Annotated in this window: 54 protein-coding genes, 3 tRNA genes and 1 pseudogene (1 of these 58 only partly in view); 19 read left to right on the top strand and 39 right to left on the bottom strand. The window is 66.4% G+C overall.

Annotated features, from left to right (window positions below):
- Together rpoB and RIL96_RS09615 are read right to left on the bottom strand one after the other, a co-directional pair.
- Positions 1-976 carry the beginning of a DNA-directed RNA polymerase subunit beta gene (rpoB, locus tag RIL96_RS09620; protein ID WP_310548805.1) on the bottom strand. It extends 2531 nt beyond the left edge of the window, so only the first 976 of its 3507 coding nucleotides appear in the window; its start codon is at positions 974-976; its stop codon lies beyond the left edge, outside the window.
- Positions 977-1269: 293 nt separating this feature from the next.
- Positions 1270-2289, bottom strand: coding sequence for a LacI family DNA-binding transcriptional regulator (locus tag RIL96_RS09615; RefSeq protein ID WP_310548804.1), 1020 nt, complete (start codon positions 2287-2289; stop codon positions 1270-1272).
- Positions 2290-2571: 282 nt separating this feature from the next.
- On the opposite strand from RIL96_RS09615, the gene RIL96_RS09610 reads away from it, so the two are divergent.
- The gene (locus RIL96_RS09610; RefSeq protein WP_310548803.1) at positions 2572-4215 is read left to right on the top strand and encodes an HAD family hydrolase; all 1644 of its coding nucleotides are present in this window, start codon (positions 2572-2574) and stop codon (positions 4213-4215) included.
- Between the two features lie 48 nt (positions 4216-4263).
- Here RIL96_RS09610 and RIL96_RS09605 read toward each other — a convergent pair whose 3' ends face one another.
- The 6 genes from RIL96_RS09605 to RIL96_RS09580 are packed head-to-tail and all read right to left on the bottom strand — an operon-like array spanning position 4264 to position 10700.
- Complete coding sequence (locus RIL96_RS09605) at positions 4264-5370, bottom strand: ABC transporter ATP-binding protein (RefSeq protein WP_310548802.1); 1107 nt, start codon at positions 5368-5370, stop codon at positions 4264-4266.
- The gene (locus RIL96_RS09600; protein ID WP_310548801.1) at positions 5363-6487 is read right to left on the bottom strand and encodes an ABC transporter ATP-binding protein; all 1125 of its coding nucleotides are present in this window, start codon (positions 6485-6487) and stop codon (positions 5363-5365) included. The genes RIL96_RS09605 and RIL96_RS09600 overlap by 8 nt, the downstream gene beginning before the upstream one ends.
- The gene (locus RIL96_RS09595) at positions 6484-7659 is read right to left on the bottom strand and encodes an ABC transporter permease (protein ID WP_310548800.1); all 1176 of its coding nucleotides are present in this window, start codon (positions 7657-7659) and stop codon (positions 6484-6486) included. Before RIL96_RS09595 ends, RIL96_RS09600 begins: the two co-directional genes overlap by 4 nt.
- On the bottom strand, positions 7656-8096 hold the full coding sequence (locus RIL96_RS09590) for an ABC transporter permease subunit (protein ID WP_310548799.1): 441 nt from the start codon (positions 8094-8096) through the stop codon (positions 7656-7658). The genes RIL96_RS09595 and RIL96_RS09590 overlap by 4 nt, the downstream gene beginning before the upstream one ends.
- Complete coding sequence (locus RIL96_RS09585; RefSeq protein WP_310548798.1) at positions 8030-8659, bottom strand: ABC transporter permease; 630 nt, start codon at positions 8657-8659, stop codon at positions 8030-8032. The genes RIL96_RS09590 and RIL96_RS09585 overlap by 67 nt, the downstream gene beginning before the upstream one ends.
- Positions 8660-8696: 37 nt before the next feature.
- The gene (locus RIL96_RS09580) at positions 8697-10700 is read right to left on the bottom strand and encodes an ABC transporter substrate-binding protein (protein WP_310548797.1); all 2004 of its coding nucleotides are present in this window, start codon (positions 10698-10700) and stop codon (positions 8697-8699) included.
- A 327-nt stretch (positions 10701-11027) separates the two neighbouring features.
- Between RIL96_RS09580 and RIL96_RS09575 the strand changes: the two genes are divergently transcribed.
- Positions 11028-11915: an inositol monophosphatase family protein gene (locus RIL96_RS09575; RefSeq protein WP_310548796.1), complete on the top strand. Its 888-nt coding sequence runs from the start codon at positions 11028-11030 to the stop codon at positions 11913-11915.
- Between the two features lie 108 nt (positions 11916-12023).
- Here the strand turns inward: RIL96_RS09575 and RIL96_RS09570 are convergent, their stop codons facing one another.
- Both RIL96_RS09570 and RIL96_RS09565 read right to left on the bottom strand, forming a co-directional pair.
- Complete coding sequence (locus RIL96_RS09570; protein ID WP_310548795.1) at positions 12024-12710, bottom strand: response regulator; 687 nt, start codon at positions 12708-12710, stop codon at positions 12024-12026.
- The gene (locus tag RIL96_RS09565; protein WP_310548794.1) at positions 12707-14071 is read right to left on the bottom strand and encodes an ATP-binding protein; all 1365 of its coding nucleotides are present in this window, start codon (positions 14069-14071) and stop codon (positions 12707-12709) included. The genes RIL96_RS09570 and RIL96_RS09565 overlap by 4 nt, the downstream gene beginning before the upstream one ends.
- A gap of 157 nt (positions 14072-14228) precedes the next feature.
- Between RIL96_RS09565 and RIL96_RS09560 the strand changes: the two genes are divergently transcribed.
- Positions 14229-15725 (top strand): PspC domain-containing protein, encoded by a 1497-nt coding sequence (locus tag RIL96_RS09560; protein WP_310548793.1) that lies wholly within the window; start codon positions 14229-14231, stop codon positions 15723-15725.
- Complete coding sequence (locus RIL96_RS09555) at positions 15725-16120, top strand: hypothetical protein (protein ID WP_310548792.1); 396 nt, start codon at positions 15725-15727, stop codon at positions 16118-16120. Before RIL96_RS09560 ends, RIL96_RS09555 begins: the two co-directional genes overlap by 1 nt.
- A 100-nt stretch (positions 16121-16220) precedes the next feature.
- Here RIL96_RS09555 and RIL96_RS09550 read toward each other — a convergent pair whose 3' ends face one another.
- From RIL96_RS09550 to rplJ, 3 genes are all read right to left on the bottom strand, one after another.
- Positions 16221-17222 (bottom strand): universal stress protein, encoded by a 1002-nt coding sequence (locus RIL96_RS09550; RefSeq protein WP_310548791.1) that lies wholly within the window; start codon positions 17220-17222, stop codon positions 16221-16223.
- A 245-nt stretch (positions 17223-17467) separates the two neighbouring features.
- A complete protein-coding gene (gene rplL, locus RIL96_RS09545; RefSeq protein WP_310548790.1) occupies positions 17468-17857 on the bottom strand; it encodes a 50S ribosomal protein L7/L12 in 390 nt (129 codons plus the stop codon).
- Positions 17858-18018: 161 nt separating this feature from the next.
- The gene (gene rplJ, locus RIL96_RS09540; protein ID WP_310548789.1) at positions 18019-18537 is read right to left on the bottom strand and encodes a 50S ribosomal protein L10; all 519 of its coding nucleotides are present in this window, start codon (positions 18535-18537) and stop codon (positions 18019-18021) included.
- A 625-nt stretch (positions 18538-19162) separates the two neighbouring features.
- On the opposite strand from rplJ, the gene RIL96_RS09535 reads away from it, so the two are divergent.
- Complete coding sequence (locus tag RIL96_RS09535) at positions 19163-20896, top strand: alpha/beta hydrolase (protein WP_310548788.1); 1734 nt, start codon at positions 19163-19165, stop codon at positions 20894-20896.
- Between the two features lie 77 nt (positions 20897-20973).
- On the opposite strand, the gene RIL96_RS09530 is transcribed toward RIL96_RS09535, so the two are convergent.
- The 3 genes from RIL96_RS09530 to RIL96_RS09520 form a co-directional block, all read right to left on the bottom strand.
- Positions 20974-21954, bottom strand: coding sequence for a hypothetical protein (locus RIL96_RS09530; RefSeq protein ID WP_310548787.1), 981 nt, complete (start codon positions 21952-21954; stop codon positions 20974-20976).
- Between the two features lie 276 nt (positions 21955-22230).
- Positions 22231-23778, bottom strand: coding sequence for a hypothetical protein (locus RIL96_RS09525; protein WP_310548786.1), 1548 nt, complete (start codon positions 23776-23778; stop codon positions 22231-22233).
- Between the two features lie 325 nt (positions 23779-24103).
- Positions 24104-24745: a flavin reductase family protein gene (locus RIL96_RS09520; RefSeq protein ID WP_310548785.1), complete on the bottom strand. Its 642-nt coding sequence runs from the start codon at positions 24743-24745 to the stop codon at positions 24104-24106.
- A gap of 58 nt (positions 24746-24803) precedes the next feature.
- On the opposite strand from RIL96_RS09520, the gene RIL96_RS09515 reads away from it, so the two are divergent.
- Complete coding sequence (locus RIL96_RS09515) at positions 24804-25307, top strand: hotdog fold domain-containing protein (protein ID WP_310548784.1); 504 nt, start codon at positions 24804-24806, stop codon at positions 25305-25307.
- 116 nt (positions 25308-25423) lie between these two features.
- Here the strand turns inward: RIL96_RS09515 and rplA are convergent, their stop codons facing one another.
- The 5 genes from rplA to RIL96_RS09490 form a co-directional block, all read right to left on the bottom strand.
- On the bottom strand, positions 25424-26131 hold the full coding sequence (gene rplA, locus RIL96_RS09510) for a 50S ribosomal protein L1 (protein WP_310548783.1): 708 nt from the start codon (positions 26129-26131) through the stop codon (positions 25424-25426).
- A gap of 91 nt (positions 26132-26222) precedes the next feature.
- Positions 26223-26654 (bottom strand): 50S ribosomal protein L11, encoded by a 432-nt coding sequence (gene rplK, locus RIL96_RS09505; protein ID WP_310548782.1) that lies wholly within the window; start codon positions 26652-26654, stop codon positions 26223-26225.
- A 144-nt stretch (positions 26655-26798) separates the two neighbouring features.
- Positions 26799-27647: a transcription termination/antitermination protein NusG gene (gene nusG, locus RIL96_RS09500; RefSeq protein ID WP_310548781.1), complete on the bottom strand. Its 849-nt coding sequence runs from the start codon at positions 27645-27647 to the stop codon at positions 26799-26801.
- Positions 27648-27786: 139 nt separating this feature from the next.
- Positions 27787-28158, bottom strand: coding sequence for a preprotein translocase subunit SecE (gene secE / locus RIL96_RS09495; RefSeq protein ID WP_310548780.1), 372 nt, complete (start codon positions 28156-28158; stop codon positions 27787-27789).
- Positions 28159-28232: 74 nt separating this feature from the next.
- Positions 28233-28305, bottom strand: a tRNA-Trp gene (locus RIL96_RS09490).
- A 234-nt stretch (positions 28306-28539) separates the two neighbouring features.
- Between RIL96_RS09490 and RIL96_RS09485 the strand changes: the two genes are divergently transcribed.
- From RIL96_RS09485 to RIL96_RS09475, 3 genes are all read left to right on the top strand, one after another.
- Complete coding sequence (locus RIL96_RS09485) at positions 28540-29745, top strand: pyridoxal phosphate-dependent aminotransferase (RefSeq protein ID WP_310548779.1); 1206 nt, start codon at positions 28540-28542, stop codon at positions 29743-29745.
- 74 nt (positions 29746-29819) lie between these two features.
- Entirely contained in the window at positions 29820-30851 is a 1032-nt protein-coding gene (locus RIL96_RS09480; protein WP_310548778.1) for a 6-phosphofructokinase, read from the top strand.
- A gap of 179 nt (positions 30852-31030) precedes the next feature.
- Complete coding sequence (locus RIL96_RS09475; RefSeq protein ID WP_310548777.1) at positions 31031-31831, top strand: GNAT family N-acetyltransferase; 801 nt, start codon at positions 31031-31033, stop codon at positions 31829-31831.
- A 23-nt stretch (positions 31832-31854) separates the two neighbouring features.
- Here RIL96_RS09475 and ygfZ read toward each other — a convergent pair whose 3' ends face one another.
- The 4 genes from ygfZ to RIL96_RS09455 are packed head-to-tail and all read right to left on the bottom strand — an operon-like array spanning position 31855 to position 34782.
- Positions 31855-33075, bottom strand: a complete 1221-nt coding sequence (gene ygfZ, locus RIL96_RS09470) for a CAF17-like 4Fe-4S cluster assembly/insertion protein YgfZ (RefSeq protein WP_310548776.1) — start codon at positions 33073-33075, stop codon at positions 31855-31857.
- A 50-nt stretch (positions 33076-33125) separates the two neighbouring features.
- Positions 33126-33743 carry a nitrobindin family protein gene (locus tag RIL96_RS09465; protein WP_310548775.1) on the bottom strand — a complete coding sequence of 206 codons (618 nt, stop codon included), beginning with the start codon at positions 33741-33743 and terminating at the stop codon, positions 33126-33128.
- 3 nt (positions 33744-33746) lie between these two features.
- Positions 33747-33881 (bottom strand): hypothetical protein, encoded by a 135-nt coding sequence (locus tag RIL96_RS09460; RefSeq protein ID WP_310548774.1) that lies wholly within the window; start codon positions 33879-33881, stop codon positions 33747-33749.
- A 55-nt stretch (positions 33882-33936) separates the two neighbouring features.
- Positions 33937-34782, bottom strand: a complete 846-nt coding sequence (locus tag RIL96_RS09455) for a hypothetical protein (protein ID WP_310548773.1) — start codon at positions 34780-34782, stop codon at positions 33937-33939.
- Between the two features lie 136 nt (positions 34783-34918).
- Here RIL96_RS09455 and RIL96_RS09450 point away from each other — a divergent pair, with 136 nt between their 5' ends.
- The 8 genes from RIL96_RS09450 (at position 34919) to RIL96_RS09415 (ending at position 42145) form a co-directional block, all read left to right on the top strand.
- Positions 34919-35596 carry a response regulator transcription factor gene (locus RIL96_RS09450; protein ID WP_310548772.1) on the top strand — a complete coding sequence of 226 codons (678 nt, stop codon included), beginning with the start codon at positions 34919-34921 and terminating at the stop codon, positions 35594-35596.
- A 49-nt stretch (positions 35597-35645) separates the two neighbouring features.
- Positions 35646-36773 (top strand): mycothiol synthase, encoded by a 1128-nt coding sequence (gene mshD / locus RIL96_RS09445; protein ID WP_310548771.1) that lies wholly within the window; start codon positions 35646-35648, stop codon positions 36771-36773.
- 154 nt (positions 36774-36927) lie between these two features.
- Complete coding sequence (locus tag RIL96_RS09440; protein WP_310548770.1) at positions 36928-37917, top strand: NUDIX hydrolase; 990 nt, start codon at positions 36928-36930, stop codon at positions 37915-37917.
- Between the two features lie 23 nt (positions 37918-37940).
- Complete coding sequence (locus RIL96_RS09435; RefSeq protein WP_310548769.1) at positions 37941-38303, top strand: GNAT family N-acetyltransferase; 363 nt, start codon at positions 37941-37943, stop codon at positions 38301-38303.
- 41 nt (positions 38304-38344) lie between these two features.
- Positions 38345-39193: a thymidylate synthase gene (locus tag RIL96_RS09430; protein ID WP_310548768.1), complete on the top strand. Its 849-nt coding sequence runs from the start codon at positions 38345-38347 to the stop codon at positions 39191-39193.
- Positions 39190-39765 (top strand): dihydrofolate reductase, encoded by a 576-nt coding sequence (locus RIL96_RS09425; RefSeq protein ID WP_310548767.1) that lies wholly within the window; start codon positions 39190-39192, stop codon positions 39763-39765. Before RIL96_RS09430 ends, RIL96_RS09425 begins: the two co-directional genes overlap by 4 nt.
- Before the next feature lie 40 nt (positions 39766-39805).
- On the top strand, positions 39806-41011 hold the full coding sequence (gene asd, locus RIL96_RS09420; RefSeq protein WP_374761879.1) for an aspartate-semialdehyde dehydrogenase: 1206 nt from the start codon (positions 39806-39808) through the stop codon (positions 41009-41011).
- Between the two features lie 159 nt (positions 41012-41170).
- A complete protein-coding gene (locus tag RIL96_RS09415; RefSeq protein WP_310548766.1) occupies positions 41171-42145 on the top strand; it encodes a putative endonuclease domain-containing protein in 975 nt (324 codons plus the stop codon).
- 117 nt (positions 42146-42262) lie between these two features.
- Here RIL96_RS09415 and RIL96_RS09410 read toward each other — a convergent pair whose 3' ends face one another.
- The 8 genes and pseudogenes from RIL96_RS09410 to RIL96_RS09375 all read right to left on the bottom strand — a co-directional run bounded on the left by RIL96_RS09410 (position 42263) and on the right by RIL96_RS09375 (position 47847).
- On the bottom strand, positions 42263-43378 hold the full coding sequence (locus tag RIL96_RS09410; protein WP_310548765.1) for a UDP-N-acetylmuramate dehydrogenase: 1116 nt from the start codon (positions 43376-43378) through the stop codon (positions 42263-42265).
- Positions 43378-44166 carry an amino acid ABC transporter ATP-binding protein gene (locus RIL96_RS09405; RefSeq protein ID WP_310548764.1) on the bottom strand — a complete coding sequence of 263 codons (789 nt, stop codon included), beginning with the start codon at positions 44164-44166 and terminating at the stop codon, positions 43378-43380. Before RIL96_RS09405 ends, RIL96_RS09410 begins: the two co-directional genes overlap by 1 nt.
- 9 nt (positions 44167-44175) lie before the next feature.
- On the bottom strand, positions 44176-44964 hold the full coding sequence (locus RIL96_RS09400) for an amino acid ABC transporter permease (RefSeq protein ID WP_310548763.1): 789 nt from the start codon (positions 44962-44964) through the stop codon (positions 44176-44178).
- A gap of 5 nt (positions 44965-44969) precedes the next feature.
- Positions 44970-45962: an ABC transporter substrate-binding protein gene (locus RIL96_RS09395; protein WP_310548762.1), complete on the bottom strand. Its 993-nt coding sequence runs from the start codon at positions 45960-45962 to the stop codon at positions 44970-44972.
- A 236-nt stretch (positions 45963-46198) separates the two neighbouring features.
- Entirely contained in the window at positions 46199-46639 is a 441-nt protein-coding gene (locus RIL96_RS09390; protein ID WP_310548761.1) for a MaoC family dehydratase, read from the bottom strand.
- An 80-nt stretch (positions 46640-46719) separates the two neighbouring features.
- A pseudogene (locus tag RIL96_RS09385) lies at positions 46720-47166 on the bottom strand (FAS1-like dehydratase domain-containing protein); the annotation flags it as partial.
- Positions 47163-47414 carry a hypothetical protein gene (locus RIL96_RS09380; RefSeq protein WP_310548760.1) on the bottom strand — a complete coding sequence of 84 codons (252 nt, stop codon included), beginning with the start codon at positions 47412-47414 and terminating at the stop codon, positions 47163-47165. The pseudogene RIL96_RS09385 and the gene RIL96_RS09380, both read right to left, overlap by 4 nt.
- A gap of 145 nt (positions 47415-47559) precedes the next feature.
- Positions 47560-47847, bottom strand: coding sequence for a DUF805 domain-containing protein (locus RIL96_RS09375; RefSeq protein WP_310548759.1), 288 nt, complete (start codon positions 47845-47847; stop codon positions 47560-47562).
- Between the two features lie 126 nt (positions 47848-47973).
- Here RIL96_RS09375 and RIL96_RS09370 point away from each other — a divergent pair, with 126 nt between their 5' ends.
- Positions 47974-48342 carry a hypothetical protein gene (locus RIL96_RS09370; RefSeq protein ID WP_310548758.1) on the top strand — a complete coding sequence of 123 codons (369 nt, stop codon included), beginning with the start codon at positions 47974-47976 and terminating at the stop codon, positions 48340-48342.
- An 85-nt stretch (positions 48343-48427) separates the two neighbouring features.
- Here the strand turns inward: RIL96_RS09370 and RIL96_RS09365 are convergent.
- From RIL96_RS09365 to RIL96_RS09340, 6 genes are all read right to left on the bottom strand, one after another.
- Positions 48428-48501 (bottom strand) — tRNA-Met (locus RIL96_RS09365).
- A gap of 74 nt (positions 48502-48575) precedes the next feature.
- Positions 48576-48647 (bottom strand) — tRNA-Thr (locus RIL96_RS09360).
- 94 nt (positions 48648-48741) lie between these two features.
- Positions 48742-50712, bottom strand: coding sequence for a DEAD/DEAH box helicase (locus RIL96_RS09355; RefSeq protein WP_310548757.1), 1971 nt, complete (start codon positions 50710-50712; stop codon positions 48742-48744).
- A gap of 446 nt (positions 50713-51158) precedes the next feature.
- Positions 51159-51809 (bottom strand): MOSC domain-containing protein, encoded by a 651-nt coding sequence (locus tag RIL96_RS09350; RefSeq protein WP_310548756.1) that lies wholly within the window; start codon positions 51807-51809, stop codon positions 51159-51161.
- Positions 51810-51826: 17 nt separating this feature from the next.
- Positions 51827-53095 (bottom strand): cystathionine gamma-synthase, encoded by a 1269-nt coding sequence (locus RIL96_RS09345; protein WP_310548755.1) that lies wholly within the window; start codon positions 53093-53095, stop codon positions 51827-51829.
- Between the two features lie 7 nt (positions 53096-53102).
- Positions 53103-54614: a pyridoxal-phosphate dependent enzyme gene (locus RIL96_RS09340; protein ID WP_310548754.1), complete on the bottom strand. Its 1512-nt coding sequence runs from the start codon at positions 54612-54614 to the stop codon at positions 53103-53105.
- A gap of 179 nt (positions 54615-54793) precedes the next feature.
- On the opposite strand from RIL96_RS09340, the gene RIL96_RS09335 reads away from it, so the two are divergent.
- A complete protein-coding gene (locus RIL96_RS09335; RefSeq protein ID WP_310548753.1) occupies positions 54794-55891 on the top strand; it encodes a DNA-3-methyladenine glycosylase family protein in 1098 nt (365 codons plus the stop codon).
- Positions 55892-55986: the final 95 nt, after the last annotated feature.

The following is a 55986-nucleotide window of genomic DNA, read 5'->3' as shown; positions in this document are numbered from 1 at the left end:
CGGTGAGGACCGAGGCGTCAGCGTCTGAGAAGTCCTTGTCGACGCCCAGCTTGCGGTTGAGCTTGTAGCGGCCCACCTTGGCGAGGTCGTAGCGCTTCGGAGTGAAGTACAGCCCACGCAGCAGGCCCTCAGCGGCCTCCACTGTGGGCGGCTCCCCCGGACGCAGCTTGCGGTAGATGTCCAGCAGTGCGTCGTCCTGGGATTCGAAGGTGTCCTTCTCCAGGGTGGCGCGCACGGAGTCGTAGTCGCCGAACTCTTCGAGGATGCGGGACTCGGTCCAGCCCAGCGCCTTCAGCAGCACGGTGACCGGCTGCTTACGCTTGCGGTCCAGGCGCACTCCGACCTGGTCACGCTTATCGATCTCCAGCTCGAACCAAGCACCGCGGGAGGGGATGACCTTGGCGGTGAAGATGTCCTTGTCCGAGGTCTTGTCCGGGCTGCGCTCGAAGTAGGCGCCCGGGGAGCGGACCAGCTGGGAGACGACGACACGCTCGGTGCCGTTGATGATGAACGTCCCGCGATCGGTCATCAGCGGGAAGTCGCCCATGAACACCGTCTGCTGCTTGATCTCGCCGGTGTTGTTGTTCATGAACTCGGCCTTGACGTACAGCGGAGCGGCGTAGGTGGTGTCACGCTCCTTGCACTCGTCGACCGGCATCTTCGGATCGGCGAACTCCGGCTCGGAGAAGCTCAGGGACATGGTGCCCTGGAAGTCCTCGATGGGGGACATCTCCTCGAAGATGTCGGCGAGCCCAGAGGTGTCAGAGACGCCGCGGATGCCCTTCTCGCGGGCCTCCTCCACACGAGCGGCCCAGCGCTCGTTGCCGACCAGGCGGTCGAAGGACTCGATCTGCAGCGCGAGCAGCTCGGGGACGTCCAGGGGCTCAGAGATCTTTGCGAATGAGAGTCGGCCGGCGTATTCAGCAGTGCGGGCCGAGCTAGCGGTTTGAATCGATGAGGTGCTCGAGGCGACCAAGAGGAATCCTTCCACAGACCTTCGTAGCTTCCTTGGAGTCTGCGCACATCAAGGAGTGCCCACCGCTATTTGAAGGCACGATCAGAGAGGAATGGCGCAAAGGTACAGCATAGAACAGGTACACGTGGCTGCGCAACGCCGCGGGCTGATGAGCCGCCGTCGTCGCGCCCCGACTCTAGCAGAACTCGCCCCTCCACCGTCTCACCCCGGTGACTCTGTTTTTGGTGCCCTTTTGAGCGTCGATTCGGCCTCAAAAGGGCACCAAAAACAGAGTCATCCGTGGAGGGGCGAGGTCAGGACGGTGGAGCGACGGAATCTCGACGAGTCAGTGACGGACGCAACGTCATCACGCGAGAGGACCCAGAACCTTCGAAACGATCCAGGACTAGCTGCAAGGCCGTCGAGCCCAGCTCGTGCCTCGGCTGGTTGACACTGGTCAGAGCCGGACGAAGGAATCTGCTCAGCGACGACGCATCATAGCCGACGATGCTCAACCCCTCAGGCACCTCGACACCAGCCTCGAAACAACGAACCATCAGATCTCCCGCGATTTCATCGGTCTGAGCAAAGACCGCCGTCGGTGCCAGCCCACCGGCCCGCACCTCCGCCACGATGCTCCGGATCGCCGCCTCCAAATGCTGCGGGCCCTCGACTCTCGGCTCAACCTCTGGAACCACACCGCGCATAAGCTCGACGAATGCTCGCTGCCGATGCAGCGCGACTGGCCGGGACGATCCTGTGAGATGGACGATGCGTCGGTGTCCTGCCGCGAACAGATGATGGACCGCAAGCCTCACACCGTGGGCATCGTTGTTGAACACGACGTCCACACCTTCGATCCGCTCCGAGAGCCGACCCACCACTGCCGTGGGAACCCACCGTCCCACCTCCTCCAGAGTCGTGGGAGGAATGCGGGAGCTGATGATGACCAACCCATCCACACCCAGCCCCACGAGAGTACGCAGGGCCTCCTGGAGCCGACTTCGGTCTGCTCCGCCCTGGGCGATGACGAGCCGGACTCCCTCGGGCGCCGCCGACTGAACACCCTCCTCGACATCACGGTGGTAGGCGCTCTGGAGCCCGTTGACCAGCACCCCGATGAGCGGACCGTCACGATCAAGGTCAGCACCCGGCGCCCAAGGGGTCACCGGCCGCCCCAGACTGCGTGCGGCCCGCAGAATCCCATATCGGGTCGGCTCGGAAATACCTACCTCGCCGCGCAACGCCAACGACACCGCGGACTTGGAGACACCGGCTGCGCGGGCGATCTCCACCAATGTGGGACTCCGCCGCCCCGACTGGCCTGCACCCACCCGCTCACTTCCTCTGACGTCTCTGACCCACAAACCCTGCACAGCAGAGCTGACCAACCGGCCGCTCCCCTGGCAGCACCATGATGACATCACCCCCGGCAGGGACTGGCGCGTTCCAGCTCGATTCCCCCGTCCGAGACGGAGAGTTCATCGGACGGACATCCGCCGTGCACCACGGCGCCATAGCTTGCGGAAGTCCGTCCGTACTCGTCGCTCCCGCCTATCTGCACAAGCTCCAGACACCCGGTGCGACCGACCGCATCACCGTCTACAGGAGGCCTCATGACATCCCTCGCTGCACTCCCGCTCCCTCAGTCCCTACTGCTCGACTACGGCGGGGTGCTCGTCTCACCGCGTCGGCACGACAACGGCACTGAGCGGTTCACCGCAGCGCTCACCTCGCTCGCGCAGGACAGAGGGGTCGACCTCGACGTCACGCAGCTGACCCGTAACCTCCGTGCCGGCATGGCCGCGCTCTCTGCCTGGAAAGACTCCTCAAGCCGACGTCTCCGTCCCCAAGAGCTTGCGCCCGAGGAGATCGTCTCCGACTTCCTGCTCTCCGGCATGCCAAACCAAGTGAGAGCTGTTCTGACCTCGGATGCAACCGACGTCTTGGAGCATATGTCCCGCTGTCACGCTGACCATCCCCTCCGCACCGGCATTCCGGAGCTTCTCGACTTCTGCCACGACCACGACATCCGCTTAGGAATCGTCTCCAACGCCCATTCGAGCAGGCGGCATCGGCGAGAACTCGCCACCTTCGGGATCGACGAGGCCTTCGGTGTGCAGATCTATTCAGACGAAGCCGGAATCCGCAAGCCCCACCCAGAGATGATCGGCAGAGCCGCACGAGCGCTCGGCACCACCGCCGACCAGTGCTGGTTCGTCGGCGACACCTATGACAGAGATGTCGTCGCCGGCCGAAGAGCAGGGGTCGGCGCCGTGATCCTGACTCTCGATGGGGTTGCGTCAGGTGCCCCCTTTGAGACTGACGAACGGCCTGACCTCACTGTGGAGTCCCCGGCTGAGCTGTTAGAGCATCTCCGTCGAAGAACCGAAGACGACGCGGCCACCGCCTCGCCTCTCGCTCAAGTGTCAGGAGTGTCCAGCACACCGACACCAACCTCTCCGCCCACTCGAGTTCAACACAGGGGCAACCGTCCTCCGACGCTGCTGATCGACCACGGCGGGGTCATCAGCACCACGGAGAAGGCAGACCGTCCGTTGGGCGAGCTGGTCGACTCGGTCACCGATGTGCTGCAGCGGGGAGGGGCTCCTCTCACCCAGGAGGAGATCCGCACAGCACTCGTCCAGGGCCATGACCTCTATAAGTCACGGAAGACGACTGACTCGCGATCGTCATCCGACCCCTGGGCCGAGGTCACGCCGCGTCAGTACTGGGAGGAGTTCATCGCCCCACAGATGGACGAACGACGCGCAGAACTGTTGCTGGCCGAAGCCGAGACACTGCAGCCGGTGCTCTACCGTTCCAAGTCGCGCAAGACCCTTCGTGAGGGTGCGGCCACCCTGCTCAGCTACTGCTCTGCGCATGACATCCGTGCCGTGGTGGTCTCCAACACGCTCTCCGGGAAGGGCGTACGGCGGGTTCTGGCGGACCACGGCGTCGCCGAGCATATCCTCGGTTGGGTATTCTCCGATGAACTTGGACGGCGTAAGCCCTGCCCGCAGATCTTCACACGCGCCCTGCAGATCGCCGGAGACGACGGATCGGGCTGCCTGATGCTCGGTGACAAGGTCCTCAACGACGCCTGGGGAGCACAACAGGCGGGAATCGCACGGCGCGTCCTGACACACGGTGGATCAGACGACTCCTCCGCACTCGCGCAGGCGCTCCGGGACGGCGTCGCCACAGACCTTGTCGATCACCCGGGTCAGGTCATCGAGCTGCTGGAGTCGCTGAGATGAGCAGATCTCAGCGATCTGCCGCATGAGGCCCCCGCTGCCCTCCGAGCCTCAGCCGAGACGCTCAACCCCGCGGAGCGACAGCTCACCGGCGAAGTGACAGGCCACTTGCTGCCCATCCGGAAGCATACGCAGCGGCGGCCGCTGTTCGGCACACACCGTCTCGGCGTACAGGCATCGAGTACGGAACGGACAGCCGCTGGGCACCGCAGTGGGGTCGGGCAACTCACCACGGACGGTGATGCGCTCACGAAATCGCTGCACACGCGGGTCCGGTTGAGGCACCGCCGAGAGCAGAGCTTCGGTGTACGGATGACCCGGACGGGTGAACAACGTGTCCTTGTCGGCGATCTCGATCACCTGCCCCAGATACATCACCGCCACACGGTCGGAGAGATGCTCCACCACTGAGAGGTCGTGGGAGATGAACAGATAGGCCAGTCCGCGTTCGGCCTGCAGACGACCGAACAGATTGAGCACCTGGGCTCGCACGGAGACGTCCAACGCCGAGACCGCCTCATCGGCCACCACCAGCTGCGGGTCTGTCGCGATGGCGCGGGCGATCCCGATGCGCTGACGCTCACCGCCGGAGAAGGCATGCGGATAGCGGTCGAGGTGGTCGCGGCGCAGGCCGACCTGTCTCAGCAGGTCAATGGTGCGTTCGGTACGCTCCTCGGAGGGAAGACTCCGCATCGACTCACCCAGCAGCTGACGCACTGTCATCCGCGGATTCAGCGAGCCGAACGGATCCTGGAAGACCAGGCGGACATCCCTGCGGTAACCCGCCAGCTCTCGGCCTGCGGCCCGTGCGACGTCGACGTCGGCATCGAAGCCGGCATCGAAGTCGGCATCGGCATATCCGGCCCCGCGCCGACCCCGGTAGCGAATCTCACCGGCAGTAGGTTCGTCGATCCGCAGTACACAGCGGCCCAACGTCGACTTGCCGCAGCCTGATTCACCGACCAGGCCCAGCGTCTCACCCGGCCGGAGGTCGAGGTCGACACCGTCGACCGCGCGCAGGGTCGTCGTCCTCCGGCGGAACACACCGCTCCGAGTCACGAAGTGCCGGCTGAGGCCGCGCAGGCTTAGCAGCGGCTCCACGCCGCCGTCCGCGCTCTGATCCGTCCGGCCAGTCGGCCGTACCGATGTCTCATCCATCCTTGGCACCCTCCTGTCCTGAGGTCGTCCTGACCGTGATCTCACCGGCCAGGATCTCCTCGGCCCGCACACAGCGCAGACGGTGGTCGGCAGAGCCCGCCTGCACGGCCTCAGTGACCTCGGGCAGCAACCTCATCATCGGCTCGTTCACATCGCACAATCCCTCGCGGACCACCGGGCATCGCGTGTGGAACAGGCAACCAGCAGGTCTCTCCAACGGGGAGGGAACTGTCCCGCTGATCGTCGCCAGAGTGTTCTCCCGACGTCCGAGGAGCGGCATGGAGCGCATCAGCGAACGGGTATAGGGGTGCACCGGCCGTTCGAAGAGGCCAAAGACGTCAGTCGTCTCCACCGCCTGCCCCAGATACATGACCGTGGTCCGGTCCGCGATATCGGCCACAACGCCGAGGTCATGTGTGATAAACACCATGGCCATGTCACGCTCATCACGGATCTCGCGCAGCAGCTCCAAGATCTGGGCCTGAGTCGTGACGTCAAGAGCCGTCGTGGGCTCGTCCGCGATGAGCAGACGAGGCCGCCCGGCGAGCGCCACAGCGATCATCGCCCGCTGACGCATCCCCCCTGAGAGCTCGAACGGGTATGACTTCGCCCTCAGGGCAGCCTTCGGGACGTGAACCGCCTCAAGCAGCGCCACAGCCTCATTTCGCGCCGTACGCCGATCAAGCCCACGATGAAGGCGCAGGGACTCGCTGATCTGGAAACCGACCGTGTGCATCGGCGACATGCTGCGGGCCGGCTCCTGGAAGATCATCCCGATCTGACCTCCCCGGATCCGGCGCATCACTGAACCACGCGGCTTCAACGTCGTCAGATCTGTGACGCTCCCGTCCTCCTCACGCCACCGGATGCTGCCAGCGGCGATCCGTCCCGGCGGATCCAACAGGCCCAACACTGCACGGGCGGTCTGCGATTTGCCACACCCGGATTCACCCACCACACAGTGGACCTCACCTGGCGCGACGTCCAGGTCCATACTGTCCACGGCCACGACGAGTCCGTCCTCCGTCGGGTACTCCACACGGAGATCGCTGACACTCAGCAAAGGAGCCGCCGACACATCCGGTAACGGTGCCCGCACCTCATCAGCTGCGCTCACTGTCCACCTCCATAAGGGTCAGCCGCATCGCGCAGCCCATCACCGAGGAAGTTCAGCGATAACGTGGCCAGGACGACGGCGGCACTGGGAACGATCAGCAGCCACGGAGCCGTCATCACGGTACGGACGTTCTGCGCCTCCTGGAGTAACACTCCCCACGAAACCACGGGTGGCTGCAGGCCCAGACCGAGGAACGACAGACTCGTCTCAGCCAGGATCATGGCCGGCACCGCGAGGGTCACTGTGGCGATGATGTGACTGGTCAGGGCAGGCAGGATATGTCGTCGCACCACGCGCATACGCGACGCCCCATCGAGCCGAGCCGCGGCCACGTAGTCTTCGCTGCGCAGCGTGAGCACCCGGCCCCGCACCTCCCGCGAAAGCGAAGTCCACCCGATGAGCGAGAGCAGCACCGTGATCCCGAAGTACACCTGCAACGGCGTCCAACTCTGAGGGAGGGAGGCCGCCAACGCCATCCACAACGGCAGCGTGGGGATCGACATGAACACCTCGGTGATGCGCTGAATCACCGCGTCCACAGGACCCCGTAGGAAGCCTGCAGCGGCGCCCAGAACGATACCGATCACCGTGGAGAGCACCACCCCGATCAGCCCGATCGAAAGCGATACTCGGGTGCCGAAGATGACTCTCGAGAGGATGTCGCGACCGGCGCTATCGGCACCCAGCAGGAAGAAGGGGGCCTCAGGATCCTCCGGCCCGAAGAGTCGGACATCAGTCTCGAACATGCCGAGGAACCGATATTCTTCGCCTGCACTGACGAACAGGCCCAACCGATGGGGGTCCTCCCGGTCTTCGGTGTAGCTCCGTTCCCAGGTGACGTCATCGACCTCCTGATCCATTCCATAGACGTACAGCCCGAGACCGTCACCTTCACCGATGTCGGTCAGATGGATCCCCTGAGGAGGGGCGTAGGGGTAGTCGACCGCATAGTCTCCCGGCGGCCGCGGTGCCAGACTGTCAGCGAAGATTGCCACCACGTACATGAACACGATGATGATCAATGAGATCACCGCCAGCTTATGACGACGGAAACGACGCCACATCAACACCCATGAGCTGCGGCGCGCGATCTCATCGGTGGCCTGCCCCGCATCGCTCCGGGACATCGGCTGGCTCCCCTGTGACGGCTGTGCTGTGCGGTGTTCACTCATCGGGCGGCTCCTGAGGTCTGGCGTCTCACCCGGGGGTCCGCCCAGGCCAGCACGAGGTCGGAGATGACAGTGCCGATGACGGTGAGCACTCCGAGGATGAGGATGAAACTCCCCGCGAGGTACATGTCCTGGTTCCGTAGAGCAGCCAACAACACCGGTCCGGTAGTCGGAATGGAGAGGACCTGAGAGACGATGATCTCGCCTGAGAGGACTGAGGGGATCGCGTAGCCCACAGTTGAGATGAAAGGATTCATCGCCGCTCGAACCGGGTATCGCAGCAGCAGCACCCATTCGCGCTGCCCACGCGCTCTGGCAGCCACCACGTAGAGCTGGGCGAGTTCGTCCGAGAGGTTCGCTCGGGTGATCCGGATCAGAGAGGCCGTTCCGGCAGTGGCGACGATGAGTGCGGGGACGGCAAGGTTCTGCAGGAGATCCACGAACCGCCCGACAGACCACTCTGCGTCGACGTATTCCGGGGAGAACAGTCCCCCACGGTGATTCCGAAGTACCGGAATGCGATGTACATGAACACCAGCGCCAGCACGAAGTTCGGGACCGAAAGACCGATGAATCCTAAGAACGTGAACGCGTGGTCCCCGAATGAGTAGCGACGAACCGCAGAATAGATGCCGATGGCAAAGGCGATGATCCATGTGAGGATCAGTGATCCGCCGGCCAGCAGCAAGGTGTAGGGCATGTACTCCCCCAGCAGCTCGACGACTGGCACATTGTAGCGAAACGAATAGCCGAAGTCGAACTCGAAGATGATGCCCGATATCCAGACCCAGTACTGGACGTACCACGGCTGGTCCAACCCGTAGCGGTCGCGCAGAACCTCGATCTGCGCGGAGGTGAGGTTGCCGCCGTCGGCATCCCGCTCCGCCATCAGGGTGGTGACGAAGTCACCCGGCGGTGCTTGGATGATGAAGAACGAGATCAGCGAGATCAGCCAGATGGTCAGGAGAGACCATCCGAGGCGCTTGACGGTATAGAACAGCATGACTCACGTGACGGGCCGCCCAGTCAGGACGCCGGACTCAGGGCCCTTCGTCCCCGTCGGCCTCCTCCTCGGTCTCGATATCCTCCTCGTCGACCTCATCAACCTCCTCCTGGACTTCCTCCTCGTCCCGGGCCACGGCGTCGTCAGGATCCACCCACCAGAAGGACTCCGGATGCGCCGGACCCGGGTTCTCGAACGCCGATGACTCGTAGAGCTCATAGGGGGCATTGCGAAGGTCGTCGGAGATGACGCCGGCGCGGTTGGCACTGGTGGCAAGACCGATCGTCCAGAAAGCCTCAGCGGAGAGGTCCAGAAGCTCCTCCATCAGCTCCGCACGCCTCTCATCGTCAGGCTCGGCGAGGATCTGGTCGTAGATCTCCCACTGGTCCCAGGCGAGCGAGTCCTCCGGAGGTGCAAAGCCGTTGTCTTCGTCGAGGTAGTACTCACCCCACATAGGAGCGTAGTTCGAGCTGTCTCCGTGGGGCATGTACCACCGTGGGCGAAGGATCGAGTCCTGCAGACCTGCGGAACCGTCACGCGAGTTCGCATCAAAACTGTTGTTATCCCTGCGCTCGTTACGCAGGTCCCGGTCCATCGTGTTGATCTCCACCGTGACACCGACCTCAGCCCAGTGCTGCTGTGCGATCTCCAAAGCGCTGATGATCTCCACGGAACGGTCCGAGGCCACATCAACTTCGAAGGTGAACGGCTCACCATCAGAACCAAGCCGCCGTCCCTGGTCATCAGTCTCGGGAAGGACCCGGTCGAGGTATTCGTTGGCGAGGTCCACGTCATACTCGGTGTACTGGGTGGCGAGCTCCTCGTGGTAAAAGGGCGAGTCCTCACGGGGTGCGGCCTGCGCGGCTTCGCCCTGGCCGTGGTAGTTTAACTCGATGATCTCCTCACGGTTCAGGGCGTGAGAGAGTCCGATCCGGAAGTCTTTCTCGTTGAAGATCTCCCTTATGTCCTCATCCTCGTGGTGCAGATTGAGGTTCAGAACCATCACGTTCATGTCCGTGGTGGTGACATCAACCAGGGAGAAGCCGTTCTCCTCCATAGACTCGGCCAGCAGGGGCCGGAAATCATGATCGAGGTGGCGATCCTGGAAAGAGATGTCGCCCGAAGCCGCACGGAAAGCCAGCGCCTCAAGGTCCGAGTAGACGTCGAAAACCATGCGGTCGACGTACGGCAGCTGGTTGCCGTCCTCGTCGACCTTCCAGTAGTAAGGATTTCGTTCGGCCGTCACTCGGGTGCCCGTGTAGGCGGGGTTGTCGATGACCCAAGGGTTCAGTGTCGGCAGCTCGGTGTTCATCCAGCGTGAGTCGAAGCCGGTGCCGAGGGTCACTCCACCCTTCTCGTGGAACAGTTCAGTCCACTCGTCGTACCCTTCTTCCTCAAGGACTTCGTCGAGGTCTTCGGCAAAGTCTGCATGGAACTGCTCGAGGTAGTGCCGAGGGAACCGGTGGAACATGCCGTCGTCATCGGCCCGGGCCATCTGTGTCAGGAACATGCCGTGCGGATTCTGGAAGGTGATCTCGACGGTGTAGTCGTCGATCTTCTCGATCTCACCGAGCTCGCCCTGCGGATCGACGAGGTATTCGTTGGGACCGGGAGTCAGCTCTTCGTGGGAGATCACATCGCGGTATCCGAACACGAGGTCGTCTGCGGTGAACGACTCACCGTCAGACCATCGGACCCCTTCCTGGAGATGAAGGGTGTAGGTTGTCCCGTCCTCAGAAGACTCCCAGTCACGGGCCAGTCCTGGCACGAGCTCGTCGGTCCAGTCAGCGTTCCAGCGCACCAACGGCTCATAGCCGACGTAACGACGGATGGTCGAGTCGTCGTCGTTGTCGAGCATGGCCGCGACCATCTCACCCCCGTACTCTCCAGGACCATCCGGGCCCTTGATGACCGGAGGGTCCTCCGGAATCCTCTCGGCCAATGCAGGCAGGTCCCCAGAGTCCAGCAGTTCCTCCAGCTCAGGGGCCTGTCCGCTGGGTTCCACGGATTCGTCCACTTCGGCGGAAGCGCCCGTTTCCATGCCGGTGTCTGCGGTGTCGCGATCATCGGGACCTGCTGCCTCTGTCTCCCCAGATTCTCCTGAAGAGCAGCCGAGGAGGACGAGAGTCGACAGTGTCAAAGTGGTCATCAACTGAGCCGGGCGGCTGCGGTGGGGCATGGTCGTCATGGCTGAGGCCTCCGTGCGATAGTTTCGGCGCCTGCGGCGGGGCGGACATCGGCCACAGTGTCACCGGCTGGTGGACCGAAGGTGAACAGCCGACGACGACGGCCTCAAGCCGGGGCCCCGGGCACTGGACGATTCCAGAGCCTCACTTCAGCCGCCTGTGTGCCCCTTACCGTGAGACATATGTCTACTCACGTCTCACCGGTTCAACCGTGTCCGACCGATGTGCCGACTGCTCGTGACCTGCGCAGGATCGCCGTTGCGGCGAGCCATAAAGTGGGCCCTGCACTACGCGGGGCGTTCCGATCGGCGATGGAAGTGCGGTCTAAGAGCGCCCCTCATGATGTGGTCACTGAGTGGGATGCGGCCACGGAGGTCCAGCTGGCGCAGATCCTGACTGCCGCAGTGCCGAACTCCAGGATCATCGGAGAAGAGTATGGACGGCAGGGTGATGGTGACATCGAGTGGATCGTCGATCCCATCGACGGGACCGCCAACTTCGTCCACGGATTGTCGCTGTTCTCTGTCTCGATCGCCGCAGCCATCAATGATGAGGTGGTGGCTGGCGTCGTTCATGATCCGGTGAACGAACTGACCTTCTCCGCCGATGATGCTGTCGCGGTGCTGGCCGATCGGCAGGGAGAACGACGCCTGGACGCCGATATCTCAGACGTGGCTCGGGACAAGCCCGAGGAACGGCTCTGTCTGACCACGGGGTTCCCCAACCGTGAGACCCTTCGCGCTGACCGTGACTCCAGCCTCGAGGCTCTGGGAGAACTCACACAGGCCTACGGAGCCGTACGTCGACTCAGTTCATCCGCCTTGGAGCTCAGCTTCGTCGCGGCCGGATGGACCGACCTCACGATGGGTGTTCACACGAATCCCTGGGACGTCGCTGCGGGGATGCTGCTCGTCGAACGGGCGGGTGGCACCGTGATCGCGCTTGACAGCGCAGGACAACCCGTCGAGGACCGACCCCACCTGGCTCCTCACTACCTGGCGCTCGGTCGCAGTGTCGAGGCACCGACAGCGCGTCGGGTCCTTGCTCGTCTGGCACGCCCCACCCCCTAGCCCGGTGACTCTGTTTTTGGTGCCCTTTTGAGCGTCGATTCGGCCTCAAAAGGGCACCAAAAACAGAGTCAACCGTGGGGGTGAGGTCAGGACGGTGGAGGGGCGGGTTCAGATGAGGCGACGCTGCTGGGCCCAGCGGGTGAGCTCGTGGCGAGAGGACAGTTGCAGCTTCCGCAGCACTTTCGAGACATGGGTCTCCACCGTCTTCACCGATAGGTACAGCTCACCGGCGAGCTCCCGATAGGTATAGCCGCGTGCGATCAGCCGCATGACTTCGACTTCGCGGGCGGAGAGCCGGTCGAGCTCCTCATCACGCACCTCACCGGCGGCAGAGGTGCCGAAGGCGTCGAGCACGAACCCGGCAAGACGCGGGGAGAACACCGCATCACCGCTGTGAACTGCGCTCACAGCATCGATCAGCTCCTGCGGACTGATCGTCTTGGTCACATACCCACGAGCACCAGCACGGATCACCGAGACCACGTCCTCGGCCTGATCCGATACGCTGATCGCCAAGAATCGGGTGTCCTCCAGCAGGTCCCGGCAGCCGAGCACCACTTCGGCTCCCCCGCCCCCGGTGCCGCCGGGCAGATGGACATCGAGCAGCACCACATCCGGACGGGCCGCGCGGACGACCTCGATCGCGCTGCCGACATCAGCAGCCTCGGCCACCACATCGAGGCGGTCGCCGATCTCATGCCGCAGCCCGGCACGAAAGATTGCGTGATCATCGACGATGACCGCGCGGATCGGCGCGGGCACGTGCACAGACGGGACAGGCTCAGGGGATCTCACGGCACCTCCTCCTCAGTCTCGGCATCCGTCTCAACCGGCAGACGCAGTTGGACCTCGGTGCCGGATTCACCCGAGCGGATGATCGCTTCTCCCCCGGCGCGGCGCATCCGCCCGATGATGGATTCGCGCACGCCCAGCCGGTCAGGGTCCACAGCCTCCAGGATGAATCCCGACCCCCGGTCACGGACGAAGACCGCGTCACCGCAGGCGTCGGACTCGATATACACCGAGGCCGGCCCGGCATGACGGACTGCGTTGAGCATCGCCTCCCGGGCGGCGGCCACGAGCACACGGTGATCACTGCGCGATGAGCTGCCGACGCTGACGACGTCCACAGCGACACTGTGGCGCTCCTCCAGTTCCGCGGCGGCCGCCGTCAGCTGTTCTTCCAGCGTTCCCGGCTCTTGCGCCTCACGGCGGTAGAGCCACCCGCGCAGCTGCCGCTCCTGCATCCGGGCCAACGTACCCACGGCCTCAGGGTCAAGGCGCTGCTTCTGGATCATCGCCAGGGTCTGCAGCACGGAATCATGCAGGTGGGCGGCGATATCAGCTCGCTCGGCCTCAGCCGCCGCACGTGCCCGTTGGGTCGCAGCCGTTCGGTAGAGACGGATGAGCCAGGGCGCGGCCACCAGGGCGAGCCCGGCGAGCAGCAGCACCGCGATGAGCAGGCTCATGGTCAGCTCCGCCAGGGGCACCAGGCCGGCGGCGAGCAGCAGCAGGGCGAACACGACGAGCCCGGCGCCGACGCCGACCTGCCACAGCGCACTCGGCGTCCAGCCACGCTCGGCTCCGGGCTCTGTCTTATCCACCTGCGACCAGGCCAAGAGCACGCCCACCACCAGCACTGCGGGCGGCAGCACCACCCAGACGTTCAGGCCAGCACCGAAAATACCGAAGACCATGACCAGCGCACTGCCCAGGAGAAGCCCGCCCAGCAGAACCTCGGGAGTGCCGGTGAGCGCATCGATCAGACGCTTCAGGCGAAGCCCGATCGCAGGTTGAGGCTCAACGGAGCCGTTCGGACCAGCGGGCCCCTGATCCGAGCGTCGGCCAGGATGAACCCAGTCAGCCCCGTCCTGCTCGGTGTCACCTGAGGCAGCGGTAGGAACCGCCAGGCCGCTCAGCCCACGGACACCGGCCTCAGCACCGGATTCCTCCTCTGAGGGCACGAAGATCCACAACCAGCAATAGAGCACCAGGCCGATGCCACCGGCGATGGTCAGCCCGATGGTCACCGCCCGCACCACCGGAACGGAGACCTGCAGGTGCCGGGCCACACCGAAGCAGACTCCGGCCAACGGAGTCTCTGCGGCCCGCCGCAGCTCAGGGCGGGGCCGCACCTGCACAGGTGGCTCGGACATGCCACCATCCTGCCACGGGCACTGCGCAGCACCGGCCGGCCCTGGCAAAGATCAGGGACATCTCTGGTCGGCACCGGAGCAGACAAGGGGCGATTCAGGGTCGGTTCAGGGTCTTCCCTGATAGCAGGGCCACCTCCGGGCCGGGCAGAGTAGAACTATGGATCACCGTTCCTCCCCTGCGCCTGAGGACCCCGTGGCTGCTGAGGGTTCAGCCCACGGCCGCCGAGGCCCCGAAACAGGCCGTCGGCTCTTCGACCGGATACGCCGCACCGGACTGGTGCGCGCGGAGAACGGCTGGTTCGGCGGACTGGCCGCGCTGGTCGCTGATCGTCTCCACTGGGATGCCACATTGGTGCGCGGCATCGTCTTCGTCTCCTGCCTGTTCTTCTTCCCCCCGATGGCCCTGACCTATGGGCTGCTGTGGATCCTGCTGCCGGATGCCCAAGGACGCATCCATCTGCAGCAGTCGATGCGCGGAGACCACCGGGGCGGCTTCCTCGCAGGCGGGCTGCTGACGCTGCTGGGCACCATCACTCTGATCAGCCCCTTCAACCTGGCAGGAGCCGTCGGCATCATCCTGAACCTGCTGGTGCTCAGCGGACTGATCTGGCTGGTGGTCCGGGTGATACGGCATAGCCGTCGAGCAGAGCCTGAGAGCGGAGGGACCTCGAGCACCTCCTCCGCTCAGACCTCGACCGGGCACCCGGCCGGGCACCGGCACGAGCGCGCCGACGGCCGACCGGCCTGGTATCCCAGAACTGAGGCGGCGGGGAATTCAGCACGCGCACCCGGCGACGCGACGGCCAGCGCGGTCAATGCTGCTGGACACCAGGCACCCCGGCCCGGACAGCGCAGCGGCTCCGAACGCCCGGCTGCACAGACCCGCAAGACTCGCGTGACCAAGACTCGCGTGACCAAGACTCGCGTGGCTCGGAGCAGCACACTCAGCCCCGAGCAACGAGAGGCACGCCGACGTCGACGGCAGCTGACCTTCGGCGTCCTGCTGCTCGCCGTGCCGGTGCTGGTGGGAGTCATGTTCCTCGGCGGGGTGATGGGAGTCTCGGTGATCCCGGTGCTGCTGCTGGTCACGGCTGTCACGACCCTGGTGCTCGCCGCTCTCCACATCATCGCCGCTCTGCGCGGACGTCGTGGCCGCAGCCTGCTGCTGACTACGGTGACCGCCACGATGCTGCTGCTGTTCGCCATGGCCTCCGGGCCACCGGTCGGCGGTGGGACCTCCCACGCATTCAGCCAGCAGACAACCGACTCCACCTCGGTGAGTTCCGCCTTCTCCTCCACCATCGTCGACCTGCAACAGTTGGACCCGAACGAAGCCGCGGAGAACGAGGCGGGAGTCTCGGTCTACAGCGCCGACATCAGTACGGCGTTCTCTTCCGTCGAAGTGATCGTTCCCGACAACGTCGAGGTGGTGGTCGAAGTCGATCAGGCCTTCGGCAGCATCACCGCACGCACTGCCGACGCAGAGCATGACATGGGCGGACTCAGCTCACGCGGCTTCACACTCGGCCCGACCGATGCGGACACGCAGCTGCAGCTCTCAGTGGACGCAGCCTTCAACAGTCTCGAGATCTACGACGCCAGCACCTATGCCCAGGAGAAGGGCAATGACGCCGACTCCGGAGAGGACCGATGATGACCCGTCACGAACATCCCCACGAGCGGCACGAGGTGGACTCCCTGCTGGCCGATTCCCTGCAGACCACAGCGGCGGAGGACTTCGACTGGAAAGAACCCGAACGCGGACCCCGCTGGTGGGAGCGCGCCGAGGCCGCCGGGCAGCTCAGCAGCTCCTCAGCTGAGACGGCACAGGACACTCCCAGGCCTTCAGCAGACGAGGGCCACACAGGGCTGCGCACGGGCCAGCTGGTCTTCGGCACCATATGCCTGCTGCTGGCGCTCTGGTGTCTGGTCGGCGTCATCTGGGGCATCTTCGTCGATCCCCTGCTGGTGGCCCTGGGGATCTGCGTCCTATGCGGGCTGATACTCCTCGCTGCAGGACTGCGCCCGCGCCGCCGACTGCGACTCTGAGGTCTCATCGGCGGCGCGGGCGCTTGAGAATATCTCGCCGCAGGGCCTACCGGCTGCGGCAGAGCCGAATGCTCCGCCGAACACGCAGCCCCCCGGGGGCTCAGCCGCGGGCGATCCGCGGGTGGGAGCGCACGCGCGGGTCCGGCACATCAGCCACGGCCATCAGCGGCCCTTCCGCGTAGTGCATCACTCCGTTGGAGGTGGATCCCAGCACCATGCCGGCGAATCCGCCACGTCCCCGGGTGCCCACCACGGTCAGCCCGGCAGTGCGGGACTCTTCGACCATGACCTTGACCGGGCTGCCGACGGCGGCCACGGTCTCGATCTCTACATCTGGCACCTGCTCGCGCAGCCAGGTGCGGTCCTCGTCCAGGCGTGCCAGCACCGAATCCTGCTGATCCTTGCGCTGGCGCTTCTTCGGCGTCCAGGAGGTGTCCTCGACCTGATCGGTGTAGGCGGCGACCAATCGCAGCGGCACCTGCCGGGTGCGGGCTTCCTCTGCGGCCTCCAGCGCGGCGACCAGGCTGTGGCCGGAGCCGTCCACACCCACTGAGACATGGGCGGCGGAGACGTCGCGATGACCCTCGGCCCCCTGTGCGGTGAAACGCTTGGGCACGATCACCACCGGGCAGCGCGCCTTCCAGGGCAGACCGGAGGAGACGGAGCCGAGCATACGACCGGCGAACCCGCCTCGACCGCGGCTGCCCACGACGAGCAGATCAGCGCGCTTGGAGAACTTGAGCAGGACATCTGCGGCATCGCCGTACTTCACGTAGCCGCGCAGCCGCCCGGTGAAGTGCCCGAGGTGTTCGCGCGCCTCGATCAGCACCTGCTTACAGCCTTCACGCAGGGTGGAGTCATCAGCGAAATAGTCCCCGGCGGCGCGTGCAGAATCCGAGTAAGGCGACAGCGAGTAGGCGATGACCATCGTCAGAGGAAGCCTGCGACGGCCCGCCTCATCAGCAGCCAGACGCAGCGCGCCGAGGGAATGCTCCGAGCCGTCGATGCCGACGACCACGCCGAAACCGGACTGCGGCTGCTCCTCCTCGACAGACTCCTGCGTCTGCTCCGGTGCGCCGTCGGTCTGTGGCGAGTCAGTCATTACGGTGATCCTCCTCAGTGGTGTGTCGGCAGCGCAAGCCGCCGACGCTCTCATCCGTCCTCGGGCGGCGCCGCAGACGCCGTCGTCGGAGGGCCTGGCCCTCCCTTTCCATCCTAGCCGCACACACCGGGAGCCCCCATCCGATGTCTCGGATGGGGGCTCCCGGGCGATGCTCCTCCCCGCCTGTCCGCTCATGGGCAGAGCGGGCGGGGATGATGCTCAGCCGGTGGTGGCTGAGCGCAGGATCACTTGAGGGTGACGGTGGCGCCAGCGCCCTCCAGCGTCTCCTTGGCCTTCTCGGCGGCCTCCTTGTCGACGCCCTCCAGGACCGGCTTCGGGGCACCGTCGACCAGCTCCTTGGCCTCCTTCAGACCGAGGGAGGTCAGGCCGCGCACCTCCTTGATGACGCCGATCTTCTTGTCACCAGCGGACTCGAGCACGACGTCGAACTCGGTCTGCTCCTCAGCAGCCTCAGCCTCGCCGCCGCCTGCGGCCGGTGCGGCACCAGCCACGGCCACCGGTGCGGCAGCCTCGACGTCGAAGGTCTCCTCGAAGAGCTTCACGAACTCCGAGAGCTCGATGAGGGACATCTCCTTGAACTGTTCGATCAGCTCGTCGTTGGTCATCTTCGCCATGTCAGGCGCTCCTTCTTCATGTCTGAGGTCCTCGCCTGCGGGTCTCGCAGACGGTGACGCTCGCGGTTCCTATGCGTGGTGAGCGAGCTTCTGCCGCTCGACGGCTCCCGATGCCCGGCCCAGTGGCCGATGCGGCGAGAACCTGTGTTCTGATGCTTGGCTCAGGCCGCTTCCTGCTTCTCCCGCAGCGCCTCGACCGTGCGCACGGCCTTGGACAGCGGAGCCTGGAACGTGGCAGCAGCCTTGGACTGAGCGCCGATGAAGGCCCCAGCCAGCTTGCCGAGCAGAACCTCACGGGACTCGAGATCCGCGAGCTTCTTGATTCCGTCCTCGTCCAGAGCGGCTCCGTCCATGTAGCCGGCCTTGATGACGAGTGCGGGGTTGCCCTTGGCGAAGTCACGCAGGGCCTTGGCCACGTCGACAGCGTCTCCGTGGACGAAGGCGATGGCGGAGGGGCCCTCCATCTTGCCTTCGAAGGCGTCGATACCGGATTCGCGCGCGGCGATCTCGGTCAGCGTGTTCTTCACCACGGCGTATTGCGCGTTCTCCCGCACGGACTTGCGCAGCTCCTGCAGCTGTCCGACGGAGAGGCCGCGGTATTCCGTGAGCACTGCGGCCGTCGAGGAGCTGAAGAGTTCCTTCAGCTCGGCGACGGCGGCAGCCTTCTCAGGATTCGCCATGGCACTCCTTCCGATTCTTCTGAGAGGCCGGCCAAGGCTCTGCACGGGGACCGAGGCATGAAAAAAGCCCCGATGCACAGATGCACGGGGCGTCTCAGCTCAGTGGAGCATCCCCCGTGGACGTCAGGGGCGCTCCAGGCTGGAGCGGCTGGAATCGTGTCACCTGCGCTGGTCGCCCGTGAGGGTCTTTACAGTTGCGCCGCACTCCGAGCGGCGCTCGGCGACCGCGGGGAACAGTGCCACTGTTCTCCGCACGACAACAACGACCGGCGGTCTTTGGTCAGAGGCCACTTTACACGGCGCACCCCGGCGACGCCACCGCGGGACGATATTCGATCGAAATCACGCTGTGACCACATTGTGACATGTCGCACACCGGCCACGCCGATCGCTTCATTTCGGCAACGAACCCCTACAGGATCGTCAAGAGGGCCTGCGAGCCCACTACGGGCCGCAGATCCCGGTATCACCGGCTGTATCACTCACCACATCACTCACCACCCTCTGCCGCTCCTGAGGAGGAGAACGCACCATGAGGAACACCATGAGGAACACCCCGAGGACAACTCTGAGAAAAACCCCGAAGAAGGCGTCGCTACCCCTGCGCGCCACCGGCATACTGGCTGTGGCTGCACTGAGCGCGGGACTCGGCCCCACGGCACAGGCATCCCCGAATAACACCGGCAATTCCGGGAACAACGGCAACAACTCCGCGCAGGTCGACGCCGGTGAGATCGCCGGCGATCTCCTGGACCAGGAACTCGCCTGGGAAGGCTGCGAATTCCCCGACATCAGCCCCGAGGCCGCCGCACGGTTCCAGCAGGTCGAGGGCCTGGCCTGTGCCGACGTCACCGTCCCCCGCGACTGGCACAACCCAGACGACGGCCACACGATCACCCTGCGCATCTCTGTGACCGATACCGCCGATGAGGACAGTTCGCAGGGCATCGCTCTGGTGAATCCGGGAGGTCCGGGTGGAAGCGGCCTGCCCTGGGGCCCGGCGATGGCCGACCGCTCCCCCGCACTGGCCGAAGAGTTCAACTTCGTTGGCTTCGATCCCCGCGGCGTGGGTGAGTCCACTCCGTTGGAGTGCGAATACACCCCGACCCAGGGCGCCGACTCCTGGGACGACGCCGCTGCCCGTGTCGAAGGCTGCCTGGACAACCCGCTGACTCCGTTCATCACCACCGAACAGACCGTCTACGACATGGACTTCATCCGCGCAGTGCTCGGTGAGGACCACATCAGCTACGTCGGCTACTCCTACGGCACCTGGCTGGGCAACTGGTACCAGGCGGTGTTCCCCGAGCACTCCCACCGGTTCCTGCTGGACTCCGCGACAGACCTGACCCGGACCTCCCTGCAGGAGACCTGGGACCTGCAGCCACGCAGCCGTGACCGCCAGTTCCAGGACATGATGCTGCCCTATATGGCCCGCAACGCTGAGACCTATGGACTCGGCCAGGACCCGATGGTGATCCGTGAGGGCTGGGAGCAGGCCGGAGGCACACGGACCATGCTGGGTGCCGTGGTGGCCAGCAACATCATCCCGGCGATGTACACCACCTCCGGTTACCCGGGTGCGGCCAGCCTGGTCGCCGCCTACATCGAAGCCGGTGCAGCCGAGGCTGCCGATGCGACCGAGCTCTCCGCCCAGCTGGAGGAGCTGCTGGAAGCCTCACAGGGCGTCGAGATCGACGACGTCGAGGCCCGCATGGCCTACGAGTCCCTGGTGGCCGATCTCCGCGAGGAGGTTGCTGAACTCCAGGAGGTCGAGCAGGCCGCCGCAGAGGGCGCCTCGGTGACCTTCTCCGGCACCTTCGAGGCCATCCGCTGTCAGGACGGACAGTGGAACCAGTCGCGCGGCTTCTGGAACGCCTGGGTCGACGATCTCAACCGTAAGCAGCCGTTCATCGGCCCGCTGATGTCCGCCCCGCTGTGTGCCCACTGGCCGGCGGTCACCGAGAAGCCTCGTCCGCACCAGAACTCACACCCGGACACCCTGGTGGTGCAGTCCGAGTTCGACGCGGCGACCCCGTACGAGGCCGGGCAGCGCACCGCGCAGATCCAGCCGCACACCGCGCTGATCACCGTGGCCAACGAAGGCTCCCATGGCCTGTACCCCTACGGCACCACCTGCGTGGACGACGCCGTCGAGGCCTACATGCTGGAGGGCACCATGCCGTCGAACACCGTCTGCGGAGCGCTGCCGCTGCCCGGTGAGGACGTCGCCTACCAGGTCGGCGGTGACATCCACGAGGCCCAGGGCACGGTGCAGATCAAGATGCGCACCGACTCGGTCAAGCAGGCCGAGCGCCTGGTGCGTCAGATGATGCGCGAGCAGAGCCAAGAAGGCTGAACGACGTCGAATCACTGAGGCGCTGACCTCTGGGCTGGGCACCCCGGCACCTGCTGCCCCCTCGGGAGGGGATGGCTCTACACGAGCCATCCCCTCCGTGCCGCCTGGACCCCCAGCTGGAAGCGCGTAGTAGAGCCAGTGGCCTCCAGCAGCTGTTGGATGCGCCGGGAGAGGGTCCGACGGCTGATCCCCATCTGCCGAGCCATCTGTTCGTCGGTGACGCCGGCGGCCATGAGCCCGACCAGCTCACGGGCGGCCTCCTCCTCGGAAACCGGTGTGGCGGAGCTGACCGACCCTGCGGAGCTGGACTCGGTCGTGAGCAGTGGCGCCTGGTCTGCCACACCCAAAGGAACGGAGCCGGACCAGACGGAAGCGAAGAGTGCGATAAGGGCATCGAGCATCGGCGAGGGGTGGATCACCACTCCGGTGACCCGTTCGCCTTCGATCAGGACGATGAGCCCGATCTCCTCGTCGATGATGCGCAGCCGCAGCGGCACCGACGCATGGACCCGAGCCTCCTCGCCGAGAGCCACAGCCTCGTTGATGGAGCTTCGGATGGCTGGATCGGAGACGGCCTCATCCGAGTAGACGGTCTGGTAACGGATGCCCCGCGGCAACTGACGGCGCTGGACCGGGCACATCTGCCCGGCGGTCGAGGGAGCATAGGGGCCGCGATCCATAGAGCGGACCTGCTCGACGGCGCTGAGCTGCATCGTGTCAGCCACACGCTGGACCGCCGCTCGGCCGTGGAGGACTTCGATGATATCGGTGCCCTGCGCCCCGGGACGGTCCCACAGGCTACCGAGCTCATGCTCCAGGTGCAGGGCGGCATCGGCCTGACGGCGACGGCGACGGGCCTCCGCGCGCAGCACTCGGCGAGGGTCGTTGAGCCGGGCGGCGCCGTCAGGCTCCGGATCTCCCACGAGCCCGACGGCGTGGAGCTCACCGTGGAGTTCGACTTCAAGGGCGGCACGGCGGTGTCCGGCCGCGAGCAGATCCATATAGGACTCAGCCGCATCTTGGCTCAGCCCCAGAGCTGTCAGATCCGCCGGATCCATGCCACCGCCTTCCTGGTCGTCGTACGGCCCCTACAGTGGCCGTCGCTGTGATGATCTGTTCACTATGCCACGGCCACTGCAAGCCGCAGGTCCCGGTGAGGATGGTCGATACGGTGATCCAAGGTCCTGGACGGTCCCGGTTCGCAGTTGTGGTGACCATGTCGGAGACGACACCGCGGACACGACCCCGCAGACGCTATGGAGCCCCTCCGTGTGTATCCGGCGGGGCTCCATAGTCAGGGCTCAGCTACCCTGTGCTGCTGGCTGAGGCCAGGGTCAGCGGTGGCGACCCCTCAGCCTCATCCAATAGGCGAAAGCGGTCAGCGCCCCGCCGATCAGGACGAACAATCCGGCACCCATGGCGAAGGCGCTGCTGTCCGCCCCGGTCTCGGCCAACTGCTCGCCGCCATGAACGGAGGCGTCCCGGTGGTCTGCGGCATCATCGTGATCCCGAGCAGCACCCCGGGCAGCTCCCTGATCCTGCACTGCCTGGTCCTGCACTGTCTGGTCCTGCACTGTGTGACCCTGACCGGTGTAGGCCGGGTGGTCGTAGAGCTTCTGCAACGCGCCCGGAGGCATGAGGTCCTCACCCGGCTCATCCAGCCCGAGCGCGTAGTAGAGCTGCCAGTCCGCGAGGTCCGCCGGCGCACCCTGGGGGTCAGGGTCATCTTCCTGGCTGCCGCTCCATCTGACCGGATCGGAGGAATCGCTGTGCCCGCACCCGGCGTAGGCCTGCCACGGCTGCTCGGCCCCTTCAAGCCAGAGCTGGTGTTCCGGTACGAACGCGAGGATGTCGTAGAAGTCGTTGTAGACCGCCCAGAACTGGTCACCGGCGACCAGCCCCCAGACACCGGTGCTGCCGTCATCCGGACCCTCTTCCAGCGGGCCGAGGTCCTCGGAACCCCGCTCCGGCAGGGCGCAGACCGTGGCCGCGTCAGGATCATAAGCCCACCAGAGGTCCTCGTCGTACTCCACGGCGTCGCTCATGTACTCCTGTATCTCATCACTCATCCCCACGATGCCCTGACCACCGCCCTGGTTGCCCTCCGGTGCAGCACCCAGCCAGCCGGAGGTCGGCTCATCCGGCAGATCGAAGACTTCGAAAGAGTAGACCTCAAAGGACACACTGGAGTCCTCGGCGGTCACAGACGAATCCCCGGCCTCCTCCGCGGAATCTGAGCCCTGCTCCTGAACCGCCGCGGCATCAACGGCCTCGCCATCGGCGACCTCTCCGGCGTCACTGTCATCAGCAGAGTCATCCGCACCGCCGTCACCAGCGTCATCAACACTGTCGTCACCACTATCAACGGCGTCGCCGTCGTTGGCCCCGGTACCGGCATCGTCACCCTCGGCGTCAGCAGCATCATCATCTCCACCGGAGTCAGCAGCTCGAGCCTGGGCACCGTCCTCTGCACCCTCAGCCTCCTCCGGGGCAGGGGCCTGCTGGTCAGCGGCGTCACCCTGACCCGACTCGGTGGTGCCGGCCTCTTCCCCGCCCTGAGCCTGTCCCTCCTCCTGCTCAGCGTCCTGCTCAGCGTCCTGCTCAACGTCCTGCTCCGCTGGCTGTTCGACCAGGGCGGGATCGACAGTGCCTTCCGCACCGGCGTCACCGGCACCCTGCTCTTCACCGCCCTGCTCTTGATCACTCTGCTCTTGGTTGCCCTGCCCCTCGCCGTCGGGTGGCTCCACGGCGGCCTCGGCGGTCTCGAGAGTATCGGCCATCGCCGTCGGAGCGGTCAGCCCCAGCATGCCGACGGTGATGATCGGACCAGCAAGCAGCGCCGTCACGCGACGACGAGAGCGCCCTGAGATGTTCTTGGTCATAGCACGGTTCCATTCCTGTGAGAATCCCGTTCAGGCGACGGCGGCCCTGACTCTCGCCCTCACGGCGAGGATCCTGCCCTCTTCTTCGACCCAGCACTGCCAGACCCGTGCTACCACCCGTTGTACCCCATGCGCTGAAGAGCCGTCCCGCACTGACATCGCCCGGTGAACGGGGCGACTGATCAGCACAGTATCCTGTGGGCCACGTCACCACCAGATCTGACCACGTGAATTCTCCGGAACGTGACTAGGGGCTGAACCGGCGGTCAGACTACCTCCGTCAGACCCGTCACCTGTTCCAGCCATGTGCCAAAGCTCTCCCTACTCAGTGGGAGGCGTTGAGATCCTCGCTGCGCGGCCGTCGCATACGGAATAGGCCGTGAGCCCCGATCCGAAAGTAGTCCCCCGGGCCTCCGGCACGCATGACCGGATCACCGGCCGCGGTGTCATACACGCCGTCGACCAGCAGGGATTCGTCGATGTGGACACCGACCACCTCACCGAGGGTCAGCCAGGTATCGACCGCAGAGCCTTCAGCGTCGGTGAGCTGCAGGATCTGGGTGCGACGACATTCGAAGACCACCCTCGCTTCGGCCACATGCGGCACGCTGACGACCCTAGACTGCCGCGAAGTCAGCCCGGCGACGTCGAACTCGCTGGTCTCAGCGGGCACGTCCGCCGAGGACAGATTCATGTGCTCCGCCAACTGATACTCAGCCAGATGCCAGCAGAACTCCCCGGTGGCCTCCACGTTGGCCACTGAATCCTTCCACCCGTTCGATGCGAATCCGATGATCGGCGGATCGGCGGTGAAGGCATTGAAGAAGCTGTACGGGGCCAGGTTCAGCGTGCCGTCATCAGCGGCGGTGGACACCCATCCCACTGGGCGCGGGGCGATGATCGCTTTGAACGGGTCATGGGCAAGACCGTGCCCCTCACGAGGCTGATAGAAGTGTCGCGGATCCACGCCCGCGAACTTAGCATGATTCTCGCCACACCAGGTGACCGACCGGTAACATGACCCCATGAGTGAGACATACGCCCTCTACCGCCGGTTGACGTCGAAGAGCGCAGGCCTCGGCCGCATCGCCTTCTCCGCCGCCTATATGCTCAAAGTGCCGTACTTCCGCACAGTCCGACCGATGGTGCAGTCCATCGAACCCCACCGCGCCGTAGTGCGCATCCGTCGGCGCTGGAGCACGAAGAACCACATCGGCACTCTCCATGCCATCGCCGTGGCCAACGGCCTGGAGGCCGCTATGGGCCTGCTCTCCGAAGCCACTGTGCCCGATCACCAACGGTGGATCCCCAAGGGCATCCACTTGGACTACCTGGCCAAGACTCCCGGCGACGTCGAATGCCTGGCGGAAACCTCACCGGAGGACTGGGCTCAGACCCCACCCTTCCAGATCGACGTGCGGGTCAGCGCACGCCTGATCAGCGACGGCACCACAGTGGTCGAGGGCACGATCCCGATCCACGTCTCCGAGCGCACCCGCAGCGGGCGTACCGCGACGCAACCCGCCTGAGAAGCCCGTCTGAGCAATCCAGACCACCGGCTGTGGACATGAGCCTAGACATAGAGAAGGGCCCCGACCGCTCTCCCGGAGGGAGTCGATCGGGGCCCTTCTCAGCAGCAGGATGCTCAGGCCTGCGGCACCACGCGGGTGACGTTCGGGTCCACCGGGATGCCCGGGCCGAAGGTCGTCGAGATGGTGGCCCGCTGGATGTAGCGGCCCTTCGACGCCGAGGGCTTCAGACGCAGGATCTCGTCCAGCGCCGCGGCGTAGTTGTCCGCCAGCTGCGCGGCATCGAAGCTGGTCTTGCCGATGATGAAGTGCAGGTTGGAGTGCTTGTCGACACGGAAGTCGATCTTTCCGCCCTTGATGTCGGCCACGGCCTTGGCCACGTCCGGGGTGACGGTGCCGGTCTTCGGGTTCGGCATCAGGTTGCGCGGACCCAGGACCTTACCCAGGCGTCCGACCTTGCCCATCATGTCCGGAGAGGCCACGGCGGCGTCGAAGTCGGTCCAGCCGTCGGCGACCTTGGCGATCAGCTCGTCAGAGCCGACCCAGTCCGCACCGGCCTCTTCGGCCTTGGCGGCGTTGTCACCCTGGGCGAAGACCACCACGCGGGCGGTCTTGCCGGTGCCGTGCGGCAGGTTCACCGTGCCGCGGACCATCTGGTCGGCCTTACGCGGGTCGACCGACAGGCGGAAGACGACCTCGACGGTGGCGTCCTTCGACGACGGGTTGACCTCCTTGGCCAGGCTCACGGCCTCAGCCGGGGAGTAGAGGTGGTCCGCGTCGATCTTCTCGGCGGCCGCCCGATATGCTTTGCTGCGCTGTGCCATCTGCTTATTTCTCTCCTTGGCAGGTGTGGTGTGCGGGCCGCGCTCGGCCCTTCCCACAGGGGTTGTCTCGTTCTCGGCGCTTCGCCGAGTGTCAGGCCTGGACCTCGATACCCATGGAACGGGCGGTACCGGCGATGATCTTGGAAGCCGCCTCGACGTCGTGGGCGTTGAGGTCCTCCATCTTCGTCTGAGCGATCTCCTCGACCTGGGCCTGGGTGAGCTTGCCGACCTTATCGGTGTGCGGCACGCCCGAACCCTTGGCCACACCGGCAGCCTTCTTGATCAGCTCAGCAGCCGGCGGGGTCTTGGTGATGAAGGTGAAGGAGCGGTCCTCATAGACCGTGATCTCCACCGGCACCACATTGCCGCGCTGCGACTCAGTCGCGGCATTGTAGGCCTTGCAGAACTCCATGATGTTGACGCCGTGCTGACCGAGCGCAGGACCGATGGGCGGTGCCGGGTTGGCGGCACCTGCCTGGATCTGCAGCTTGATCAGGCCGGCGACCTTCTTCTTCGGGGCCATAGTTGAAAGCGTCCTTCGTACTTGCGGTTTCCCTCGCCACAGGAGCGTGGGCGGAGGGGGTGGTCATCATGGCGGCGATGACCGTGTCGGAGCGGCGGACCAAAGCCATCCGCGCGCACCGAGGGTCTCTATGTCAGTGGCCGGTCAGTAGACCTTGTCCACCTGGTTGAAGTTCAGCGTCACCGGGGTCTCGCGCTCGAAGATCGAGACGAGGACCACCAGCTGGCGGCTGTCGGGATGGATCTCGGAGATCGTGGCCGGCAGGGTCGCGAACGGGCCGTCATTGACGGTGACCGACTCGCCCACCTCGAAGTCGACCGTGACCGACTCGCCCTGGGCCGGACGGGCCGGGGCGGCATCGCCGGACTCGGTGTCGATGACCTTCGGGGCATCCGGCTTGCCGAGGCGGTGCTCGACGAGCATGTCGTAGACCTCGTTGATGTCCAGCGGGTGCGGATCATGGGCGTTGCCGACGAAGCCGGTGACACCGGGAGTGTGACGGACGACGCCCCAGGCCGCGTCGGTCATCTCCATACGCACCAGCACGTAGCTGGGAATGCGCACCCGGTTGACGACCTTGCGCTGGGTCCCCTTGATCTCCACGACCTCTTCCATGGGGACGTCGATCTCGAAGATCGCGTCCTCCATGTCCTGGGTCTGGATACGGGTCTCCAGGTTGGACTTCACCCGCTTCTCGTAGCCGGCGTAGGTGTGGACGACGTACCAGTCACCGAGGCCTCGGCGCAGTTCGCGGCGCAGGTCATCAGCGCGCTGCTCCCACGTCTTCTCCTCGGGCTCTTCGACCGCCTCGGCAGACTCCGGCTGGGCAGACTCCGGCTCAGCATCAACGTCCTGCTCGGTGTCGGCCACAACGGCGTCCTCAGCATCAGCGGGAGCCTCGACAGCGTCCTGGGCGACGTCGTCGCCGGGCACGGCGGCCGTCTCGAGAGCCTCCTCGGCCTCGGGCTGCTGCGAAAGTTCCTGTTCTGACACTGTCTCTCCTGCTCTTCGTGGTCTCCGCCGCGCGGCCCGCATCGTCTGCGGCCCTCATCGGCGCTGCAACTGGCGCGACGTCTTTCCGGTCCTGCTCCACCCGTCCTGCGATCACCGGGGTGTCAACACGGCGCGTGCCCTACGAATCCTCACCGTCGTCCTGACCCTGTTCAGCGTCATCGGCCGGAGCCTCCTCCTCGGCATCGCCCTCAGCGGGCAGCTCCTCGAGCGGCGCTTCCTGGGCGGGAGCTTCCGCCGCGCCGTCGCCGAAGACCCACTCCGCAGCAGTGCCGAAGACCCTGTCCAAGCCGGTGACCAGCAGGATCACGATGACGACGAAGACCAGAACGACCAACGTGTAGTTCGTCAGCTCACGCCGGGTGGGGACGACGACCTTCTTGATCTCGTCGAAGACCTGCCGGAGGAACAGCCACACCTTGCCGATCGGACCCCGCGGGGAACCGCCGTCCGGGGACCTGCCCTGGTCTTCCTGGGAAGGTGTCTGGGACACGGAGGCTCCATGGGGTCGGTGGACAAGATGTGAGCTGGCTCGACCGTCATGCCGGAACACCGCGCCGCTCAGCGCAGGGCAGACAGGACTCGAACCTGCAACCTACGGTTTTGGAGACCGTTGCGCTACCAATTGCGCCACTGCCCTAGGGTCTGGATGCTGCACTCTGGAGGGCACAGCCCATCAGAGGTGCCCAGACACCGATGAACGAGTCTACATCGTGGCCAGAGGAGGGACAAAACACCCGGCCAGGGGAGACCCTCTTCCACCTGATCTCCCCCAGAGGGACCTGTTCACCATGTCAGTCCCTGCCGATAGTGTGGGAGTCACCGGCAGGCCGCCGCCGTCGCGGCCGCACAGGACGACGATGAGGAAGACACTATGACAGCCCCCTCCGCCCGCGTCTCCGAACGCATCGGGTCGATCGCCGAGTCCGCCACCCTCGCCGTGGACGCCAAGGCCAAGGCGCTGAAGGCCGAGGGCGAGGACGTCATCGGCTTCGGCGCAGGAGAGCCGGACTTCCCCACCCCTGAGCACATCGTCGCTGCGGCCGTGAGCGCCGCCAAGGATCCGCGCTTCCACCGGTACTCACCCGCCGCGGGTCTGCCCGAGCTGCGCGAAGCCATCGCCGAGAAGACCTCCCGGGACTCCGGGTTCCCCGTGGAGGCCGCCAATGTGCTGGTCACCAACGGGGGGAAGCAGGCGGTCTACAACACCTTCGCCGCACTGCTGGATCCCGGAGACGAGGTCCTTCTCCCCGCCCCGTACTGGACGACCTACCCGGAGTCGATCAAGCTCGCCGGCGGTGTACCCGTCGATGTCTTCGCCGGTCCCGAGCAGGGCTACCAGGTCACGGTGGAGCAGCTGGAGGAGGCCATCACCGAGCGCACCAAGGTGCTGGTCTTCGTCTCCCCCTCGAACCCCACCGGAGCCGTCTACTCCCCCGAGCAGGTCGCGGAGATCGGCCGCTGGGCCGCCCAGAAGGGCCTGTGGGTGGTCACCGATGAGATCTACGAGAAGCTCACCTACGACGGCGTGCCCTTCACCTCCATCGCCTCGCTGACCGAACTGGCCGAGCAGGTCGTCGTGCTCTCCGGCGTGGCCAAGACCTACGCGATGACCGGATGGAGGGTCGGGTGGATGGTCGGACCCCAGGACCTGATCAAGGCGGCCTCGAATCTGCAGTCCCACGCCACCTCGAACGTGGCCAACGTCTCGCAGATGGCCGCTCTGGAGGCTCTGACCGGCCCTCAGGACACGGTGGCCGAGATGCGCGAGGCGTTCGACCGCCGACGCCGCACCATCGTCGACGGCCTGAACGCCGTTGCCGGGTTCAGCTGCCCGACCCCGGAGGGCGCCTTCTACGCCTACGTCGATGTCCGCGGCACCCTCGGCCGTGAGATCGGCGGCACGACCCCGCAGACCTCCGCGGAACTCGCCGAGGTCATCCTCGAAGAGGCCAAGGTCGCCGTCGTCCCCGGGGAGGCCTTCGGCCCCAGCGGCTACCTTCGGCTGTCCTATGCCCTCGGCGATGACGACCTGCGCCGCGGGCTCGAACGCATCACCGAGCTCCTCGGGCGCGGCTGAGCCGCGCACCGCCTCAGGACCAGGCACCGACCCCAGGACCAGACACCGACTCAGAAAGGCACGGCCACCCCACCATGCGCATCGGACTTCTGACCTCCGGCGGCGACTGCCCGGGACTCAACGCGGTGATCCGCTCCGCAGTGCTGCACGGCATCAAGAGCTACGGCGATGAGTTCGTCGGCATCCGCGACGGCTGGCGAGGACTCATCGAGGGAGACCACATCGAGCTCTCCCGCCAGGACGTCCGCGGTCTCGCCCGCCAGGGCGGCACCATCCTCGGCACCTCACGGACCCACCCGTACAACCACCCGCAGGGCGGCCCGGAGAACATCCGCGAGCGTATGCGCCGCGACGACCTCGATGCCGTGATCGCCATCGGCGGCGAAGGCACACTGGCCGGGGCCAAGCGGCTGGCCGATGACGGCGTGCCGGTGGTCGGGGTCCCCAAGACCATCGACAACGACCTCAAGGCCACCGATTACACCTTCGGATTCGACACGGCCGTCTCCATCGCCACCGACGCCATGGATCGGCTGCGCACCACCGGCGAGTCACACAGCCGGTGCATGGTGGCCGAGGTCATGGGCCGTCACGTCGGCTGGATCGCCCTGCATTCGGGGATGGCTGCCGGCGCCCACGCGATCCTCATCCCCGAACAGCGGGTGAGCATCGACCAGGTCTGCGAATGGGTCCAGCAGGTGCACGCGCGCGGGCGGGCGGCACTGGTCGTCGTCGCCGAAGGCTACGTGCCGGAGGGCTCGGAAGAGGCGGTGGCCGATAAGGGGCAGGAGGCCGACGGCCGACCGCGTCTGGGCGGGATCGGCAACTGGCTGACCGACCAGATCGAACAGCACACCGGCATCGAAACCCGGAACACCACGCTGGGACACATCCAGCGCGGCGGAAACCCCACCGGATTCGACCGCGTACTCGCGACCCGGTTCGGCATCAAGGCCCTGGATCTGGTCCATGAGCAGGCCTGGGGCCACATGGCTGCGCTGCGGGGCACTGAGATCGAGAAGGTCAACCTCACCGAGGCTCTCGACGGGCTCAAGGAGGTCCCGGCCAGCCGGTACGAAGAGGCGAAGATCCTCTTCGGACGCTGATCGGACGCTGACGAGGCTCGCGTCGCGCACCGCACCCATCGATGCGGCCCGCCGCGCAGACCTCGATGCGGCCGGTGTTGTTCAGTCGGTGTTGTGCAGCCGGTGATGTCCAGCCGGTGATGTGCAACTCGTGATGTGTAGCCCATGTTGTGTAACCCGCGATGCAGGGAGCCTGTGCCATGACATTGACCGATCAGACGCGGCAGATCGTCGGTTTCGTCTGGGCCCGCATGCTGGGGATCGACGACGGCACCTTCGACGAGCAGCCCGCCGTCGCACCGCTGGTGGTCGTGGACGAAAGCTCCTCAGCGGTGCGCATCGTCAGCCTGTTCGGCCACACCATCATCAGCGGCCCGCCCGCCGCCTGCGATGTGCTGGCCGCCGCGCAGACAGCCCAACTGGCCTCAGACCGGCGGCTGCTCGAACTGCTCCTGCCCCAGCACCCCGGAGCACGGACCGCGGGCACAGCACGTCTGCTCTACTGTGAAGAACCGTCCGTCCCCGCAGCGCTCGACGATGATCTGCCCATCTCCTTCGATCCCGCCGACGCCAGCACGCTGAGCGCACAGTGCCCGGCTGATGATGTGGCGGCCTCCGGTGTCGGCGCAGCCGAATGGACCGCGACGATGATGCACGTACCCGGCGGCAACGACGATCGGCCCGGTGAGCCCCACGGGTCAGACCCCTCAAGCGCCCCCAGTTCCTCCGCGGCACCGGGAGCCCCCGGCCCCGTGCCGGTAGCCGCCGCAGGCCGGGAGATCTGGCATCACGCGCTGGCGCATCTGGGAGTGCTCACCCGCCCTGACACGCGCAGAACAGGTTTGGGGACACGCATCGCTGCCATCGCCGCAGAGGAGGCCTTCGTCGAGGGCCTGGTGCCGCAATGGAGGGTGCCTGAAGGCTCTGTCGCGGCGGCGCGCATCGCCGAGCGCATCGGATTCAGCCAGGCCGGCTCCCAGACCACCGTCCTGCTGAGCTGAGCCCGAACCAGGCCTGGGCAGGGTCAGCGACGGCCGCGGCGGACGAAGTCGCCCTGCGGTCGGCCCACTGTCATACCGGCATCGGGACGGACGATCATCTCCTGGGCCGCCGCCCAGTACGCCGCCTGCTCCCCCACGGCATCCCGGACCACCAGCTGCTGCCCGGGCTCCACCCGGCGCTTGAGCACCGCCAACGCCACCGGACCCATCTCATAGTGCAGCGCCACCGAGGTCACCGTGCCGACGGGACGCTCACCGCCGAGCGCCTCAGCATCGGCATGCGGATCCTTCGGAGCCAGCACCTCGGCACCGGGGCGAGGATGCGTGTGCTCGGAACCATCGAGGTGCAGAAACGTCAGCCGCCGCGGCGGGTGGCCCAGATTATGGACCCGGGCCACAGTCTCCTGGCCCTTATAGCACCCCTTGGACAGATGCACCGCCGTGCGGATGATGTCGAGCTCGTGCGGAATCGTCTTGGCGTCGACCTCACGGACCAGCCGCGGACGCCAGGCGGCGATCCGCAGCGCCTCCGCCGCCCAGGTTCCAGCCAGGCTGAGACCTTCCTCGGCAGCAGCTGCGGTCAGGGCCTCCAGCCGGTCCTGGGCGATGACGCTCAGATGCCAGCTCCACTCCGCCGCGGGGTGCGCCTCTTCGGCCACAGCGGCGTAGCTGGCCGCACCCGGTCCGAGCTGCGGCCAGGGATCGACCCACCTCACCGGCGAGGACACTCCGGCGGCCTCCAGCACGGACTCGGGAAGCGCGATGGTCGAGCCGATAACGGCGAAGTCAGCGGAACGGTCCGCCACCTCCACCCGCATCGCGAAACGCATGGACTCCAACCAGGCGGTCAGTGAGGGGGCCCAGGAGCCCTCGGTCAGCAGCCAGGCGGTCTCGCCGTCGTCGACGATGCCGGCCCACTGTTCTATCCGACCGGAGATATCGAGCATCAGCAGCTCGCGAGACTCTCCCGGCGCCAGGTCTGTGACCTGCTGGGAGGACAGCGTCGTCAGCCAGGAGAGCCGATCAGCTCCGGTGACGGTGACGAGGCCGCGATGTGAGAGGTCCACGACGGCGCGGCCGTCCTCCAGCGCGCGCTGCTCCTGGGACGGCGCACCATAGTGCGCCGGCACTGCGGCGTCCTCCCCGGTTCCGGCGACCGCGCCCTCGCGGCCCAGAAGCGGGGACGCAGACCCGCGCGAATCCGCCTCGTCGGCATGATATGCACTGTGCGATGTCGTGGTCATCGGGGTCTCCTTCGCCGTCGTCTTCCCAGCCCCGGCAGACTCAGACCCGTTCAGGCCGTCCGCGCCGAGCCGGTGCGCCTCAGCACCGCCGAGGCATGCGGAGTCATCTCGCCGTCCGGGCCCTGGACGTCCCACCGCCAGAACAGCTGCTCCTCGACCAAGCCGAACATCCGCGTGGCGGCCGGATATTCCGCCGCGTTCTCCCCACGCATCACCGCATCAGTGGTGATCTGCAGCTGAGGCCCCTTGATCCTGCCGTAGTAGAGCTCGGTGAGCGAGCCGGGATGAGTGATCGTCGCAGTGATCGGAAAGGAGCCGTCCTCACCGGCCAACTGCTGGACGTCCTCGGCGCTGCGGTAGACGGGGACCACATCAGCAGGCGTCAGCCCCGGGCCGACGTCGGACTCGACACGCGGACGATCCAAGGCCCAGAACCCGGTCTCCACGCTCAGCGTCCGCAGCCTGGCACCGGACTCATCGGTCAGGCTGGTCTCGGCGCGGTACTCGACGAACTCCAACCCGGAGTCCCGGAAAGTCACCTGCTGCGCGAAAGGGGGGTCCGACTCTTCTCCGGCGCCCAGCCGTCCGCCGCCCTCCCAGGTACCCAAGAGCCAGTACAGCGGTACCAGCTCAGGCGTGAGGTCAGTGGGCAGCTCCATCGGGGCCATCGATCAGCGCTGACCCTTGAAGAGACGGCTGACCACAGTCAGAGCGATACCGCCGATGGTGAGCACTGAGAGCACGAGCAGGCCGATGAAGAAGATCTCAAGGGCCAGGACCGAAACGTTCTGCAGACCGAATTCCATGCGCTCAGTCTAACGGCTCACCCAGGTGGTGACGGGCACACTACTCAGCCGATCGTCAGCCGAGCAGAAGCCGCTCCGCGAAATAGACCACTGATCCCAGCGCCGCCACCGGCGCCGCACCCACCGCCAGCCGGGCACGAAGACCCACCGGGGGGCCTTGGACCACCAGGAACCGCCGAAAAGCACCGATCAGCACCCCGGCGCCGGCACCGAGGATGGCGCAGAAGACGATCGTGGCCTGCCCCCAGACGAACCCGGTCAGCGCACCGGCCACCGCACCGCCGAGGGAGACCAGAGGGAAGACCACACGATCACGGGCGGGGAGACAGGCGATGAGCACCGCGACGATCAGCAGCACCGCCCCCAGTCCGATGATGCTCAGCTGCTGCCCCGGCCCGGAGACCCCGAGGATCCCGTCACCTTCCGCGGGCAGCAGACCGCGCACAGTGATGACCCGGGTGTCATCAGGATCGCCCTCGGCGCCGGTGAGCTCCAACGGGTACCGATAACCGGAGACCCACCCGGCCGCCGTCGTCGCGATGACCACTCCGGCGGAGGCCCCCAACGTGGATTCCAGGCGCTGCGGACGCCCCGTGCCGCGCAGCACCTGAATGACGAAGACCACCATGACGCCGAAGGCGATCGCCACAGTGGACCAGAAGAACAGCGAGGCGGCCCGCTCCACCAGGGCCGCACCGAGCACCGCCACCGCACCGGCGCAGAAGATCACCGCCGAGAGCGAGGTCCGGGCGGTGACGCCCATCAGCTGCGGCCACCCCAGGGCCACGAGAAGACAGACCACACCGGCGACGACGGCCACAGCGGCGGTGCCCAGAGCAGAGGCCAGCAGCAGCGCCGTCGCGCAGAGCAGCGCGGAGGCGACCAGCGGGATGTACTTCACACTCCGCCATCTTGCCAGAGCGACGGCGGATATACTCGACCGGACCGATGCTGGACCCATACCGGGCCTACACCGGACCTACACAGGACTTACACCGGACCTAGATCGGACTCACGGTGCGCGAGGAAGGCTGAAGATGGCTGCGGTGCTCGTTCTCTCGGACACCCCCCATGACGCCCTGAGCTCTTTGGATCTCTTAGGACACCGGGTGCGGACGTTACCCGCCGAGGCCTCCTCGCTGGTGCGCGCCCCGGAATGCGATGTGGTGTTCGTCGATGCACGCAGCGGCCTCGCCCACGCCCGCTCGCTGTGCGGTCTGGCCCAGGAGACCCTGGGAGCCACGGTGATCGCGGTGATGTCCGAATCCGGGCTGCCGACCCTGAACGAGAGCTGGCAGATCGGCGATTTCGTCCTCGACCGCATCGATCCGGCCGAGCTCGAGGCGCGCATCCGTCTAGCCACTGTGCACACCGCACCTGAGCACTCCGAGACGGAGATCCGCGCCGGGGGCATCGTCATCGACGAGTCCACCTATATGGCCACCATCCGCGGGCGTATGCTCAATCTCACCTATAAGGAGTTCGAGCTGCTCAAGCACCTGACCCTGCACCCCGGTCAGGTCTTCACCCGGGAGCAGCTGCTCCATGACGTGTGGGGGTACGACTACTTCGGCGGGACTCGGACCGTCGACGTGCATATCCGGCGGCTTCGCGCGAAGCTGGGGGCTGATCATGAGTCGCTGATCGGCACCGTGCGCAACGTGGGCTACCGATTGGTCGCCCAGCAGCCAGCCGGGGACTCAGCGGCCGACTGAACCTCTCGGACCCTCAGGCTCCGGCCATCCCCTCGGATAGAGTGGGGCCATGGACGCCGCACCGCCACAGCATCCGCACACTCCCCGGGACAAAGACCCCCATGATGTCGATCTCGACGTCGAGATCGACATCGAGATCGTTCGCGGGGCACCCACCTCAGCGCAGTTCGAGGCGCTGAACGATCTCGCCCGCTCCGCCGAGCAGGCCGACGGCAACCCTCCCTACTCCGAGCAGACCCTCATCGAGCTGCAGCAGGCCATCGGCACGGCAGCACAGGACACGGCGGCACAGACCAATGCACCACAGGCCGTATCAGACACCACCTCAGGCACTACCTCAAGCACCACCTCAGGTGCCGAGGCTCCGCTGGAGATCGCCTATGCCTGGACCCGGGACGGCGAGCGCCTGCTGGCCGGAGCGGGCGTGGTAGTCCTCGGCGACGGCGGCCACTCCCAGGACTCCTCCCCCGACGTGCTGGAGCTGGTGGTCCGGCCCTCCTACCGCCAGCACGGCATCGGCACACAGCTGGTGGACGCCCTGCACAAGGGCCCCCTCTCCCCCGAGACCGGCAGGCTGCGCAGGGCTTGGGCCCACGGTGAACATGACGCCGTCGCACCGCTCAGTGCACGCTTCGGCTGGGCCCCGATCCGTGAACTGCAGCGGCTGCGGCTCAGCACTCCCGAAGATGTGCCGGAGGCTGAGCTGCCCGAGTCGGTGACGATCCGCAGCTTCGAGCCCGGTCGCGATGACGAAGCCTGGCTGATGGCCAACGCCGCAGCCTTCGCCGACCACCCCGAGCAGGGACACCTGACCTTGGAGGACCTGCACAGCCGGATGGCCGAAGACTGGTTCGACCCCTCCGGCTTCCTGCTCGCCGAGGAGAACGGCGAGCTGCTCGGATTTCACTGGACCAAGGTCCACCCCCGGGATCCGGAGGAAGGCCGCGATGAGGCCCTCGGTGAGGTCTACGTCGTCGGAGTGGTCCCGGAAGCACAGGGCCGCGGACTCGGCAAGGCACTGACCTTGGCGGGGATCGAACACCTGCACCGCCGTGGGCTGCGCGCCATCATGCTCTACGTCGACGCCGACAACACCGCCGCCGTCGAGCTGTACCGACGCCTGGGCTTCACCCGGTGGGACGTCGACATCATGTACGCCCCCGCACCGCACCGCTGAGTCCGCCGCCGCACACGCCGCACACAGGGTATTCTGCCGTTCTCAGCGTCAGCTGAGTCCCTCTCGGGATCTTCGCCGCAGAGTCCGGAAGACTCCCGCTGCAGACCCCGTCACAGCCTCTCACTCTCTCCGCACCGCCGACCCAGGAGCCGACGTGCCGACCACCACCCCCCGCCGCAGCACTGCGCGCCACACCGATGCCGCCCCGACCGCGCAGGTCCTGGCAGCAGGAGCGCTGTGCTGGAGAGCCACCCGGGGTCGTATCGAAGTGCTGCTGATCCACCGTCCCCGCTATGACGACTGGTCCTTCCCCAAAGGAAAGCTCGACCCGGGTGAGACCCTGCCCGAGTGCGCGGTGCGGGAGGTCCGAGAAGAGATCGGGGTGAAGGTCCGGCTGGGCATGCCGCTGCCGGTGACCCGTTACACCGTGTCCAACGGGCGCAAAGGCCGCTCCAAGGAGGTCTGGTACTGGGCGGCCGAAGTCGTCGAGGGCACCGCCGAGCCCGACGGCTCCGAGACCGACGAAGTGCGCTGGGTCTCGATCGCCCAAGCCCGGCAGATGCTGACCAACCGCACCGACGTGGAACCTCTCGACGAGCTGGAGCGGCTGGCCGACTCCTCCCGGCTGTGCACCTCCCCGTTCATCGTGCTGCGCCATGCCAAGGCGAAACCACGCACCTCATGGTCCCGCGCCGAGGGCGAACGCCCCCTGGCCGCCACCGGGAAACGGCAGGCCAAAGCCGTCGAAGGGCTGCTCACCGCCTGGCGGCCCCGCCTGCTGGAGACCAGTCCGTGGCGTCGCTGCGTCGAGACCCTGGCGCCGTATGCCCGGAAGCACAGGCACCGGCTCAAACATCGCAAGTCGCTGACCGAGAAACGCGCCAAGGAGCAGCCGAAGAAGGCCGCTTCCCGCACACGGAAGTCCTTGGAGGCTCTGCTGCCCACAGTGGTGTGCACACACCGTCCGGTGCTGCCCACGGTGTTCGAGGAGCTGGGCAGATGGACACCGCATCCTACCGTCCAGGCCGGACTGCCCGGAGAGGACCCGTACCTGCGCCCAGGCGCCGTCGTCGTCGCCCAGCAGGCGCTGGACCGCAGCGGTGAGGTGATCTCGATCGAGGTGTACGAACCTTACGACGACTGACCCTCAGGCGGTAGTCTCGAGCCATGGCAGAACAGGCGGGCCGATCCGGCCAGGACGCGGAGAAGAACGTGCATCCCCACGCAGAGATGCGCCTCGACGAGGACCGTCGGCGTGCCGAGCTGTGGGACGTCATCGACGGCACCGAGACATTCATCGGCTTCATCGGATATTCCGAGGAGACCATCGCCGGCGAGCCGGTGCTGCGGCTGCAGCACACCGTGATCAGCCCCCGGTTCGGCCGCCGCGGCTACGCGCGGCGTCTGGTCACCCTGCTGCTGGAGAAGATCGAGGCCGAAGGTGGCGCCTTCACCTCGGAATGCACCTACATCGATGACTACCTGCGCCGGTATCCCGAACACCGCAGGAATCAGGTGGCAGCCGGCTGAGACAGCGTCGATGTCAGCTCTCTCGACTAAGCTGAACGGCTATGACCACCTCACCGGACAGTGACCTGCCGCGCGCGGCGGTCGATTCCCCTCTCCCCACCCCGTACGAGGACCTGCTGGCCGATGTGATGCGCCACGGGACGGCGAAGTCCGACCGCACCGGCACCGGCACGCGCAGCGTCTTCGGCCGTCAGCTGCGGTTCGACCTGCGGGAGTCCTTTCCGCTGATCACCACGAAGCGTGTGCACTTCCGCTCCGTGGCCCTGGAGCTGCTGTGGTTCCTGCGTGGGGAGTCCAACGTGCGGTGGCTGCAGGAGCGCGGAGTCCGGATCTGGAACGAATGGGCTGATGAGAACGGCGATCTCGGCCCGGTCTACGGAGTGCAGTGGCGGTCCTGGCCGACCCCCGACGGCGGCTCGGTGGACCAGATCGCCGGCGTCGTGGAGTCCCTGCGGAAGAACCCGGACTCACGGCGTCATATCGTCACTGCCTGGAACCCGGCCGAGGTGGAGCAGATGGCCCTGCCGCCGTGCCACACCATGTTCCAGTTCTACGTGGCCGACGGCGAGCTCTCCTGTCAGCTGTATCAGCGCTCGGCGGACCTGTTCCTCGGAGTGCCGTTCAACATCGCCTCCTATGCGCTGCTGACTATGATGCTCGCTGAGCAGGCCCAGTTGCGTCCCGGTGAATTCGTCTGGACCGGTGGGGACTGCCATATCTATGACAACCACGTGGATCAGGTCCGCGAACAGCTCAGCCGGGAGCCCTACCCATACCCGAGCGTGCGTTTCGCCCGCAGACCGGACTCGATCTTCGACTACGAGTACGAGGACATCGAGCTCCTCGACTATCAGCACCACCCGACGATCTCCGCGCCGGTGGCCGTATGACCGGCGGCCCGAGGCAGCCCCGGATCGGGATGATCTGGGCGCAGACCGTGGACGGGGTGATCGGCGCCGAGGGCGGTATGCCCTGGCATCTACCGGAGGATCTGCGGCATTTCCGCCGCACGACGGCGGCCGCGCCGCTGATCATGGGGCGGAAGACCTGGGAGTCCCTGCCTGCACGTTTCCGTCCATTGCCCGGGCGGCGCAATGTGGTGATCACCTCCTCCGATGACCGCGCCGCGGAGATCACCGGCGCAGGTGCCGAACCGGTGTCCTCCCTGCCGGCTGGCCTGGATCTGCTGTCGGCGACTCTGCGCTCTGAGGCCGAGGAGGCTGATATCTGGATCATGGGAGGCGGGTCCGTCTACGCTCGAGCAGTGGCCGAGGATCTGGCCGAGCTTGCCGTGGTGACCGTCATCGACCTGCCCGAACCCGGGGACACTCTGGCGCCTACGCTGCCGAAGGACAGATGGGCACTGGAGTCTGTACAGCCTGCCTCGGGGTGGTGGCACGCGGAGAGCGGCGTGCGGTATCGCATCGAGCACCACCGGCGTCGGGGCATGAACGTCAGCTGAGTCATAGGGACCAGGTGCCGGAGTTCGCTAACCTGGTGGTATGACTACTTTGACATCCCCTGACGTGCACGCTCTGTCCTCTGCCGCCGGTGACTCTCCCTCTGTGGGCATCATCGGTTGGCGGGGCATGGTGGGTTCCGTGCTCATCCGCCGCATGCTCGACGAGGGGGACTTCGGACACATCAGCCCGGTGTTCTTCTCCACCTCCAACGCAGGCGGTGAGGCGCCCCGCTTCGACGGCGTGGAGTTCGAGGAGACGACCCTTCAGGACGCCTTCGACGTCGAGACCCTGCGGAAGCTGCCGATCATCGTCACCGCCCAGGGCGGGGACTACACCAAAGAGGTCTACCCGAAGCTCCGCGCCGCAGGCTGGGACGGCCTGTGGATCGATGCGGCCTCCACACTGCGGATGGAGGACTCCTCCATTATCACCCTGGACCCGATCAACCGGGACGTCATCGACGCGGGCCTGGCCGCCGGGGTCAAGGAGTTCATCGGGGGGAACTGCACGGTCTCCTGCATGCTGATGGGCCTCGGCGGGCTGTTCAAGGAGGGCCTGATCGAGTGGGGCACTGCGATGACCTACCAGGCCGCCTCCGGCGGTGGCGCCAAGCATATGCGCGAGCTGCTGAACCAGTTCGGCGCAATCCACGACTCCGTCTCCGCTGAGCTGGCGGACCCGGCCTCCGCGATCCTCGACATCGACCGCAAGGTCCTCGAGACCCAGCGCAGCGGAGTCGATGACTCGCAGTTCGGCGTGCCGCTGGCGGGTTCGCTGATCCCGTGGATCGACGCTGACCTGGGCGACGGTGTGGCCAAGGAAGAATGGAAGGGCGGCGCCGAGACCAATAAGATCCTCGGCCGGGGAGAGAATCGCGCGCCCGGTGTTCAGCGCCGCGGCGATGCGATCCCCTTCGAGTCGCTCTGTGTTCGAGTGGGCGCCCTGCGTTCCCACTCTCAGGCACTGACGCTGAAGCTCACCGAGGATGTCCCGGTGGAGCAGATCGAGTCTGTCATCGCCGCCGGCTCTGACTGGGCGAAGGTGGTGCCCAATGAGAAGGCACCGACCATGGAGCAGCTGACCCCGGTGGCAGCCACCGGCGAGCTGACGATCCCGGTGGGGCGCATCCGCAAGCTGGAGATGGGACCGGAGTACATCTCTGCTTTCACCGTCGGGGATCAGCTGCTGTGGGGCGCGGCCGAGCCGCTGCGGCGCATGCTGCAGATCGCCGTCGGGCGCCTGTGAGCCGCTGAGACACTGCCTGGAAGATCGGCGTCCCTTTTTCAGTCACTATCGGTCTCGGATTCACTGCTCCTGGCCCCGCGAGTGACTGCAAAGGGGACGCCGATCTCACGCCTGTGGAGATTTTCTGCAGCGATACGCTGATTCAGCTGGGATGGAGCTATGTCACCATCCCCCTACAGCAGCGCGCATCGTCGGCCGGAGCTACTCCAGGCAGGTCTCGGGGATGCGGACCTGCGGCGATCCGTACGCCGAGGCGAGGCCACCCGACTGACCAGGGGAATCTATGCACCGGGAACAATCGAGGGCCTCACCACCTCCAGTCGTGCGCTGGGCATCCTCGAAGCGGTCACCGCTGACGCCTCTCACGCCGCATCGCACCGTACAGCTGCTGAACTGCTCCAGCTGCCGCTGAGCTCCGAGTCGGCGCGTCTGCTGAACGTGTCTCCAGGCTCACCGGAACTCACCCTGCCGCTCGAGGTGACCACGATCGACGGGCGCCAGGCGATGCGACGCCGAGACATCCTCCTCGGGCACAGATCGCATATCGCCCAGGAGAGACTGATCCGCCGCCACGGAATCCTCGTCACCGATCACGCCAGGACATGGGCGGACATGGCACCCTTGCTGCCTCTCGATGAGCTGGTGGCCCTGGCCGACCAGCTGATCCGTATCCCCCGCCCGCGGTTCGAATCACGCAGTGAGCCGCTCAGCTCCCTGGAACAGTTGGCCGCTGCGGTGGAGGAACGCAGTCCCGGGCGCGGTGTGGCCCGCGCCCGTCAGGCGTTGGCGCTCAGCCGCATCGGGGCCGACTCCCCGGCAGAGACCCACCTTCGCCTCGCCATAGGACGCGCCGGGCTTCCCGAGCCGGAAGTCAATGAATGGATCCGCGACGCCGATGATCGTCCCCTGCTGCAGCCTGACCTGTCGTTCCGCCAGTGGCGAGTCGCGGTCCAATACGAAGGTGCGCACCACTCGGACCCTCGGCAGGTCGAATCGGACGTGGAGCGGGCAGAGCTGACGGAACTGCTGAGGTGGGTCGAAGTACGTCTGACCCGACGGCATATGCTCGACGGGTGGGCGCCGGGGATCGATAAGATCCGCCGAGCGCTGCTGCGCAACGGGTGGCGCCCATGATCCGCCCCGCCCGCGATCGATGTCCGCTTTTCAGTCACCGCAGGAGGTTTCCAGGCCCCGGATGCCGGGTTTCATGACTGAAATATGGACGCCGATCTGCGAGGCCTCGCCCCAGCCTCAGAGGGAGGTGCCGATGAGCACCGGCTCAGGGTGCAGTTCGACGCCGAAGCGGTCGACCACCGCGTCTCGGACCGCCCGAGCCACAGTGAGCAGGTCCTCAGTGGTGGCCTCGCCACGGTTGGTCAGCGCCAGCGTGTGCTTCGTGGACAGGCTGGCGCGGCCGCCGGTGAGCTCGGCGCCGAAGCCCTTCGCGCACCCGGAACGGTCGATCAGCCAGGCGGCCGAGAGCTTCACCAGCGGTGTACCGTCGGAATCGGTCCCCGCAGCGAAGCGCGGTGCACCCTCGGGCAGCTCCGGCAGGTTCTCGGCAGGCAGGATCGGGTTGGTGAAGAACGAGCCGGTGGACCAGGTGTCATGGTCCTCGGCGTCGAGCACCATCCCTTTGCCCGCGCGCAGGGCCAGCACCTTATCCCGCACATCCTGCAGCGGCGCGCGCCGCTGGTCCAGGGCGGCGTCGATGTCCAAGCCCAGAGAGCGGGCAAGTTCGGCATAACGCACCGGAGACGACGGCGTCGATTCACCCCGGTGTTCCAGACGAAACCGTACCGAGAGCACCACATAGTGCGGCGAGCCGTTGATCGTGGTGCGTTTGAGGACAGAATCCCGATAACCGAAGTCCAGGTCATCCGCGCTGAAGACGACGATCCGCCCAGCGGCTCGGTCCCAGACCCGCACATCGACCAGCGTCTGAGACACATCCGCCCCGTAGGCTCCGACGTTCTGCACCGGCGTCGCACCGGCTGCACCGGGGATGCCGGACAACGCCTCCAGCCCGGCGTACCGCCGTTCCACTGACCAGGCCACCACCTGATCCCAGCCATGGCCGGCGGCCACCGTGACCACCACATCCCCGGAGGCCTCATCGGCCGGTTCCTCGGTGATTCCCCCGAAGGCCAGCTGCAGCACTGTGCCCGGGAAACCCGCGTCAGAGACCAGCAGATTGGACCCGCCGCCGAGCACCAGCAGAGTATCCGCACCGGCCGCGCGCTGCTCCGGGGTGGGCAGCGGGTGCTGTCTCAGCACCTCAATGGCCCGGGACTCGGTCTCAGCGACGATCCACTCCCCCGCTGACCCGCCGACACGTGCCGTGGTGTGGTCAGAGAATCGGGGCATCAGTCCTCCAGATCGACGTGCGTGGGGTTGAGCACCCGGCGCAGGAAGTCCTGGGTGCGCGGCTGCTGCGGCTCAGAGATCACCTGGGCGGCAGGGCCCTCCTCGACCACCCGGCCGCGGTCCATGAACACCACCCGATCGGCGACCTCACGGGCGAAGCCCATCTCATGGGTGACCACGAGCATGGTCATCCCGCCCTGGGCGAGATCCCGCATGATGGCCAGGACATCGCCGACCGTTTCGGGATCGAGCGCCGAGGTGGGCTCGTCGAAGAGCATCAGCTTCGGCCGCATGGTCAGCGCCCGGGCGATGGCCACCCGCTGCTGCTGCCCGCCCGAGAGCTGCTCCGGACGTCGCTGGGCGAACTCCTCCAGACCGACGCGCTTCAGCTGGGCCATCGCCTCCTGTTCCGCCGCTGAGCGGGACTGCTTGAGCACCCGCCGCGGAGTGATCGTGCAGTTCTCCAGCATGCTGAGATGCGGGAAGAGGTTGAACTGCTGGAAGACCATGCCGATCTCCCGGCGCATGGCATCGAGGTTCACGTCCGGGTGGGTGGCCTCATGCCCGCCGACGGTGATCATTCCCCGGTTCGGATCCTCCAGGCGGTTCACGCAGCGCAGCAGGGTGGACTTCCCCGAACCGGAGGCGCCGATCAGGCAGACGACCTCGCCAGGTTCGACGCGCATATCGATGCCCTTGAGCACCTCGTTCTCGCCGTAGGCCTTGTGGAGGCCGTCGATCACCACCCCGGCAGGGGCGCGGTCGGGATTCTGTGGAGTCTCAATCACGTCAGGCACTCACTTCTTCACCGAGGTGCGCCGCTCCATGCGGCGAGCCAGCAGGGACAGCGGAACAGTGATAATCAGGTAGCAGGCACCGGCGGCCACCAGAGGGGTCAGCCCTGCCTGGTACATATTGATCCCATCCCGGCCGAATTTGGTGAGCTCCCCGGCACCGGCAGTCAGCCCGACCACGAAGATCAGTGAGGAATCCTTGGTCAGCAGGATCGCCTCATTGGTCAGCGGCGGCATCACGATGCGCAGCGCCTGCGGGATCTGGATGGTGAGCATCGCCCGCCAGGCCGGCATCCCGAGCGCCCGTGCCGCCTCCATCTGCCCCTTCGGCACCGCCTGCAGCCCGGCGCGCAGCGTCTCTGCGATATAGGCGCTGGCCACCAGGCCCAAGGCCGAGCCGGCGATCTGCAGGGAGGTGAGGTTCCACCCGAAGGCGATGGCGACACCGAAACCGAGCGCGAGGAACACCAGGATCGCCGGAATACCGCGGAAGAACTCGATATAGGCAGTCGCCAACCAGCGGTAGACCGGGAAGCTCGACAGCTTCATCAGCGCCAGCACCATGCCGCCAACCAGCCCGAGGACGAAGCCGACGGCAGTGTACTGGACGGTGTTGACCAGCCCGACGGTGAGGATCTCCGGGAACATCGGCGCCACGGCGGCGATGTCGAAGAAGTTCTCCCCGATCGAGCCCCAGTCGATGATCACGGCGAGCGCGATCACCACGGCCAGGAAGATTCCGGCCTGGATCCCCAGGCTCAGCCGCGCACGGTCACGGGTCGTCATGGCCATCGGGATCAGCTGTCGCCTTCGTCCTCGTCGGAGTCTTCAGCAGCGTCGTCCTCGTCATCGGCGTCGTTGTCGCCGTCCTCGTCACCGGAGTCGTCGCCTTCATCCTCGCCTTCATCCGGAGTCTCGCCGTCGCCGAACCACTGCTCTTCGATGTCGTCCATATAACCGCTGGCGTCCATCTCCGCGAGGATCTCGTCGACTGCGTCGATGAGATCCTGGTTATCCGACTGCGCGGCGATGCCGAGCTGTTCGCCGGTGTCGATCTCCTCGTCGAAGCCGAAGTCCTCGTTCTCCCCGGCCTGGTAACCCAGAATCGAGATATTGCCGATGGCGGCATCCACCTGACCGGATTCCAGCCCCTGCAGCAGCAGGCCCGAGTCCGGGTACTCGCGGGTCTCGAAGCCCTCGGAGGTGGCGTATTCATCACCGGTGGTGTCAGCCTGGACGCCGACGGTCACTCCGTCGAGATCGTCGAGTCCGCTGATCTCGCTGTCCACCGGGGACATCAGAGCCAGGTTGTCGTCGAGGTAAGGCTCGGAGAAGAGCATGTTGCCCGCCCGCTCCTCGGTGATGGTCATCCCGGAGATCGCCAGGTCGCAGGACTCGGAGTTCAGCGCCACACCGGACTGGATGCCCTCGAACCCGGTCTGCACCACCTCCAGCTCCACTCCGAGCACATCGGCGATGCCCTGGGCGATGTCGACGTCGAAGCCGACGACGTCGCCGTCCTCGTCGAAATACTCGAAAGGCGGGTAGGGCACATCGGAACAGACCTGCAGAGTGCCCTCGGTGATGAGTTCGAGGCTCTCCGAGTCGATGTCGACGTCGAGGTCAGCTTCGACCTGCGCTTCCGCCTCGGCCTCTCCCTCGCCCGGCTGATCCGAATCCTCCCCGTCCCCGCCGCAGGCGGTCAGCGCCAGCGCGCCGATCGAGGCGATGCCGAGGGCCTTGGCCCAGGGGGTGATGACGCGCTCATCGGCGTCAGCGTGTAGCTTCATGGGATTTCCCCTCATCCGTGGTGGAGTGCTGCGACGGCTCGGTGCGGCAGCCGCACGGCACGCGCCCGCCTCAGCACGGGCCGGAGCTGTGTCCGGTCCCGTCTGCCTCTGCCCAGACCTATGCCGCCGGGAATCCGCGCGGCCGGGTCCGTGCAGGTGACATGCGTGCGGGGCGCAGTCCGTGAGGAGAGTATACGCCGGGCGGGGCCGGGGATCCGGCACCTGCCGACGCGGCGTCAGAGGCGGACGACCGCCTGGGATTTCGCCAGGACCTTCGTCTCCCCCACGGCCACTGTGAGGTCGATCCGAACTGTTCCGGCCTCGGCGTCGACAGCGCCGACCTTCCCGGTGACCGCCACCGTGGCCGTAGGGGTCTCCGGGCTGCCTTCCTCCGGGTCCGGCACCGGCACGGGACGGGTGAACCGGGCCTGATAGTCCACGACGGCGCCGGGGTCGCCAGCCCATTCGGTGACCAGATCCACGGCAAGTCCCATGGTCAGCATCCCGTGGGCGATCACCCCGTCCAGGCCGACTTCCCGGGCAAAACGTTCGTTCCAGTGGATGGGGTTGTGATCCCCGGAGGCAGCGGCGTAACGGATCAGGTCCGCGCGTGAGAGGGCGATCTCCCGGGCGCCGATCCCCTGGCCCTTCTCCAGTGCAGTGATGTCGACGCTCATGACTGGGCCCCCTCGGTCTCGTCCTTCTGCTCAGGCTGCTCAGCTGAGCTGCCGGCCTGATCGTCGGCGTCGTCCTCATCCTCATCTTCAGCACGCACCAGCAGAGAAGACAGCACGGTGCTGCGCGCCGCCCCGCCCTCGGTGGTGACCTCGACCCGGGTGGAGACCATCGCGCCGGCGCCCATGACGCGGACGCGGTCCAGAGTCGCCGTGGCGATGAGGACGTCACCGGCGAGGATCGGGCTGTGGTGGGTGAACCGTTCATCGGCGTGCACCACTCGCGAGAAGTCGATCCCGACCTCAGGGTCCTCGACGATGGCCGCCTCGGCCCGCTGAGCGATGCGCACGGCAAACGTCGGTGGAGCGACCAGATCACCGTGGCCCAGTTCGCGGGCGGCGGCGACGTCGTGGTGAACACGGTGCGGGGACTTCACCGCGGTGGCGAACTCACGGATCGCCTCGCGGCTGACGTGGTAGGGCGCGGTGGGCGGGTACTGGTGACCTTCCCGCGCGGTGGAGATGCTCACGATGCACTGCCTTTCCGATTCTGGAGGTTCCGCTTCGCGTCCCGCATCCGGATCCCTGTGCCGATCAGATGGAGCAGCAGGCCAGCACCGAGAACAGCGATGGGCACTGCAGGCACTGAGCTTCCGCCGCCGGCGAGGTGGATGACGACCATGATCACACCGAGGAAGGTGAGCCCAAAAGCAAGCAGCACTGTGACGCGGTAGGCCGTCGAGCCGCGGGACCACGGATCGAGCGGCGGAGTGCTCATGACAGACAGTTCCTGTTCGTGGTGGCTGGGGGCTCGGTGCCGGGTGCTGGACCAGCTCAGCGCGGGACCCGGGTGGGATCACCACGGTACCCCAGGTGCTGCGCAGAGCGGCGGTTCACACGGCGGGGAACCGTCCCGGAGGGGATCAGTCGCCGCGGATGTCATCCCATTCGAAGCAGCGCATATGCGGACGTGACGGCAGCAGGAGCATGATGAGCAGACCGATCCACCCGAGAACCGGGATGAGACCGACGAGGATCCCGGCCGAGCTCATCCCGGCGTCGTGGAGCCGACGTGCGGCCAGGCTGAGAAAGAGCACGAGTCCGGCTATCCAGATCAGCAGGCCCAGGATGGAGCGGATGGTGATCAAGGAGGCCCGGGGTGTCGTGGCAATTTTCTCTCCCTCGATGGTCGGTTCAGGCGACCCCTCCATCGAGGGAGAGAACCTGGTCAGGATTTTCGGCGAGTCGCAGCAACTTTCTCTCCCTCGATGGGTGGGGTAGGAGCCAAGGGTATGGACATGCACGCAGGACAGGGCCCGCTCAGTAGACTGCGCGATATGAACATCACTGATGGATGGGCAGCCGTCACCCGGGAGGACAGGGAACGAGTCGGGCATCTTGAGCCACTGACTGAGGACTACAGCAGCGTCCAGCCGCGCACACTGCTCGGCCATACGCTTGGTGAACCTTGCGACTACATCGACGGCGAGGACCGACTGATCGAGCACGGCATCTCCGAGCTTGCTGAGAGGTGGACCCTCGACGCAGACACAGATACCGCAGTGGAGAACCTGACGATTGTCAAGCTCTCTCCCCACGGCATCGTTCTCGTTGACTACTTCAGTGCCAAAGCAGTTGATGCCCATGAAAGGCGCTCCATCACCATCGAGTGGCCGGACCTCGCCCATCGCCTCACAGTGACCTGACGCAGGACGCCAGACCGGCGGCGTGAGATACGCAAAGAGCCCCGGGCCGAACAATCCGGGGGTCTTTGCGTGCTATTTCTGCTTGTAGCGGTGGCGGGGCTCGATCCCGCGACCTCACGATTATGAGTCGTGCGCTCTAACCAGCTGAGCTACACCGCCCCAGAACGAGGAACGCCCGCGCCGTGCAGGGGCATCACCATCAGATGCTCTGCGCTGCGCGGGCCCTCATTCAGAGCCCCAACCGGGAATCGATCCCGGGACCTTCACCTTACCAAGATGACGCTCTACCACTGAGCTATTGGGGCAACGAGCAGATACTCTACCAGCCGCCTCCACAGGCTGAGAAATCAGCCTTCAGAGACCTCGATCACGCTCGCCATCACGCCGTACGCCCTGTTCTCAGCGCCCGAAACGGTCCGACCCGCGACGCGGCCCACGGCCTTTGCCACCGTCGTACTTTCCGCCCTGACGTGACCCCTCACGCGGACCACCCTTGCGGTGCCCACGAGGGCGCTCACCACGACCGCCACGGTCATCCCGGTCTCCTCGACCACCGCGGGAACGGTGCCCCTCGCCGGTGCCGTGCGGGCCGGTGTCACGCTCCAGACGGATGAGCTCGCCGCCGATGCGGGTCTTCGACAGCGCCTCCCACTGATCCTGGCTCAGGTGCTCAGGCAGCTCCACCAGCGAATGCGTATTGCGGATGTCGATACTGCCGATCTGCCGAGAGTTGAGCCCCGCCTCGTTCGCGATCGCTCCGACGATGTGCCCGGGGTTCACCCGGTCACGGCGACCCAAGGCGATCTTGTACATCGCATTGCCCTCACCGGGTTCACGCACCGGCGAGGAACCGCCGCGCTCACCGAAGCGACCGCGCCCACCGGAACGTCCCTCAGAACCGCCGCGGCGCTCCCCGCGCTCCTCCTCCAGAGACCGTTCAGCCTGCCGGACGAGCTCATCGGGGCCGGAATCATCGAGCAGCAGCGGACGGCCGTCCTGGGTCATCGACACCAGAGCGGCGGCGACCTCCTCGGCGGGGACGTCGTGCTCGCTGACGTAGGAAGACACCAGATCGCGGTAGTCCTCCAAATCCTCCGAGGCCAGAGTCTGGGTGATCCGCTCCGAGAAGCGCTGCATCCGCGAAGCGTTGACGTCGGAGACCGTCGGCATCGGCATCTGCTCGACCTTCTGCCGCGTCGCCTTCTCGATCGCGCGCAGCAGCCGCTTCTCCCGGGGCGTGACGAACAGCACCGCCTCACCCGAACGCCCGGCGCGGCCGGTACGGCCGATCCGGTGCACATAGGACTCGGTATCCACCGGAATGTCGTAGTTGAACACGTGGCTGATCCGCTCCACGTCCAGCCCACGGGCGGCCACATCAGTGGCCACCAGCACATCCACCCGACCCTCACGCAGGTTCTCCACCGTCTTCTCACGCAGGTTCTGCGGGATGTCACCGTTGATGGCGGCCGCGCGGAATCCACGCGCCGAGAGCCGGTTGGCCACCTCCTCAGTGGCAGCACGGGTCCGCACGAAGACGATGGCGGCATCGTGCGCCTCAGTCTCCATGATGCGGGTCAGCGCCTCGAGCTTCGAGGAGTGACGGACCTGCACGCAGCGCTGACGGATCGTCGAGGAGGTGGTCGTCTTCGCCTTGACCGAGACCTCCACCGGCTCGTTCAGGTACTGCGCCGAGATCCGGCGGATCGCCTGAGGCATCGTCGCCGAGAACAGGGCCACCTGCTTGCGGTCCGGCGTCTGCTGGAGGATCTGGTCCACCTCTTCAGCGAAGCCCATGCGCAGCATCTCATCGGCCTCGTCGAGCACCAGATGACGGATCTCTGAGAGGTCCAACGAGCCGCGGGAAAGGTGGTCGATCACACGCCCCGGAGTTCCGACGACCACGTGAGCGCCCCGGCGCAGACCCGCCAGCTGGGGCCCGTAGGGAGCCCCACCGTAGATGGGCAGCACGGACAGACCCTCGATCTCAGCGGCGTAGGTGGTGAACGCCTCGGCGACCTGCAGCGCCAGCTCACGGGTCGGGGCCAGCACCAGAGTCTGCGGGGCGGTACCGAGTTCCCCGGCTTCGACGGTACGGGCCAAGTGGGTCAGAGCCGGCAGGGCGAACGCCGCCGTCTTCCCCGTCCCCGTCTGAGCCAGACCCACGACGTCACGCCCGTCGGAGAGCAGCGGAATGGTCTGCGCCTGGATCGGTGACGGGGTCTCATAGCCGAGCCGCTCGACGACGGCGAGAATTCGGGGGTCGAGGTCCAGATCAGTGAAGCGAGGACCCTGGTCCTGCTGGGCCTCCGCCGTCTCGGCCTGCGGGGCCGAGGTCTCAGAAAGCTCAGCGTCAGTGGGCGTGGTCATAAGAAGACTCCTTCAGTCGTCTCACGCGACCTGGCGAGTCCCCCTCCGCCCTATGCACCGGTGCGTCAACCACCGCAGTCCGATCACGCCGAATGATCGGCGCGGACATGGACAGGGCAGGGTGCTCCGGCTCTGGGCTGGGCGGAGTCCGCACGCTGGGGCGTCGCGGACGGTACGGGGGACTCTCGGTCGCTGTCTGATTCCGGAGTCGACCCGAAGGGACACACAACACGCCTCGACAGGGAGTGCGGATACTCGGCGACGAGCACCCGCGATCACCTGGAGTTAGCAGGAGAAGTCGGGATCATCCGGAGGATGCCCGATCAGTCTACGGCATCAATTCATCATGCGCACGGCGATTCATGCTGTTAGAGACACGCATCACTAAGGCGGGCCACCGGTTCAGGCACAGACAAGGGCTCGGCAAGTCGGCTCGGCAGCCGCCCTCACCGCAGAGTAGAGGCCGCGATCTCCCCGACGGAAGGCCCGGCGACCTCGGCCACGGAGACGATCTCGACCTCGTCGGCCGGTGCTACCGGCCCCGGGGTGATGACCTTCAGATACGCCCCGGGTCTGCCCGCCTCGAGGAACCAGCGGACCCAGCGGTCCTGGTTCATCCAACGGCCGAAGGTCGCGCACGGGATCCGCGGACGGGTCACCTCCAGCACCAGCCGCTCCCCGATCCTCCACCGCTCCCCCGGCACAGCACCGCTGACATCGACACCCGTCAGACGCAGGTTCTCACCGAATCGCCCCGCGGGGATCGGGGTGCCGAGCTGTTCGGACCACCACTGAGCGTCCTCCTCGGCATAGACATAGACGGCCTTGTCCTCGCCACCGTGATGCTCCCGGTCAGCCTGGATGTCCCCGTGCAATCCCAGTCGGCGGACCTTCACCGGCCCGTCCACCGGACGCTTATCAATGGCGGTGACCCCCACGGTGCCCGCGGAGTCATCCACCAGCTGGTGCACGAGGCAGACCGCCTCCACGCGGCCGCGGAGGCCCCACCGCTGCGCCGCGGAGAGGTGGCAGGCCGAGGAGGTCTCAGCGGCCTGCACCGTGCCGTGTGGGATACCCTGCGCGGTGGTCTCAGACATGGTCCGCTCCTCGGTGCTCAGAGGCCGGCGAGTGCGTCGTCGATGTCATCGATGAGGTCGCGGACATCCTCGATCCCCACGGACAGGCGCAGCAGATTCTCCGGGACGGCGAGCTCCGTGCCCTGCACGGAGGCGTGGGTCATCTCATGCGGGAAGTTCATCAGCGACTCGATGCCGCCGAGCGACTCCGCAAGCTGGAAGAGCTTAGTCCCCTCTGCCACCTTCCGGGCGGCAGGTTCTCCCCCGGCCAGCTGGACCGAGACCATGCCGCCGAAGCCGCTCATCTGCCGCTTGGCGAGCTCGTGGCCCGGGTGATCGGCAAGCCCGGGGTACAGGACCCGCTCCACAGCCGGATGATCGACCAGATGCGCGGCGATCGCCTCGGCGTTGCGGCAGTGCCGATCCATCCGCACCGCCAGGGTCTTCAATCCGCGGGTGGCCAGATAGGCATCCAACGGGCCGGAGATCGCGCCGACGGCGAACTGCTGGAACCCGATCTTCTCTGCCAGGTCAGCGTCATCGACGATGGCCGCCCCGCCGACGACGTCGGAGTGCCCACCGATGTACTTCGTCGTCGAATGCACCACCACGTCCGCACCCAGCGCCAAGGGCTGCTGCAGATACGGGGTGGCGAACGTGTTGTCGACCACCAGCAGTGCGTCAGTGCTGCGGGCGATCTTCGCCAGCGCCTCGATGTCCGTGATCGCCATCAGCGGGTTCGACGGGGTCTCCACCCACAGCACTGCGGCCTCCGGGGCGCTCATCGCCTCGGCGACGCGATCTACGTCTGAGAGGTCCATCGGGGTGGCCTCGATTCCCCAGGCACCGTGGATGCGGCTGATCAGCCGATACGTGCCCCCGTAGGCGTCATTGCCCATCACGATCCGCTGTCCGGGCCGCATCACCGCACGGATCACGGCGTCCTCGGCGGCCAGTCCGGATCCGAAGGAGAAGGCGTAGGAACCTCCCTCAGCGGCGGCGAGCTGGACCTGCAGGGAGGTGCGGGTCGGGTTGGCCGAACGGCCGTACTCATAACCGTTGCGCAGCCCGCCGATCCCGTCCTGTGCGTAGGTGGAGGACAGGTGCAGCGGCGGGACCACCGCACCGGTGGTGGGGTCGAACTCCTGGCCGGCATGCACGGCGGCGGTGGCGAAGCCCCGCGGGCGGCGTCCCGGAGCCTCGGCGCCCGCGGCGCCCGCGGGGGAAGCTGTGGGGCCCGAAGCCGTGTGGCCAGTCGCGTGGTCAGCAGTGTGACCGGTGGTGGGATCAGTAGTGGGATCAGTCATCGTTGTCTCAGGACTCCTTCGTGGAGAGATGCGCGAGCAGGTCATGACGGGTCAGCACCCCGATGATCTCGCCGGCACGGGTGACCAGCAGCGTGGGGCGGCGCCTCAGCTTCTCCAACACCTCGGCAACGGTCTCTGTGGCACCGACGAGGGGCAGGTCACCGTCAAGGTGCGCGGAGACGGGGTCCTCCACCCCGGCGGCACCGGTGATCAGCGATTCGCTGAGTCGGGTGAGGTCGACGATGCCGTGAACCTCACCGATCCGGGCGCTGAGCCCGGCCCGATCGATCACCGGCACGATGTCCACCCCGTAGCGGTTCATCACCGACACCGCTTCCCGCAGCGTCGTGGTCCGGGAGATGGAGACCACCTCGGGGAGCACCGCACCGAGCAGATCCCGTTTGGCCGTCAACAGGCTCTCCGCCGTCGGCCCAGCATCTGCGCATGACTCCCCAGACGGCGTGGCCCCGGCGACCAGCCCTTCCACCACCGCCCGGGATACCTCCTCAGTGCTGGAGACGGTCACCTCGGTACCGGAGGTGCCACCGAGCACATCACCGAAGCCGTGTTCGGTCATCCACTCATCGTTGAAGATCTTGCCCAGGTATCCGCGTCCGGAGTCCGGCAGCACCGCGACGACGACGTCGTCCTCCCCCAGGCGTGCGGCCACGCGCAGCGCAGCGACCACAGCGGTGCCGGAGGAACCCCCGACCAGCAGCCCCTCCTCTGTGGCCAGGCGCCTGGCCATACCGAAGGACTCAGCATCGGTGACACGTTCGTAGCGGTCCGGCACCTCAGGGTCATAGTTGTCGACCATGATGTCTTCTCCGACACCTTCGACGAAGTAGGGCCGCGCCTGAGCTCCGGAGTAGATCGACCCGTCCGGATCAGCGACGACGATCTCCACCGGCCCGGCGTCCCGGTCCCGGGAGACGTCTTTGAGATAGCGGCCCGTGCCGGTCACCGTTCCCCCGGTGCCCGCACCGACCACCAGGTGGGTCACCCGCCCTTCCGTGTCCTCCCAGATCTCCGGGCCGGTCGACTCATAGTGCGAGGCCGGCGCTGCCGGATGGGAGAACTGATCCGGCTTATATCCGCCCGCGATCTCTGCGGCGAGCTGATCCGAGATCCCGTAATAGGACAGCGGTGAGTCCGGTGAGACGCCCGTGGGCCCGACGACGACGTCGGCGCCGTAGGCCCGCAGGACGTCACGCTTCTCCCGGGCGACCTTGGGCACGGTGACGAACACGGAGCGGTAGCCCTTCTGCTGGGCGACCATGGCCAAGCCCACACCGGTGTTGCCGGAGGTCGGCTCCACGACGGTCCCGCCGGGGCGCAGCTCTCCGCTGCGCTCAGCCTCCTCCAGCATCTTCAGCGCGATGCGGTCTTTGATGGAGCCGCCCGGATTGAGGTACTCGAGCTTCACCAGCACGGTGGCGGAGATCCCCTCGGTGACACGGTTGAGCTTGACCAGAGGCGTGTGGCCGATGAGATCCAGGACGGAGGACGCGTAACGCATGCCTACAGCCTATCCAGCGGCCCTGACATCACCACCCGCCGGGGCCACGATGAGGACGCACGGCGCAATCTCACACCCGGCACGCGGTCGGCTGACGCCCCACTCATACCCCACTCATACCGGGGAAGGAGGTGCGTCGCAGCCGGAGCATGTCAGAGCCGGGTGGTTGGATGGGCGGCATGACGATCTCGGTCCACGCCCCGTCGGCCGCTGCTCCGGAGCACGGCCCGGCGAGGAGCACAGCGGCCGTCCACGCTGAGACCGTCGTCTCCCTGGACTCACCGGTGGATCTGGGCCTGACGCTGGGGCCTCTGCCGCGTGGCCGGGGAGATCCTGCTCTGCGCATCGATGCCTCCGGTGCGGGGGCGTGGATCTGCCGCCGAGCTGCCGCGACAGGGCTCACCTCCGACCCTGGCGCTGCTGCTTCCGGGGGCCAGGACAATGACAATGGAACAGCACGCCAGGCCGTGACGCTGCGCTGCGATCAGCTCACCGACCACGACGTGCGCGTGCGCGCCTGGGCTGAGAGCACAGAGGCGGCCGAGCAGGCACTGCGGGAAGCGCCCGGCATCTTAGGCGCGAACGATGACTGGAGCAGTTTCGATGACCTGCTGCACCAGGCCGATGACCCCATCTCTGCGGCGCTGCGCCGGGTCCGCCGTCGGCACCCCGGACTGCGGCTGCCCGCGGCGGGCCAGCTCACCGAACAACTGGTCACCGTGGTGCTGGAGCAGAAAGTCACGCATGACCAGGCACGCAGCTGTTGGCGGCAGCTGCTGCGCACCTACGGCGAGCAGCCTCCGGGGCCGGCCCCGGAGGGCATGCGTGTACCGCCGACGCCGAAGGGGCTGCGCGGGATTCCCTCGTGGCAGTGGCACCGGCTGTGGGTACAGCCTCCTCTGGCACGCACCCTGCTCCAGATTGCCTCTCGTGGGTCAGCGCTGAGACGGCTGGAACGCACGCCGGCACGCACTGAGGATGTGGCCGATCTTGCCCTCCGGCTCAGGCAGCTGCCGGGGATCGGTCCGTGGACGGCGGCAGAGACGCTGCAGCGCACTCATGGCGCCGCTGATCTGGTGAGTGTGGGTGATTATCACCTGGCGCACGTCGTCGGGGAAGCACTCACCGGCCGCCGGACTGATGACGCCGGTATGCTGCGACTGCTGGAGCCGTGGTCCGGGCACCGCCAGCGGGTGGTGCGGCTCATCGGACTCAGCGGGTTCCGACCTACTCGGTACGGACCGAAGCTCGCACCGGAGGATCATCGCCGTAGGTGAGACTCCCCCCACCACAGAGCGTCACGGCCGGTGACGGACCCTAGTGGCGTGTCTCGTAAATAGTTAGGCCGTCCAGGGGTAGAATGGAGTATGTC

Origin of the sequence: Nesterenkonia aerolata, from assembly GCF_031470965.1 — a bacterium.
Taxonomy (GTDB): Bacteria; Actinomycetota; Actinomycetes; order Actinomycetales; family Micrococcaceae; genus Nesterenkonia; species Nesterenkonia aerolata.
Note: the sequence above shows the minus strand (reverse complement) of the source record. Positions and strands in the feature narration are given on the sequence as shown.

What these genes read in the sequence shown, in the direction of transcription:
- RIL96_RS09610 (WP_310548803.1), top strand. Translation starts at nt 2,572, where the DNA reads ATGACATCCCTCGCTGCACTCCCGCTCCCTCAGTCCCTACTGCTCGAC.
- RIL96_RS09605 (WP_310548802.1), bottom strand. Translation starts at nt 5,370, where the DNA reads ATGGATGAGACATCGGTACGGCCGACTGGCCGGACGGATCAGAGCGCG.
- RIL96_RS09595 (WP_310548800.1), bottom strand. Translation starts at nt 7,659, where the DNA reads ATGAGTGAACACCGCACAGCACAGCCGTCACAGGGGAGCCAGCCGATG.
- RIL96_RS09585 (WP_310548798.1), bottom strand. Translation starts at nt 8,659, where the DNA reads ATGCTGTTCTATACCGTCAAGCGCCTCGGATGGTCTCTCCTGACCATC.
- RIL96_RS09580 (WP_310548797.1), bottom strand. Translation starts at nt 10,700, where the DNA reads ATGGAAACGGGCGCTTCCGCCGAAGTGGACGAATCCGTGGAACCCAGC.
- RIL96_RS09575 (WP_310548796.1), top strand. Translation starts at nt 11,028, where the DNA reads ATGTCTACTCACGTCTCACCGGTTCAACCGTGTCCGACCGATGTGCCG.
- RIL96_RS09565 (WP_310548794.1), bottom strand. Translation starts at nt 14,071, where the DNA reads ATGTCCGAGCCACCTGTGCAGGTGCGGCCCCGCCCTGAGCTGCGGCGG.
- RIL96_RS09560 (WP_310548793.1), top strand. Translation starts at nt 14,229, where the DNA reads ATGGATCACCGTTCCTCCCCTGCGCCTGAGGACCCCGTGGCTGCTGAG.
- RIL96_RS09555 (WP_310548792.1), top strand. Translation starts at nt 15,725, where the DNA reads ATGACCCGTCACGAACATCCCCACGAGCGGCACGAGGTGGACTCCCTG.
- RIL96_RS09550 (WP_310548791.1), bottom strand. Translation starts at nt 17,222, where the DNA reads ATGACTGACTCGCCACAGACCGACGGCGCACCGGAGCAGACGCAGGAG.
- rplL (WP_310548790.1), bottom strand. Translation starts at nt 17,857, where the DNA reads ATGGCGAAGATGACCAACGACGAGCTGATCGAACAGTTCAAGGAGATG.
- rplJ (WP_310548789.1), bottom strand. Translation starts at nt 18,537, where the DNA reads ATGGCGAATCCTGAGAAGGCTGCCGCCGTCGCCGAGCTGAAGGAACTC.
- RIL96_RS09530 (WP_310548787.1), bottom strand. Translation starts at nt 21,954, where the DNA reads ATGGATCCGGCGGATCTGACAGCTCTGGGGCTGAGCCAAGATGCGGCT.
- RIL96_RS09525 (WP_310548786.1), bottom strand. Translation starts at nt 23,778, where the DNA reads ATGACCAAGAACATCTCAGGGCGCTCTCGTCGTCGCGTGACGGCGCTG.
- RIL96_RS09515 (WP_310548784.1), top strand. Translation starts at nt 24,804, where the DNA reads ATGAGTGAGACATACGCCCTCTACCGCCGGTTGACGTCGAAGAGCGCA.
- rplA (WP_310548783.1), bottom strand. Translation starts at nt 26,131, where the DNA reads ATGGCACAGCGCAGCAAAGCATATCGGGCGGCCGCCGAGAAGATCGAC.
- rplK (WP_310548782.1), bottom strand. Translation starts at nt 26,654, where the DNA reads ATGGCCCCGAAGAAGAAGGTCGCCGGCCTGATCAAGCTGCAGATCCAG.
- RIL96_RS09485 (WP_310548779.1), top strand. Translation starts at nt 28,540, where the DNA reads ATGACAGCCCCCTCCGCCCGCGTCTCCGAACGCATCGGGTCGATCGCC.
- RIL96_RS09480 (WP_310548778.1), top strand. Translation starts at nt 29,820, where the DNA reads ATGCGCATCGGACTTCTGACCTCCGGCGGCGACTGCCCGGGACTCAAC.
- RIL96_RS09475 (WP_310548777.1), top strand. Translation starts at nt 31,031, where the DNA reads ATGACATTGACCGATCAGACGCGGCAGATCGTCGGTTTCGTCTGGGCC.
- ygfZ (WP_310548776.1), bottom strand. Translation starts at nt 33,075, where the DNA reads ATGACCACGACATCGCACAGTGCATATCATGCCGACGAGGCGGATTCG.
- RIL96_RS09465 (WP_310548775.1), bottom strand. Translation starts at nt 33,743, where the DNA reads ATGGCCCCGATGGAGCTGCCCACTGACCTCACGCCTGAGCTGGTACCG.
- RIL96_RS09460 (WP_310548774.1), bottom strand. Translation starts at nt 33,881, where the DNA reads ATGGAATTCGGTCTGCAGAACGTTTCGGTCCTGGCCCTTGAGATCTTC.
- RIL96_RS09450 (WP_310548772.1), top strand. Translation starts at nt 34,919, where the DNA reads ATGGCTGCGGTGCTCGTTCTCTCGGACACCCCCCATGACGCCCTGAGC.
- mshD (WP_310548771.1), top strand. Translation starts at nt 35,646, where the DNA reads ATGGACGCCGCACCGCCACAGCATCCGCACACTCCCCGGGACAAAGAC.
- RIL96_RS09435 (WP_310548769.1), top strand. Translation starts at nt 37,941, where the DNA reads ATGGCAGAACAGGCGGGCCGATCCGGCCAGGACGCGGAGAAGAACGTG.
- RIL96_RS09430 (WP_310548768.1), top strand. Translation starts at nt 38,345, where the DNA reads ATGACCACCTCACCGGACAGTGACCTGCCGCGCGCGGCGGTCGATTCC.
- RIL96_RS09425 (WP_310548767.1), top strand. Translation starts at nt 39,190, where the DNA reads ATGACCGGCGGCCCGAGGCAGCCCCGGATCGGGATGATCTGGGCGCAG.
- asd (WP_374761879.1), top strand. Translation starts at nt 39,806, where the DNA reads ATGACTACTTTGACATCCCCTGACGTGCACGCTCTGTCCTCTGCCGCC.
- RIL96_RS09415 (WP_310548766.1), top strand. Translation starts at nt 41,171, where the DNA reads ATGTCACCATCCCCCTACAGCAGCGCGCATCGTCGGCCGGAGCTACTC.
- RIL96_RS09410 (WP_310548765.1), bottom strand. Translation starts at nt 43,378, where the DNA reads ATGCCCCGATTCTCTGACCACACCACGGCACGTGTCGGCGGGTCAGCG.
- RIL96_RS09400 (WP_310548763.1), bottom strand. Translation starts at nt 44,964, where the DNA reads ATGGCCATGACGACCCGTGACCGTGCGCGGCTGAGCCTGGGGATCCAG.
- RIL96_RS09395 (WP_310548762.1), bottom strand. Translation starts at nt 45,962, where the DNA reads ATGAAGCTACACGCTGACGCCGATGAGCGCGTCATCACCCCCTGGGCC.
- RIL96_RS09390 (WP_310548761.1), bottom strand. Translation starts at nt 46,639, where the DNA reads ATGAGCGTCGACATCACTGCACTGGAGAAGGGCCAGGGGATCGGCGCC.
- RIL96_RS09380 (WP_310548760.1), bottom strand. Translation starts at nt 47,414, where the DNA reads ATGAGCACTCCGCCGCTCGATCCGTGGTCCCGCGGCTCGACGGCCTAC.
- RIL96_RS09375 (WP_310548759.1), bottom strand. Translation starts at nt 47,847, where the DNA reads ATGGAGGGGTCGCCTGAACCGACCATCGAGGGAGAGAAAATTGCCACG.
- RIL96_RS09370 (WP_310548758.1), top strand. Translation starts at nt 47,974, where the DNA reads ATGAACATCACTGATGGATGGGCAGCCGTCACCCGGGAGGACAGGGAA.
- RIL96_RS09355 (WP_310548757.1), bottom strand. Translation starts at nt 50,712, where the DNA reads ATGACCACGCCCACTGACGCTGAGCTTTCTGAGACCTCGGCCCCGCAG.
- RIL96_RS09350 (WP_310548756.1), bottom strand. Translation starts at nt 51,809, where the DNA reads ATGTCTGAGACCACCGCGCAGGGTATCCCACACGGCACGGTGCAGGCC.
- RIL96_RS09345 (WP_310548755.1), bottom strand. Translation starts at nt 53,095, where the DNA reads ATGACTGATCCCACTACTGATCCCACCACCGGTCACACTGCTGACCAC.
- RIL96_RS09340 (WP_310548754.1), bottom strand. Translation starts at nt 54,614, where the DNA reads ATGCGTTACGCGTCCTCCGTCCTGGATCTCATCGGCCACACGCCTCTG.
- RIL96_RS09335 (WP_310548753.1), top strand. Translation starts at nt 54,794, where the DNA reads ATGACGATCTCGGTCCACGCCCCGTCGGCCGCTGCTCCGGAGCACGGC.